Source organism: Sphingomonas sediminicola, assembly GCF_014489515.1.
Lineage (GTDB): Bacteria > Pseudomonadota > Alphaproteobacteria > Sphingomonadales > Sphingomonadaceae > Sphingomicrobium > Sphingomicrobium sediminicola.
In genome coordinates this window covers 671,994-727,947 of the sequence record NZ_CP060782.1, presented here as the reverse complement: position 1 = coordinate 727,947, position 55,954 = coordinate 671,994, and the positions used below count along the sequence as shown (strand labels likewise).

The 55,954-nt window shown below is 63.7% G+C and carries 55 protein-coding genes, 1 tRNA gene and 6 pseudogenes (1 of these 62 running past the window's edge); 24 read left to right on the top strand and 38 right to left on the bottom strand.

What is annotated here, in order from left to right; translation table 11 throughout:
• Positions 1 to 325: the 3' portion of a hypothetical protein gene (locus tag H9L14_RS03990; protein ID WP_187709314.1), read on the top strand. It extends 14 nt beyond the left edge of the window; 325 of the gene's 339 nt are visible here — the last part of the coding sequence; its start codon lies beyond the left edge, outside the window; the stop codon is at positions 323 to 325.
• 67 nt (positions 326 to 392) lie between these two features.
• Here H9L14_RS03990 and H9L14_RS03985 read toward each other — a convergent pair whose 3' ends face one another.
• The 3 genes from H9L14_RS03985 to H9L14_RS03975 all read right to left on the bottom strand — a co-directional run bounded on the left by H9L14_RS03985 (position 393) and on the right by H9L14_RS03975 (position 1,864).
• Complete coding sequence (locus H9L14_RS03985) at positions 393 to 1,055, bottom strand: glutathione S-transferase family protein (protein WP_281389479.1); 663 nt, start codon at positions 1,053 to 1,055, stop codon at positions 393 to 395.
• A 5-nt stretch (positions 1,056 to 1,060) separates the two neighbouring features.
• On the bottom strand, positions 1,061 to 1,339 hold the full coding sequence (locus H9L14_RS03980) for an antibiotic biosynthesis monooxygenase (RefSeq protein WP_187709312.1): 279 nt from the start codon (positions 1,337 to 1,339) through the stop codon (positions 1,061 to 1,063).
• Between the two features lie 69 nt (positions 1,340 to 1,408).
• A complete protein-coding gene (locus tag H9L14_RS03975; protein WP_246444423.1) occupies positions 1,409 to 1,864 on the bottom strand; it encodes a superoxide dismutase family protein in 456 nt (151 codons plus the stop codon).
• 149 nt (positions 1,865 to 2,013) lie between these two features.
• Here H9L14_RS03975 and H9L14_RS03970 point away from each other — a divergent pair, with 149 nt between their 5' ends.
• The gene (locus tag H9L14_RS03970) at positions 2,014 to 3,435 is read left to right on the top strand and encodes a spinster family MFS transporter (RefSeq protein WP_246444421.1); all 1,422 of its coding nucleotides are present in this window, start codon (positions 2,014 to 2,016) and stop codon (positions 3,433 to 3,435) included.
• Between the two features lie 662 nt (positions 3,436 to 4,097).
• On the top strand, positions 4,098 to 4,286 hold the full coding sequence (locus tag H9L14_RS03965; RefSeq protein WP_187709311.1) for a hypothetical protein: 189 nt from the start codon (positions 4,098 to 4,100) through the stop codon (positions 4,284 to 4,286).
• Between the two features lie 12 nt (positions 4,287 to 4,298).
• Here the strand turns inward: H9L14_RS03965 and H9L14_RS03960 are convergent, their stop codons facing one another.
• From H9L14_RS03960 to H9L14_RS03950, 3 genes are all read right to left on the bottom strand, one after another.
• Positions 4,299 to 4,598 (bottom strand): hypothetical protein, encoded by a 300-nt coding sequence (locus tag H9L14_RS03960; protein WP_187709310.1) that lies wholly within the window; start codon positions 4,596 to 4,598, stop codon positions 4,299 to 4,301.
• 167 nt (positions 4,599 to 4,765) lie between these two features.
• Positions 4,766 to 5,260 carry a hypothetical protein gene (locus tag H9L14_RS03955; protein WP_187709309.1) on the bottom strand — a complete coding sequence of 165 codons (495 nt, stop codon included), beginning with the start codon at positions 5,258 to 5,260 and terminating at the stop codon, positions 4,766 to 4,768.
• The gene (locus H9L14_RS03950; RefSeq protein ID WP_187709308.1) at positions 5,257 to 6,996 is read right to left on the bottom strand and encodes a winged helix-turn-helix domain-containing protein; all 1,740 of its coding nucleotides are present in this window, start codon (positions 6,994 to 6,996) and stop codon (positions 5,257 to 5,259) included. The genes H9L14_RS03955 and H9L14_RS03950 overlap by 4 nt, the downstream gene beginning before the upstream one ends.
• Before the next feature lie 97 nt (positions 6,997 to 7,093).
• Here H9L14_RS03950 and H9L14_RS03945 point away from each other — a divergent pair, with 97 nt between their 5' ends.
• Positions 7,094 to 7,582, top strand: coding sequence for a cupin domain-containing protein (locus H9L14_RS03945; RefSeq protein WP_187709307.1), 489 nt, complete (start codon positions 7,094 to 7,096; stop codon positions 7,580 to 7,582).
• A 135-nt stretch (positions 7,583 to 7,717) separates the two neighbouring features.
• On the top strand, positions 7,718 to 9,172 hold the full coding sequence (locus H9L14_RS03940; RefSeq protein WP_187709306.1) for a PAS domain-containing protein: 1,455 nt from the start codon (positions 7,718 to 7,720) through the stop codon (positions 9,170 to 9,172).
• Positions 9,173 to 9,229: 57 nt separating this feature from the next.
• Here H9L14_RS03940 and H9L14_RS03935 read toward each other — a convergent pair whose 3' ends face one another.
• The 12 genes and pseudogenes from H9L14_RS03935 to H9L14_RS03880 all read right to left on the bottom strand — a co-directional run bounded on the left by H9L14_RS03935 (position 9,230) and on the right by H9L14_RS03880 (position 16,026).
• Positions 9,230 to 9,733, bottom strand: coding sequence for a PilZ domain-containing protein (locus H9L14_RS03935; RefSeq protein WP_187709305.1), 504 nt, complete (start codon positions 9,731 to 9,733; stop codon positions 9,230 to 9,232).
• Between the two features lie 85 nt (positions 9,734 to 9,818).
• Entirely contained in the window at positions 9,819 to 10,364 is a 546-nt protein-coding gene (locus H9L14_RS03930) for a hypothetical protein (protein WP_187709304.1), read from the bottom strand.
• Between the two features lie 83 nt (positions 10,365 to 10,447).
• Positions 10,448 to 11,284 carry a hypothetical protein gene (locus tag H9L14_RS03925; protein WP_187709303.1) on the bottom strand — a complete coding sequence of 279 codons (837 nt, stop codon included), beginning with the start codon at positions 11,282 to 11,284 and terminating at the stop codon, positions 10,448 to 10,450.
• Between the two features lie 139 nt (positions 11,285 to 11,423).
• Positions 11,424 to 12,046, bottom strand: a pseudogene (gene folE, locus H9L14_RS03920) (GTP cyclohydrolase I FolE).
• Positions 12,043 to 12,390, bottom strand: coding sequence for an FAD/NAD(P)-binding protein (locus tag H9L14_RS03915; protein ID WP_187709302.1), 348 nt, complete (start codon positions 12,388 to 12,390; stop codon positions 12,043 to 12,045). Before H9L14_RS03915 ends, folE begins: the two are co-directional and overlap by 4 nt.
• Before the next feature lie 44 nt (positions 12,391 to 12,434).
• A complete protein-coding gene (locus H9L14_RS03910; protein WP_187709301.1) occupies positions 12,435 to 13,364 on the bottom strand; it encodes an FAD/NAD(P)-binding protein in 930 nt (309 codons plus the stop codon).
• A complete protein-coding gene (locus tag H9L14_RS03905) occupies positions 13,354 to 13,623 on the bottom strand; it encodes a DUF6356 family protein (protein WP_187709300.1) in 270 nt (89 codons plus the stop codon). Before H9L14_RS03905 ends, H9L14_RS03910 begins: the two co-directional genes overlap by 11 nt.
• 24 nt (positions 13,624 to 13,647) lie before the next feature.
• Positions 13,648 to 13,724: transfer RNA gene (locus H9L14_RS03900), tRNA-Arg, on the bottom strand.
• 40 nt (positions 13,725 to 13,764) lie between these two features.
• Positions 13,765 to 14,175 (bottom strand): DUF1178 family protein, encoded by a 411-nt coding sequence (locus H9L14_RS03895; protein WP_343070223.1) that lies wholly within the window; start codon positions 14,173 to 14,175, stop codon positions 13,765 to 13,767.
• Positions 14,172 to 14,999 (bottom strand): carbon-nitrogen hydrolase family protein, encoded by an 828-nt coding sequence (locus H9L14_RS03890; protein ID WP_187709299.1) that lies wholly within the window; start codon positions 14,997 to 14,999, stop codon positions 14,172 to 14,174. The genes H9L14_RS03895 and H9L14_RS03890 overlap by 4 nt, the downstream gene beginning before the upstream one ends.
• Positions 14,999 to 15,256 carry a glutaredoxin 3 gene (grxC, locus tag H9L14_RS03885; RefSeq protein ID WP_187709298.1) on the bottom strand — a complete coding sequence of 86 codons (258 nt, stop codon included), beginning with the start codon at positions 15,254 to 15,256 and terminating at the stop codon, positions 14,999 to 15,001. Before grxC ends, H9L14_RS03890 begins: the two co-directional genes overlap by 1 nt.
• Positions 15,257 to 15,270: 14 nt before the next feature.
• Positions 15,271 to 16,026, bottom strand: a complete 756-nt coding sequence (locus H9L14_RS03880; RefSeq protein ID WP_187709297.1) for a ComF family protein — start codon at positions 16,024 to 16,026, stop codon at positions 15,271 to 15,273.
• Between the two features lie 421 nt (positions 16,027 to 16,447).
• On the opposite strand from H9L14_RS03880, the gene H9L14_RS03875 reads away from it, so the two are divergent.
• Together H9L14_RS03875 and H9L14_RS03870 are read left to right on the top strand one after the other, a co-directional pair.
• Complete coding sequence (locus H9L14_RS03875; RefSeq protein WP_187709296.1) at positions 16,448 to 16,795, top strand: hypothetical protein; 348 nt, start codon at positions 16,448 to 16,450, stop codon at positions 16,793 to 16,795.
• 85 nt (positions 16,796 to 16,880) lie between these two features.
• Positions 16,881 to 17,060 carry a Flp family type IVb pilin gene (locus H9L14_RS03870; protein WP_246444418.1) on the top strand — a complete coding sequence of 60 codons (180 nt, stop codon included), beginning with the start codon at positions 16,881 to 16,883 and terminating at the stop codon, positions 17,058 to 17,060.
• 27 nt (positions 17,061 to 17,087) lie between these two features.
• On the opposite strand, the gene H9L14_RS15545 is transcribed toward H9L14_RS03870, so the two are convergent.
• The 6 genes from H9L14_RS15545 to H9L14_RS15535 all read right to left on the bottom strand — a co-directional run bounded on the left by H9L14_RS15545 (position 17,088) and on the right by H9L14_RS15535 (position 22,380).
• Entirely contained in the window at positions 17,088 to 17,831 is a 744-nt protein-coding gene (locus H9L14_RS15545) for a LysM peptidoglycan-binding domain-containing protein (protein WP_246444416.1), read from the bottom strand.
• Between the two features lie 5 nt (positions 17,832 to 17,836).
• Positions 17,837 to 18,544, bottom strand: a complete 708-nt coding sequence (locus tag H9L14_RS15540; RefSeq protein ID WP_246444414.1) for a M48 family metalloprotease — start codon at positions 18,542 to 18,544, stop codon at positions 17,837 to 17,839.
• Between the two features lie 97 nt (positions 18,545 to 18,641).
• Positions 18,642 to 19,583 (bottom strand): acetyl-CoA carboxylase carboxyltransferase subunit alpha, encoded by a 942-nt coding sequence (locus tag H9L14_RS03860; protein WP_187709294.1) that lies wholly within the window; start codon positions 19,581 to 19,583, stop codon positions 18,642 to 18,644.
• A gap of 33 nt (positions 19,584 to 19,616) precedes the next feature.
• Positions 19,617 to 20,459, bottom strand: coding sequence for a tyrosine recombinase (locus H9L14_RS03855; protein WP_246444743.1), 843 nt, complete (start codon positions 20,457 to 20,459; stop codon positions 19,617 to 19,619).
• A 49-nt stretch (positions 20,460 to 20,508) separates the two neighbouring features.
• Positions 20,509 to 21,741 (bottom strand): hypothetical protein, encoded by a 1,233-nt coding sequence (locus H9L14_RS03850; protein WP_187709292.1) that lies wholly within the window; start codon positions 21,739 to 21,741, stop codon positions 20,509 to 20,511.
• Between the two features lie 501 nt (positions 21,742 to 22,242).
• Positions 22,243 to 22,380: a hypothetical protein gene (locus tag H9L14_RS15535; protein WP_187709291.1), complete on the bottom strand. Its 138-nt coding sequence runs from the start codon at positions 22,378 to 22,380 to the stop codon at positions 22,243 to 22,245.
• Between the two features lie 73 nt (positions 22,381 to 22,453).
• Here H9L14_RS15535 and H9L14_RS03840 point away from each other — a divergent pair, with 73 nt between their 5' ends.
• Positions 22,454 to 23,005, top strand: coding sequence for a shikimate kinase (locus tag H9L14_RS03840; RefSeq protein WP_187710023.1), 552 nt, complete (start codon positions 22,454 to 22,456; stop codon positions 23,003 to 23,005).
• Here H9L14_RS03840 and H9L14_RS03835 read toward each other — a convergent pair.
• The 6 genes from H9L14_RS03835 to H9L14_RS03810 form a co-directional block, all read right to left on the bottom strand.
• On the bottom strand, positions 23,002 to 24,789 hold the full coding sequence (locus H9L14_RS03835) for a cation:proton antiporter domain-containing protein (RefSeq protein WP_187709290.1): 1,788 nt from the start codon (positions 24,787 to 24,789) through the stop codon (positions 23,002 to 23,004). The genes H9L14_RS03840 and H9L14_RS03835 overlap by 4 nt on opposite strands.
• Complete coding sequence (locus H9L14_RS03830; RefSeq protein ID WP_187709289.1) at positions 24,786 to 25,211, bottom strand: iron-sulfur cluster assembly scaffold protein; 426 nt, start codon at positions 25,209 to 25,211, stop codon at positions 24,786 to 24,788. The genes H9L14_RS03835 and H9L14_RS03830 overlap by 4 nt, the downstream gene beginning before the upstream one ends.
• Positions 25,208 to 26,518: a cysteine--tRNA ligase gene (gene cysS, locus H9L14_RS03825; protein WP_246444411.1), complete on the bottom strand. Its 1,311-nt coding sequence runs from the start codon at positions 26,516 to 26,518 to the stop codon at positions 25,208 to 25,210. Before cysS ends, H9L14_RS03830 begins: the two co-directional genes overlap by 4 nt.
• Positions 26,515 to 27,042 carry a CvpA family protein gene (locus tag H9L14_RS03820; RefSeq protein WP_187709288.1) on the bottom strand — a complete coding sequence of 176 codons (528 nt, stop codon included), beginning with the start codon at positions 27,040 to 27,042 and terminating at the stop codon, positions 26,515 to 26,517. The genes cysS and H9L14_RS03820 overlap by 4 nt, the downstream gene beginning before the upstream one ends.
• A gap of 74 nt (positions 27,043 to 27,116) precedes the next feature.
• Complete coding sequence (gene radA / locus H9L14_RS03815; protein WP_187709287.1) at positions 27,117 to 28,484, bottom strand: DNA repair protein RadA; 1,368 nt, start codon at positions 28,482 to 28,484, stop codon at positions 27,117 to 27,119.
• 41 nt (positions 28,485 to 28,525) lie between these two features.
• Complete coding sequence (locus tag H9L14_RS03810; RefSeq protein ID WP_187709286.1) at positions 28,526 to 30,262, bottom strand: DUF885 domain-containing protein; 1,737 nt, start codon at positions 30,260 to 30,262, stop codon at positions 28,526 to 28,528.
• 102 nt (positions 30,263 to 30,364) lie between these two features.
• Between H9L14_RS03810 and H9L14_RS03805 the strand changes: the two genes are divergently transcribed.
• The 3 genes from H9L14_RS03805 (at position 30,365) to H9L14_RS03795 (ending at position 35,395) form a co-directional block, all read left to right on the top strand.
• Complete coding sequence (locus H9L14_RS03805; protein ID WP_246444409.1) at positions 30,365 to 31,639, top strand: MFS transporter; 1,275 nt, start codon at positions 30,365 to 30,367, stop codon at positions 31,637 to 31,639.
• 60 nt (positions 31,640 to 31,699) lie between these two features.
• Entirely contained in the window at positions 31,700 to 32,626 is a 927-nt protein-coding gene (gene cysK / locus H9L14_RS03800) for a cysteine synthase A (protein ID WP_187709284.1), read from the top strand.
• A 183-nt stretch (positions 32,627 to 32,809) separates the two neighbouring features.
• Positions 32,810 to 35,395 carry an EAL domain-containing protein gene (locus H9L14_RS03795; RefSeq protein WP_187709283.1) on the top strand — a complete coding sequence of 862 codons (2,586 nt, stop codon included), beginning with the start codon at positions 32,810 to 32,812 and terminating at the stop codon, positions 35,393 to 35,395.
• Here the strand turns inward: H9L14_RS03795 and H9L14_RS03790 are convergent.
• Positions 35,392 to 37,188, bottom strand: coding sequence for an acyl-CoA dehydrogenase C-terminal domain-containing protein (locus H9L14_RS03790; RefSeq protein ID WP_187709282.1), 1,797 nt, complete (start codon positions 37,186 to 37,188; stop codon positions 35,392 to 35,394). The genes H9L14_RS03795 and H9L14_RS03790 overlap by 4 nt on opposite strands.
• Positions 37,189 to 37,190: 2 nt before the next feature.
• Positions 37,191 to 37,580, bottom strand: a complete 390-nt coding sequence (locus H9L14_RS03785) for a MerR family transcriptional regulator (RefSeq protein WP_187709849.1) — start codon at positions 37,578 to 37,580, stop codon at positions 37,191 to 37,193.
• Positions 37,581 to 37,708: 128 nt separating this feature from the next.
• Between H9L14_RS03785 and purF the strand changes: the two are divergent.
• From purF to H9L14_RS03755, 6 genes and pseudogenes are all read left to right on the top strand, one after another.
• Positions 37,709 to 39,164: pseudogene (gene purF, locus H9L14_RS03780) on the top strand (amidophosphoribosyltransferase).
• Between the two features lie 17 nt (positions 39,165 to 39,181).
• Positions 39,182 to 39,894: pseudogene (locus H9L14_RS03775) on the top strand (SDR family NAD(P)-dependent oxidoreductase).
• Positions 39,895 to 39,943: 49 nt separating this feature from the next.
• Positions 39,944 to 40,294: a hypothetical protein gene (locus tag H9L14_RS03770; protein ID WP_187709281.1), complete on the top strand. Its 351-nt coding sequence runs from the start codon at positions 39,944 to 39,946 to the stop codon at positions 40,292 to 40,294.
• Positions 40,294 to 41,292: a POT-type proton-dependent oligopeptide transporter gene (locus H9L14_RS03765; RefSeq protein WP_187709280.1), complete on the top strand. Its 999-nt coding sequence runs from the start codon at positions 40,294 to 40,296 to the stop codon at positions 41,290 to 41,292. The genes H9L14_RS03770 and H9L14_RS03765 overlap by 1 nt, the downstream gene beginning before the upstream one ends.
• Positions 41,293 to 41,504: 212 nt before the next feature.
• Entirely contained in the window at positions 41,505 to 41,663 is a 159-nt protein-coding gene (locus H9L14_RS03760) for a hypothetical protein (protein WP_187709279.1), read from the top strand.
• Between the two features lie 88 nt (positions 41,664 to 41,751).
• Entirely contained in the window at positions 41,752 to 42,282 is a 531-nt protein-coding gene (locus H9L14_RS03755; RefSeq protein WP_187709278.1) for a fasciclin domain-containing protein, read from the top strand.
• 39 nt (positions 42,283 to 42,321) lie between these two features.
• Here H9L14_RS03755 and H9L14_RS03750 read toward each other — a convergent pair whose 3' ends face one another.
• From H9L14_RS03750 to H9L14_RS03735, 4 genes and pseudogenes are all read right to left on the bottom strand, one after another.
• Complete coding sequence (locus tag H9L14_RS03750; RefSeq protein WP_187709277.1) at positions 42,322 to 43,569, bottom strand: SAM-dependent methyltransferase; 1,248 nt, start codon at positions 43,567 to 43,569, stop codon at positions 42,322 to 42,324.
• Between the two features lie 10 nt (positions 43,570 to 43,579).
• Complete coding sequence (locus H9L14_RS03745; RefSeq protein WP_281389422.1) at positions 43,580 to 44,569, bottom strand: metal-dependent hydrolase; 990 nt, start codon at positions 44,567 to 44,569, stop codon at positions 43,580 to 43,582.
• A gap of 14 nt (positions 44,570 to 44,583) precedes the next feature.
• A complete protein-coding gene (locus H9L14_RS03740; RefSeq protein WP_187709275.1) occupies positions 44,584 to 45,594 on the bottom strand; it encodes a 2-oxoacid:ferredoxin oxidoreductase subunit beta in 1,011 nt (336 codons plus the stop codon).
• A 73-nt stretch (positions 45,595 to 45,667) separates the two neighbouring features.
• A pseudogene (locus tag H9L14_RS03735) lies at positions 45,668 to 47,543 on the bottom strand (2-oxoacid:acceptor oxidoreductase subunit alpha).
• A 76-nt stretch (positions 47,544 to 47,619) separates the two neighbouring features.
• Here H9L14_RS03735 and H9L14_RS03730 point away from each other — a divergent pair.
• Both H9L14_RS03730 and H9L14_RS03725 read left to right on the top strand, forming a co-directional pair.
• Positions 47,620 to 48,113, top strand: a pseudogene (locus H9L14_RS03730) (RNA pyrophosphohydrolase).
• Positions 48,114 to 48,394: 281 nt separating this feature from the next.
• Positions 48,395 to 49,249, top strand: coding sequence for a sensor histidine kinase (locus tag H9L14_RS03725; RefSeq protein ID WP_187709274.1), 855 nt, complete (start codon positions 48,395 to 48,397; stop codon positions 49,247 to 49,249).
• A 149-nt stretch (positions 49,250 to 49,398) separates the two neighbouring features.
• Here H9L14_RS03725 and H9L14_RS03720 read toward each other — a convergent pair.
• Positions 49,399 to 50,147: pseudogene (locus tag H9L14_RS03720) on the bottom strand (LysR substrate-binding domain-containing protein).
• 199 nt (positions 50,148 to 50,346) lie between these two features.
• Here H9L14_RS03720 and H9L14_RS03715 point away from each other — a divergent pair.
• From H9L14_RS03715 to cysD, 5 genes are read left to right on the top strand one after another with little or no spacing between them, the layout of a single operon-like run.
• Positions 50,347 to 50,856 (top strand): hypothetical protein, encoded by a 510-nt coding sequence (locus tag H9L14_RS03715; protein WP_187709273.1) that lies wholly within the window; start codon positions 50,347 to 50,349, stop codon positions 50,854 to 50,856.
• A 29-nt stretch (positions 50,857 to 50,885) separates the two neighbouring features.
• A complete protein-coding gene (locus H9L14_RS03710) occupies positions 50,886 to 51,683 on the top strand; it encodes a proton-conducting transporter transmembrane domain-containing protein (RefSeq protein ID WP_187709272.1) in 798 nt (265 codons plus the stop codon).
• A gap of 15 nt (positions 51,684 to 51,698) precedes the next feature.
• Entirely contained in the window at positions 51,699 to 52,301 is a 603-nt protein-coding gene (locus tag H9L14_RS16485; RefSeq protein WP_187709271.1) for a putative inorganic carbon transporter subunit DabA, read from the top strand.
• Between the two features lie 46 nt (positions 52,302 to 52,347).
• Positions 52,348 to 54,219: a putative inorganic carbon transporter subunit DabA gene (locus H9L14_RS03700; RefSeq protein WP_281389421.1), complete on the top strand. Its 1,872-nt coding sequence runs from the start codon at positions 52,348 to 52,350 to the stop codon at positions 54,217 to 54,219.
• Complete coding sequence (cysD, locus tag H9L14_RS03695; protein WP_187709270.1) at positions 54,216 to 55,118, top strand: sulfate adenylyltransferase subunit CysD; 903 nt, start codon at positions 54,216 to 54,218, stop codon at positions 55,116 to 55,118. Before H9L14_RS03700 ends, cysD begins: the two co-directional genes overlap by 4 nt.
• Positions 55,119 to 55,175: 57 nt before the next feature.
• Here the strand turns inward: cysD and H9L14_RS03690 are convergent, their stop codons facing one another.
• Positions 55,176 to 55,769 (bottom strand): SOUL family heme-binding protein, encoded by a 594-nt coding sequence (locus tag H9L14_RS03690; protein WP_187709269.1) that lies wholly within the window; start codon positions 55,767 to 55,769, stop codon positions 55,176 to 55,178.
• Positions 55,770 to 55,954 lie beyond the last annotated feature (185 nt).

The following is a 55,954-nucleotide window of genomic DNA, read 5'->3' as shown; positions in this document are numbered from 1 at the left end:
TTTTGCCGCCGCGATTGCCGCGGCGACCCTTTCCGCTCCGGCAGTCGGCCAGGTTGGCAACTCGCAGGGCCTCGTCAACGTCACCGTTCAGGACGTGACCTTGCTCAACAATTTCCTCAACGACACTCAGATCGCGGCGCTGAACAACCTCAGCGTTCCTGTCACCGTACAGGCGCCGATCAGCGTCGCCGCAAACGTCTGCGACCTTTCCGTCGCCGCACTCGCCGAGCAGCGCAAGAACGGCGATGCGACCTGCACCGCCAAGAGCGGCTCGAAGGCGCTTGCGGACATCGTCAATCGCCAGAAACTGAAGCAGAAGAAATAATACACTTCTTCTCCCGAAGGGCCCGGCCGGCGCGATCCGGCCGGGCTTCTTTATTCGGCCGCCGGCTTCATCTGCACGATGTACGACCCAATCGTCTGTCGGGCCTGATCGCCTGTCCGCCGACCGGCGTCCGGTTCAGATAATTGAGCTGCCCCCAAAGCGCGAAGTCGCAAAGATACGGCCGGTCGCCCAACAAATACGGTCGTGCCGCCAGCATCCCCTCGATCGCATCCAGGTGCCGCTCGAGGTCCCTGCGGACATGCTGCGGCGATTTGCGGAGTGTGCCCTGCCCTCGCACCTGCCCGAGGATCCGCCGCTGGTAGAACCAATAGAGGGCTCGCCCCGACAAGGACTGGCCGAACGCAGCCGGGATCGCCTTGCGTCCCTCCGCCTCGAACCACCGATAATAAAGCCCGATAAAATAGAGACTCTCGTCCGCCCAATCCTCCAGCGCATGGCAAAGCCCGCGCTCGCGCGCGTCCGTCGGCAGCAGCGGCGGGTCCGGAAAGCGCTCGTCGAGAGCATAGGCGATGTCTGTGGAATCGACGATCAACTCCCCGTCGATCTCGACGGCCGGCACCTTGCCCGTCTTCCCCCGTCGCCGAAGCTTCAGCATCGTCGAGCCGAGCGGGGTCACGCGCTCGTACGGCACGCCTTTGTAATCGAGGATCGCCCGCACCTTCATGCAGAAGGGCGAGTACTTCCAGTCGTAGAATTTAACCCGCGTCAGGCGGGCTACTTCACTTCGAGCACGACCGGCCCTGAAACCGGGTCGGTGTCACCCTCCAGCGTGTCGCGGAACGTCTCCAGCGTCTGCAGCATGAACGGCCGCGCATTGGCGAGGCTGTCCATGTCGTCCCATTCGCCGATGATGCAGTAGCTCTGGTCGCCGGTCTTGATGAGGTTGGCGTGCCTCAGGCCCGGCCAGTTGCGGTCGGCCTTTTGATGCGCATCCAGGAACTCCTGCTCGCGCCCGGGCTTCAGGTTGAATCGAACCGTGTTGAATGCGGTCATTGCGCACCCCCTTTCGATGAGGTCAGCGCCGCGCTTAATAGACCTCTGCGCACCCTCGCGAAAGACGACTCAGAGCACCGCGCAGGCGATGCGGTCGCCGCTGTTCCCGCTTGGGTCCGTTACCTCGTCGTCCGCCTTCGCGTGCAGCACCAGTGCCGTTCCATCCGCGTCGCGGATTCCGTCGAGAGTTGCTTCAGGCACGAGCAACGCGACGACCAGCTTTCCGTCCGCTCCGACGCCGAGATTCCCGAGATCGCCCATGTGGTAGCCGGCGGGATTCCGATGCCCGTGCTTCTTCTCGGTTGGGTTCCAGTGCGGCCCCGCGCTCGTGAACTTCGGCGCTTCGCACTTTCCGACCGAGTGGAGATGGACGCCATGCTGTCCGGCTGGAAATCCGCTCGCGTTGATGCGCAGCATGATCCCCGTCGGCTCGCTGAACATGCGCACAGTCCCAATCGCTGCTCCATTGCTGTCGAGAAGGTTTGCTGTCGCGACCACGGCATCTGGCGGGCCATCGGAACGCAACCGGCCAGTGCAAATACAAGCAGACTCGAACGCAACATGGGCTTCTCCCTCAAGCAATAGGCCGGCTTGCGTTTCTGTGCCGCCCCGTCATCTTTGTCGAGTTCGTGAGGGAGAGCGCGAGCTATGAATAAGGAAGCTGGCGGCCCCGTGTGACCGCGTACGCCTGGTACGCGCTCATCCTGTTCGTCGTCGTCTACGTCTTCAACTTCATAGACCGCCAGATCGTCTCCATCCTCGCGGAGAGCATCAAGGCGGACCTGAAGCTCGACGACGCGCAGATCGGCTTCCTCTACGGCACGGCCTTCGCGGTCTTTTATTCACTCTTCGGCATACCGCTCGGTCGCTTGGCAGATAGCTGGTACCGCGGCCGACTGATGGCCATCGGCCTCGCGCTTTGGTCGTCGATGACCGCAATGTCCGGCTTTGCCCAAAGCTTCGGCATGCTCGCCACCGCACGCATCGGCGTCGGCATCGGCGAGGCGAGCGCGTCACCCGCCGCCTATTCGATGATCGCCGACTATTTCCCGAAGGAACGCCGCGCGACTGCCTTGTCGATCTACTCCAGCGGCCTCTACATCGGCGGAGGAATCGCACTCCCCATCGGCGGGTACGTGCTGGCGGAATGGGGACGGCGATTTCCTGATGCGCTGAGCGCCCCGCTCGGTCTCGCGCCCTGGCAGGCGGCCTTTCTCGCGGTCGGCCTTCCCGGCCTCGTTCTCGCAGCCTGGATCTGGAGCCTGAGGGAACCTTTGCGCGGTGCGATCGACGGCCATCCATCCGACATTGTCCGCCCGAACGCGTGGAGTGAATTCGGGCGCGAACTCGCCGCGATCCTCCCGCCGTTGACGCTGATCAGCGCTGCGAGGCTCGGTGTCCTCGTTCCGAACCTCATCGCCCTCGCAGTTTGCGCTGCTGGCGCATTCGCACTTGCGACGCTGACGGGGGACTGGCCGCAATGGATCGCATGGTGGACTGGCATTTACGCGATTTTCAGCTGGACCCAGTCGCTGAAGCGCCGCGATCCTGCCACCCACAGGCTGCTGTGGGGAACGCCCATGGTCGTCACGCTGACCATCGCCTTCGGAAGCATCAGCTTCATGACCTACGCCGTGGCTTTCTGGATCCCGCCTTACGTCCTCAGGACGTTTTATACCGGCCCAACCGACGCAGCGATGATCATGCAAGGCGTTACGGCAGCGGAGGAAGTCTCGACCATCTTCGGCTGGAGCGCGGCAGCCGCATCGGCAATCGGAGTGATCCTTGGCGGAATCGTCAGCGACAAGCTCCGGCAGCGTCACGCCGCCGGCCGTCTCTACGTGAACATGGCCGCGATCATCCTTCCCGCACCCGCCGTCTTCTTCCTTTTCACGACGGACAATCTGGCGAACTTCTACATCGTTGCCCCATACGTCGGCCTTTGCAGCGCGCTCTGGGTCGGAGCAGCGATAGCAACGCTTCAGGACGTGGTTCTTCCACGCATGCGCGGAACAGCGGGCGCGACCTACGTGCTCGGCACGTCCCTGGTCGGTCTCGCGCTGGGCCGTATTTCGCCGGGAAGGTCGCTGCGCTGACCGGGAGCCTGGCGACGGGAATCTTCTCGCTCTACGTCGTCCCGCCGTTCACACTGGCGGCGCTCTGGATTGCCTCGCGCAAGATCGGCGAACTGGAAGCAACCCGCGAACAGCGCGCTGCGACTGCCTAGATCACTACGGACCCGCTCACAGGCCGCGAGTCGGCAAAATCCATCTTCTTTCCCTTATCCGAGGATAACTTCGTCGTGATTCACGGAGGTGTAGAATGCGCACGGGACTCGCCGCCCTTAGAGCTTCGACACCTCCGATGGGTGCGGGTCCTACCCCTCGCAATTCTTGATTTTTGTTAGTCGCGACTTCCGTGGCCTTGCGCTACGGAATCGCCCGAGTCTCGCCACCGGCTCAGGAGGGCGGTGGCGCGGCTCCCCTTCCGTGCGTTGCCCATTGTAACGGTAGGGGAAGCGGTCCGGTCGGCGCCCCCAAATGGCGGTCCGGACCGCTTCGAAGGGCGCGGTCCAGCGCTCTGCTCCCATTAACTGTAGGAACTCTGGCGGATTTCAGGGGTTTTCGACCCCCGGATGCTTCCCATCCCCGTTGAGTAGCCTGGAGCGGCCCGGCCAATGCCCCCCCGGACCGGGCCGCTTCCTCTCATACGATCTTGATTAACCAGCCACTGCTATCCGACTTGATCGGAGGTCGCGATGGCATTTTCCCAAGAAGAGTTCGAAGCTTGGCACAAAGCGACGCTCGCCAAGGAATTGCAGCCGCCGGTGAACTATAGACCTCCACCGCTTGCGATCTGTGCAAGTTACCACAATTCCTTCGGGGTCAACGAGAGTGTGATTACCGATGAAGTCGCCATCTGCGACATCTGTTACGGTGATAACTGACTCGGTCCGACCTTAGAACTTCATCTTGAACCGCAACATCAGCCGGTTGGATGAAAAGCCTCCGACATCGATGCTTTCAGTCTCTGCCCCCGCGCTCACGCCGCCCGCAATCTTCACCTGCGCGTCAGGCAGCGCCTGGCGCTTCGCCGGCGGCAGTTCCCCCAACCTGTAAGGACTCTCACCCCGCTTCGCGCAAACGACGACCTCTTGGTCCGCCTTCGTCTGCTCGCACGGCTGAGGAATGGTGAGGTCGATGACGTCCGAACGCTGCACGGTTACGGTCTGCACGACGGCGGCGAGAAGAAAGATCATCGCTCACTCCAATCATCTCCTCCTTCCACAACCTTGATCAAGATTGCAAACTAAAGTGCACCATCGCGGAATTCTCGACCGCGTCTCGCCATCGCGTCCGCGCGATCCGGCGATCGGCTCCGGATCGACACAGACCACGATCCGATCGAACTGCTCCGGACGCGGTCTCAGACCGCAATCTTGAGTACCCGCGCTGTCTCCTGCCGCTCCCTGGCAAAATGCGCTTCGTACTTGGACCGCACGGCTTCGAACCCCGGATCGCCGCGGAGGGGAAGCAAGGCCGGCTCATCCTCCAGTTTTAGGAGATCAGTCCGCGTCGCGTGGACAGAGCCCCGACGCAGGGCCCGTTCAAGCGCAGCAACCGCGGCCGCGCGTTTACCCTGCAGGGCCCAGACACCGGCCGCATCGTCCTCGAACCACAGCGGGACCCTCCCACGAGCATAGGCTCGCCGGATCAGCCCATCGGCTTCGCGGAGCAATGCGTCGGCTTCAGGGCGACGGCCAACATCGCGCAGTGCTGCCGCGACAATGGCAGCGCTCTGAAGATAGCAGGTCCCAAGCGCCTGTCCGTGGCGCACGCCCAGCAGTCCCGTGGGCGTGTCAAACGTGGCGGCAAGTTCGCGCGCCCGTCCGGCGCGCAACATCAGCTTCGCGGCTATCACGTTCTGATCGCGATATACGAGTTCGGCGGCCCACGACCGATTCCGCTTTTGCCACTCCGCGGGTGACGGGGAGCGGTTATCCAGATTCGCGCAGGTATTACACGGGCCTGTCCGACGAAGGGCCTTGCCGGGCGCGAAGGCCGGTCCTTCGATAGGTTCAGCATAAACAACGTATCTTGCAGGCTCAGCTTGGACGGCGACGCCCATCGCGTCTGCCCCTCTGCGAGCGCCGACCACCCACGCGCGCCTTCCGAAAAGTCGCCGACCAGGCGCGCGACCCGGGCAAGCGCGAATTGCCTGATCATTGGATCGTCGGTCATCCCTTCATTGATTACGGCTTCGGCGGCGCGACGGTCGCCCAATTGCGCCACATGATCCAACATGACGCGCACTGGGTCTGACCAGACGGGGTCTAGCTTATGAGCACGGCTGAAGGCTGCTGTCGCTTCCGCCCACTCGCCCGATGCTTGATGCGAGAGCCCGAGCCGCAGGAGACCCTCTCCGGACGTGGGATCGAGCGCCGCGGCACGTAGCTGGTGCGCGATGGCTTCCGGACCGTCCGAACCGAGCAGTATCGAGAGAATTGCATGCGCATCGGGATCGTTGGGATCCAGGCGCAAGGACCGACCCACCGCATCTCGGGCCTGCGGCAGCACGGCGACCAGCCCTTCGTCTCCCTTAGTCGAGCCATCGAGCATCAAGGCCTGCGCCAGGCTCGACCAGGCGGGAGCAAAGGTGGGATCCAACCGAATGACCTCACGCAACAGATCGACAGCGTCGCGGCCCGACTCCGGATTGCCCGACCGGAGAATGCCGCGCGCATTCAAATAGAGCGCGTACGCCTTGCCATTCACCCGCACGCGCGCGGCCGATGAATGGACCAGCGCTCTCCGAAGCTCGCTCGCCACCGCCTGGCCGATCGCACCCTGCACTTCCAGGATGTCGTCGAGCTTTCGGTCATACGTCTCGGACCAGAGCCGCACTCCGTCCTTCGTCTGGATGAGAGCGGCATTGATGCGCACCCGGTCGGCGTCCGGCCGCACGCTGCCCTCGAGGATATAGTCGACGTTCAACGCACGCCCGATTTTGCGCGGGTCGGCTGGGCCGCTGAACTGCGCCGCCGAAGCGCTGCCTGCGACGCGGAAAGCAGGCTCGCGAGCGAGCTGCCCCATGATCTCTTCGCCTACGCCCTCCGCGAAATAGGGCTCGCCGCTCGACAGGTTCCGGAACGGCAAGACCGCTATCGAGGCCGACTCCGAAGCGATCCCGCGCTGCTGCCAGAACACGAGCCCCGCTATAGCGACGAGGAACAGGACCAGCGCAGCCGCGGCCAGGCGCCATCGTCCTGATCGGCTTGTTTGCGGTGCCGCCTCCCGTTCGGCGCCGTTCTCGATCAGCCGGTGGCCAACGCGAGCCACGGTTTCGATCGCGAATGGCTGCGGATTGATCTCCTGCGCGAGATGGCGCAGAGCGAGAATGCAGCGGTTGAGTGCGTCGTCGCCGACGATGCGGCCTTCCCAGCACTGCTCGATCAGCTTGTCCCGGGACACGACCGATGGACGGGCCTGCGCAAGCGCAACAAGGACCTGCATCACCCGAGGCTGCAGCTCGTGACGCTCGTCATTGGCTATTACGGCAAGTTCTGCCGGTCTGATCCTAATATTTCCAATGTCGAAATCCCGCTCGTTGGCGAGATCGATGCGCGCGCTCGTCGTTGGATGTACAAGATCGTCCATGATCGGCAATAGATCACCAATAAATCATGCTGCCGACCTAGCAGATTAACATCCAGCAGCACAGTCTTCGTGACTGGAATTATGTGGGAGAGCAGCGATGAAACATCACCAAATCTTGCTTGCTACCGGAACCCTGCTCGCTTCGGCTTGGATTTCCGCGCCGGCGCTTGCAACCCCGGCCTCCGGCTTCAGCGCCGTGCAAACATTCAAAGGCGCCTTCCCACCGCTCGAGGTGAAGGGCGACAAGACAGACAAGTGGGACGTCAAAATCGACACGAAGGACGACTCCGACATCTACGTCGTCCGGAATTCGATCGCTATCGGCGGACAGAGCGGCTGGCACTCGCACCCGGGGCCGAGCCTGATCACGGTGACCCTCGGTGAGATCACCGTGTACGAAAGCGACGATCCCCTGTGCCAGCCGAAAATCTACCGCGCCGGCGAGGGCTTCGTCGACAGCGGTGACCATGCTCATTTGCTGAAGAATGAATCCGGAGCGGCTGCGGAAACGGTCGCGACGCAATTCCTTCCGGTTGGATCGACCAGGCGGAACGATGAGCCACAGCCGAACAACTGCTCATTCTGAGGGCGCTGAAGGCCTGCGGGGCAGCCAAGGATACTCGTCGGCTGTCCCCAGAATTCGTCAAAGTCGCCACCGCTTTAACCTTTTCTAAGAGTCACGCGGGCAAACCATGCGCGGGGTAGATACGCGGAGGGTTCGATGGGTGCGCCCGTTGGCGACATGAAGGCAGTTGACAATACATCGGCCGAGGCGCTGTTGGACGCGTTCAAGGAGATTTCTCCTGCGGAACGGCGCCGGCACGCTACGGTCTTCAACTACTGGCTTTCCATTCGCGGAGACCGCCCGTTTCCGCCGATCCGCGACCTTGACCCCCTCGAAATCTCCGACGCGGGGCCCTGCAGCATCCTCCTCGAAGTCATGGGCGGCGGCGACGATGCCGATATCCGCCACCTTGGCCACGCCCTGAAGGACGGCAACCAGAAGATCGAAAGGATCAGCGAGGCTGCGCGCCCCTCCCTTCTCTCCTGCATCGCCAACCAGCTTCCGATCGTCGCCAGCTCACGCCAGCCGATCGCTTTTGAAGACAATTTCCCGTCAGGCGATTCGACGACGCATTGCTGGATCACGCTGCTGCCGTTCAGTTCGACCGGAAAGTGGATCGACTACGTTTATGGCTTCGTCAGCCTGAAAGGCGCCGGCGCTGCCGCCGAAGAGCCAGTGGCGGCCGAGGACGCCGAAGTTGCCGAAGTCGCCGAAGAGAAAATCGTCGAGCCTGTCGAAGAAGCGGCTGAACCGGCCGCTGAGCTGGTCGAGGAATCCGCCGAGCTCGAAGAGCCGCAAGCCGAGGTCGTCGAGCCCGAAGCCGAAGTCCTTGAAGCCGAGCCCGAGCCGGCGCCGGAACCCGAAGCGAAACCCAGGCGCCCTGGCTTCTCCGCTAAGATTTTCGATGCCCTGGCCGGCGTCGAGGGCTTCTACGGGAACATCGTGAAGATGGATCCGAAGCTCCCCTCCACCGAGGACGAGCTTCAGTCCGAGCCGGAAGCCGTCGAGCAGGAAGCCGAGCTGGAAGCATCAGCCGAACCCGAAGTCGCTTCGGAGCCGGAACCGGAAGTCGAGGCCGAAGAGGCATTCGAGGAAGAGATGGCGCCGGAACCAGAAGCCGTCGTGGAAGAAGTGGTCGAAGACCCCATCCATGACGAGGAAATTGCCGAAGAACCTGTCGAGAAATCTGCCGAAGCGATCGCCAAAGATGCTGTTGTCGTAACCAGTGGACCGGAGGGAACCTTGCAGAACAAATTGGCCGAAGTCCGTTCGAAGGCCGACGAAGCCCGGATGGCAAAGATCCGCAGCAACCTCGCTCTCTACGAAGGCCTGAGCGCAGCTTACGACTTCGCTCTCGATGCCGAGGAAAGCGCGGACGAATATCTCAAGCTCGTCGAAGACCAAGGGCTGAAGATCCAGCTCCGCTCGCCGATGAAGCCCGTCGTGAAGCTCGCTTTCGACGGCATGTGCGACGATGCGACCATCTCGCAGCTCGAAGCGGTCCTCGCCTGGGCGCTGAAGCAAGACCTGCCGCGCGGGTCGCTCGCCGCACGAATCGAGGAAGCAGGCGGAATCGCGCCGATCCTCAACGGGCAGGCAAAGGCCGCCTGATCACGAACAATTAAGGGCGTCGCTCACCCGGGCGGCGCCCCTCTTCTTTGTCCGTTATTACTTCCTGGAGTTGTTGGACTGCGCTTCGGCCTCGCCGAGCCGTAGCCCCTCGATCACCGCTTCGACCGCGCACTTGTCGGACAGCTCGGCGAGAAGTTCGGCGTCCGTATTCTTGTCCTTGTTCGCAAGGCGGTGAGTGCGGCTGGCGATGTCGCGCAGTTCGTTGATCGATGCCTCGCTCAAGTGATGCTGGTCGGACAGCAGCCGCTCGAGCACCGGCTCGGCCAACGGAGTCACGAATTCCAGCCCTGCAAATTCCTGGTGGCGCCAGACGACGCGGCAATATTGCGTCTCCAGCCCCGCGATGCTGAGCCATACCCACGTGTCGGAAGACGCGCCCGAAGCGCACTCGATCCGGCATCCGTGAGTCGAAATATCGATCAGCCGCGCCTGGACCCGGCTTCGGCCGGCTTCGCGCATCGTGGCGTTAAGGCGCAGGGCAGCGCGATTCGCCCGCCTGCGGTCGGTCTGCGGTTCAGCAAGTTGGACTGATAGAGTCATCTATATACGCTCTTCCCGCCTTCCTGATGCGCCATGAGGGTGAACAAATGGTTGTTGGCGGCCGGGATTTGCGATGATTGCCGGATTAGCCCTTCCAGTCGCGCATGGCCCGTTCGTAGCTCGAACGAGCCTGTTCCGCCTTTTCGGACAGCCAGTCCCGCTCGGCCTCATGCTTTCGCTGTAGATCGCGGCGCTTGCGCTCGAGCGCCTGCAGCTCATCGTCAATCTCGCGGAGCTTCTTGCGCTGCTTCTTCTCGGCCTTCTCGAGCGCTTTTTCGGCAGCCTCGAGCTCGTCCCGTTTCGGCTTCGGCCTGGACTTCGGTTTCGGCTTGAGCGCGACGACCTTGCCGCTGTCCTTCGCCTTCTTCGGCGCCGCCCGGTCCAGTTCGGCGAAGTGCTCGTCCGCGCTTGCCCGCACCCGTTTGATTACCTTGCCGGGACTGGCGAGCGGCCTTTCCATTAGCTTCGGGTCGGTGACCTGCTCCGCGATCCCTTGCGCGAAGATGTTCGAATCCGCGCCCCAAGCTTCGAGCGCGGCCTTCTGGCTTGGCGCCGCGACATAAGCGTCGTGGAAGCCGATCGGGGTCACGAAGACCTTCAGCTTCTGCTTGCGCTCAGGCTTCTTTGCCATGGCCATTCAACGCGGATTGCGAGGATGGTCTCCATGGGAGCTGCCGGACGGATCCCCCGAACCGCCCGGCGCGCCTCCCCAACTCAGTTGGTCTTGTTGGCCGTGCCAGTGACCTTCGAGCCGTCTCGAGGATCGCTGCTCACCCAAGTTAGCGACTTTCCGTCGGCCGATACCGTCGTCGCCGTCTCGTTCACGACCTTGCCGTCGCGGGTAAAGGTTTCCTTGAGCGCACCGCCGTCCTGAGTGACCTGGACGGTGGTTCCTCCGATGTCTCCCGTGATCGGAACCGCCGGACCTCCGATTTCAGCAGTGTAGGACTGTCCCTGGCCGGACCAGCTCACCTTGTTGCCCTCGATCTTGTACGTCGCGTTGAGCGCCTCTTCGGAATACTCGTTCACCTTTTCCGGCGTCCATTGACCCGAAATGGCATGAGCACCGGCCGGAGCAGGCCCAACCCGCTTAAGTGTCGACTGCCCGTCGACTGCGGGCGTTACCGTTGCATCGTGGAACTTTGCCGTTGCCGTATTGCCGTCGGCGGAGACCGTGAGGACGTTGGAAGAGACTTCCTTGTCGCCTTTCTTGCGATGGAACTCGACCGTCTTGTCGTCGACGACCTTCACCGACATGCTGTCGTAGTACGGCCGGTCCTTGACCGGATGGAATTGACCGTCGGCCGGCGTCGTCAGCGGCGGGATGCAGGTGTTGCAGCTGTAGCTGCCATCCTTCAGCAGATATTCGTCGGGCTTCTGCTCGAACTTCACGCTTTCGCGATCGGTTTTCCAGGTGCCGTTCAGCGCTGCAAGGCTGCCGGCCGCTTCGGTTGAAGCAGCTTCGTTGCCGGCGGCGCTTTCCTGCTGCTTACAGCCCGGAAGAGATAGGATCATCGCGGCGGCGATGGCGGTGCACGTCATCAATCTCATGTGGAAGTACCCCCTTCAGCTACACGAGGGTCTGCCACAATTGGCCGCCCGCTCGGTTGGTCGGCCCCGTCATTTCGACAGGTGGGCGAGGTCGTCCGGCGCGGGAGATTATCTGTAATTAATCGAAAGTAAACGCGGATTAGTATCCCATCAGCGCGAGCACTTCGCGGCGGCTCCGCTCGTCGGCGCGGAAAGTCCCCATCATCCGGCTGGTAGTCATCATCACGCCGGGGTTTGAACGCCGCGAGCGGTCATGCAGGCATGGCTCGCTTCGATCACGACCGCGACGCCCTTCGGCTGAAGATGATTCCAGATCGCGTCCGCGACCTGCGCCGTCAGCCGCTCCTGCACCTGCAGCCGGCGGGAAAAGCCGTGGAGTACCCGCGCAAGCTTGCTGATGCCGACCACCTTGTCGCCCGGCAGATAGGCGATCGACGCTTTGCCGATGATCGGCGCCATGTGGTGCTCGCAGTGCGACTGGAACGGAATGTCCTTCAGCAGCACGATCTCGTCATAGCCGCCGACCTCGTGGAACGTGCGGCTGAGATGGACCGCCGGATCCTCCTCATAACCCCGCGCATATTCCTTCCACGCCTTGGCAACGCGCCGGGGAGTATCGAGTAGACCCTCGCGTTCGGGATCGTCGCCGGCCCAGCGGATGAGGGTCCGAATGGCCTCGCTCACGTCTTCCGGAATCTTGCCGGTTGAAGAGGATTCGACGAGGTCGCCGTCCTCCGGCTCGCCATGTTCGAACGCGCTCATCGCCCAAGCTCCATCGCAATATCGTCCGCGACCGCTGCCGCCTGCCCTCTGATATCGGGAACCGCGATGATTTCCCAATACCGTCCTTTGGTCAGCGGCCCCATCGCCCAGGCCCGGTTGGATCCGGCTACGCGCGACCTTTCGTCAACGTCGAGGGCAATCCCGAGGTTGTCGGGGCGGATCAGTCCATCGGCGAGCATTCCCTTGAGCAATGGATCCCGCGTGCGGGAAATGGTTCCCAGCGGCCCGGTACAGTTGATCATATAGGCGAAGCAGCCTTCGTCGAGCCGCGACGCCCCACGCCGCCGGTAAGCCACTGTCAGCCCAAGATCATCGTCCGTCACAGACTGGATACGGCCAGCGACGATTTGCAGCCGGCCTTCGGCAATCAGCCCTTGCAGTCGCTCAGCGACTTCCGGGGCGATGCGATGACGATGAACGTCCCACCAGGGCCGGGCGTGACGGGCAAATCTCTTCTGCTCGTGCAGCGGAAGGCTCTGCCAGAGGCGGTGGCTGTGCGGCCGGAGCCCGTCGACGGCCGAGCGCCAGCCGACTTCCGCGCCGCGCTTGCGGAGCCAGCGCCAGATCGTTCGGACATGACCGTGCGGTACGTCCTCGGCGGCGACCGGTGCCGGGCGGAGTCCGTATGCCCGCGCGGTATCAATCCCCGCCGCGACAGCGCGACAATCCGTCCGCGGTGCCCGGCCGCGTCGAGCGAAAGCACGGCATCGACCATGGTCAGGCCGGTTCCGACCAGCAGGACGTCCTCGTTGCTCGCGGCCAGGTCCTCGACCGCCGCCTGGGCGTCCCCGCTCCACGGATTGTGAATGACCCGCGAGCTGTCACGTCCGAACGGCAGCGGCTCGGGCGGCTGGTTGCCTATCGCCAAGACGAGTCCGCTCGCCCGGAGCTCTTCGCCATTGTCCAGCTGGAGCGTCCAGCCGTCCTCGCCCGGCTCGGCTTCAACGGCCTGTCGCTCGACCAGCCGCAGGCAGCCGCTGTCGATCGTGTCCTTGAGGATTCCGCGCAGATAGCGCCCGAACTGCTGCCGCTGAACGAAGTCGCGGCGATGCCCGCCGTCCGCCTCCGCAACCCGGACGAAATGGTCGAGGTCGTGCGCCCAGGCGCTCATCACCTCGGCGCGGACGTTGAGGACGTGGGCTGGTTCTCGGGTTGAATAGGCGACACCGTGGCCGGCTCGGCCCGCGCCGTCGATCAGGACGGATTCGATGCCTTTGCGCGCGAGATGCGCCGCAACCATGGTGCCCGAAAATCCGCCACCGACGATCGCGACCGGCAGGTGCCGGTCAGATGTCATAGTCAGACCATTGCTCCGGGTTCTTCGCCCCTATGCGCCGCTTCTTGATGTGCTCGCTGAGGTCGACAATCTTCCTGCCTGCCGTTTCGGTGAACCAGCCCGGTACAATCGCGTGGATCAGGCAAGCACCCCCTACAGCCAGCAGCTCGAAACCGATCTTGGCCGCTCCGGCGCCATGCTGAGCCCACGTCATTCCGAGAGATCGTGGATGGTCAGTGAAGAGGTTTCCGCCCTTCGATTTGTGCTGTTCTACAGCCATTGCCCTGTCCGCTGTGAACCAATTTGGTGGCCCCGGAGGGACTCGAACCCCCGACCTGCGGTTTAGGAAACCGACGCTCTATCCTGCTGAGCTACGGAGCCGCCGAGCGCCGGAATAGGCAAGAGGCGCGGCTTTATCAATTCACTTGGCCGGGCGGCACCACCGGAAGCGGGAGAGGGAGAAGCGGCACCCTTCCTCGATCAGCGACTTTGTCTCTTCGGCGGTCGCCTTGCCATGGACCGCGCGCGGCTCGATCTCTCCTAGGTGCATGGCGCGCGCCTGCTCCGGAAGCTTGTCGCCGACCCATTCCGAATTGCTGAGCATCTTCGTCTGCAGCGCTGCCAATTCGGCCATCATCCCCTTCACGTCCGAGCGCGGCCCATCCGACCGGCCGACGAGCGGCGCCATCGGCGCCTTCTCGACCTTCGCCGACCCGCAATAAGGGCATTGCAGCAACCCGCGCTCGGTTTGCTCGTCGAAGTCGGCACCGGAGCTGAACCAGCCCTCGAAGACTTCTCCGCCGTCGAGGCACTTGAGATCGAATACGATCATCGCGCGACCGCCTCGTGGATGGGCCGGCGATGGCTGAGCGCCGGGACGCGGCTGCGCACGTCCGTGATCCTGCTCAGATCGACCTCGACCGTCTTCACACCGGCTCCTTCGCCCATGTCGAGCAACACCTCGCCCCACGGATCGATGACCAGCGAATGGCCGTAGGTGTTGCGACCGTCCTCATGATGACCTGACTGCGCTGCAGCCACGATGAACACGCCGGCTTCGATCGCGCGCGCCCTCAGGAGCACTTCCCAGTGCGCCTTTCCGGTCGGGACCGTGAACGCTGCCGGAACTGCGATCACATCGGCGTTAGCCTCCGCAAGGCGAGCGAACAGCGCCGGGAAGCGCAAATCGTAGCAGATGGTAAGGCCCAGCTTTCCCACGGGCGTACCGTCGACGATCACCGCCTCGCTGCCATGCTTGTAGACGTTGCTCTCGCGCCAGCTCTCGCCCGTGGGAAGATCGACGTCGAACAGATGGATCTTGTCATAGCGCGCCCGGACCTCGCCTCGCGGGTCAATTACAAAGGCACGGTTGGCGAGCTGCCGTCCCTCGGTACGCACCGCGAGCGAACCGATGTGGACCCAGATTTCCTTCTCGCGGGCCGCTTCTCTCGCCGCGGCGAGCACTTCGTCATTCTCTTCGAGCCGCACGTTGTGCGCGGCCCGCTCGGGGTCGCGATCGAGGAGCCCCGACATTTCGGGCGTGAACAGCATTGCGGCGCCGGCGTCCGCGGCGCGATCGATTGCGTCCACCATGCGCGCGGCATTGGCGGCGGGGTCGATGCCCGTATTCGACTGGAAGAGTGCGATCTTGACCATCAGGCCGCCAATAATTGCTCCAGCTTGCCGTCGCGGTCCAGCGCATAGAGATCCTCGCACCCGCCGATGTGCTGCCCGTCGATGAAAATCTGGGGCACGGTGGTGCGTCCTTTGGCGCGCTGGATCATCTCTTCCCGCAATGGGCTACCCCAGGTCAGTTCGTGCGCTTCATAGTCGACGCCCTTCGATTCGAGCAGCTGAAGCGCCCGAAAGCAAAAGCCGCACGTCGACTTCACATAAATCTCCACCCGGGCCACTCGTTCGCTCCTGCTCAACTCAACTGCATCGGCTTGATCACCCTCGCCCAGCTGACCAGTTCGACGCGACCGGCGCCTGCCTGCTCAAGCGCTCGCGCACAGGCATTGGCGGTGCTTCCGGTCGTCAGCACGTCATCGACGAGAACGATGGTACGCCCCTGAAGGTCCGCCTCGGGTTTCATCTTGAATGCGCCCGCGACCAATTTCCGTCGCTGGCGAGGGCTCATGCCCTTGAGCGCCGGCGTCCGCTTCACGCGCTTCAGGAGGCAGGGATCAGTGCGCGGGCCGGTCATCTTGGCAAGTTCCCGGGCGACCAGCGCTGACTGGTTGATCCCGCGCGACCACAGGCAGCTTCGATGCAAGGGAACCGGCACCAGAAGAGGCTCACCATCCGATCGGACCAGCGGCGCCATGTAGCGCGCCATCGTTCGCGCAAGCGCGACTTTCCGCCCGTGTTTCAGGCGCAGCGCAATGCTTCGCGAAAGCTCGTCATAGGCGAGCGCCGCCCGTGTGCGCCCGATGCGAGGCGGCTTGGCGATGCAAAAGCCGCACGTGTCTGCGTCCGTGGCCTCCAGCGGGATTCCGCAGGTCGAGCAGCCGCTCTCGCCGAGGAATTCGACCCTGGTCCGACATTCCGGACAGAAGCTGTGCAGGTCGGCGACGATGGTGCCGCAGCCCGCGCAACGGGGTGGCAGGGCGAAATCCAGCACCTGCTTCAATGCGAACCGAATAGTCTCACCCGCCCTCACTCCGTCCTTGTCGCCGCTCATCCTCCGCCGCACAAGCGCCCGTGGCAGACGAGCTATTCGAACAGAAGCTGCGGGCATTACGCCGGAAACGCGCGCTCCGGCGCGGGCTGGAGCTGTTCCTGCATGAACGTGCGTTCGAGGACATCATCGAGCGCCTGTCGTTAGTGCAGCGTCGGTTTCGCTCGGGGCTTCTGGTCGGTCCGCCGAACCCGGGCTGGCGAGAACGGCTCCTGCAGATCGCGGACCAGGTCGACCTCTTCGAAACGGATGGGCTGATGCAGCTCGAACCCGGCTCGTACGACCTGTGCGTCGCGGTCGGGGAGCTGGATACCGTTAACGATCTTCCGCGCGCGCTCCTGACCATCCGCTTCGCTCTGCGCGAGGATTCCCTGTTCATCGGTGCGGTTCCGGGGGCGACACTTTGCCCGCCCTCCGATCCGCCATGCGGGCTGCCGATGAGAAGATGGGCGCCGCGACGCCGCACGTGCATCCGCGCATCGAGCCGGCCGGTTTCACCTCGCTCCTGTCGTCGGCAGGCTTCACAATGCCGGTGGTCGACGTGGACCGCGTCCAGGTGAGCTACAAGGGCCTGGCCGACCTTGTTCGCGACCTGCGCTCAATGGGAGCGACCAACATCCTCGCATCGCGCGCTCGTCGCCCTTTGACCCGCGAAGCGATCGCCGCGGCAAGCCGACAGTTCCTGTCCGGAGCCGAGGATGGCCGTGTCACCGAGATGTTCGAGCTGCTCCACTTTGCCGCCTGGACGTCCGCTGTTCCGGGAAATGGATGAAGCGGTATTAACCTCTGCGCCGCATCAGTTGTTAACCCGTAATGGTGTAATCGGCTGTCGTGGACGTGGACCAGAGGAGGGTGGCGTGGACGCTATCCGAAGGAATTTTCGGCGACTGCGCACCGACCAGAAGGGCGCAACGGCGATCGAGTACGGACTGATCGCTGCACTCATCGTCATCGCGATGATGGGTGGCCTTCGCGCAATGGGCGGCGGCGCCGGTGGCATGTGGAGCAACATCTCACAGGCAGTGCAGAACTCGTAACGGAGTTCCCGGCGCCAGGGGCCGCGTTCAGGCGCGCCGGGACCCATAAACGACCAGCTTCACTTTCTGGCCCGGCACCAGCCTCGAGTTGACGGCCAGATTATTGAGCGCCAGGAATCGATCGAGCTGGAAGGTCCGATAGGCCATTCGGCTCGCGAGCGCTTGCACCGTCTCGCCCGGCGCGACGGTATGCACGTCGATGATCCTCGGACGGATGGCGGCGGCTTCGTTTGGAGTGATCCGCCGGATCGATTCCACCATCGGCACGAACGGACCGACACCCTGCCCGCCGCGGGTGATCATCACGAAGTGATAAACCGTGTTCGGGCTCCACTGGTAGGCGAAGACGCTGACGTCGACCGTTCCTGACGACGTTGCCGCGCGCCCCGTCGTGTAGGCGGCGGGAATGCCATTGATCATGGTCCGCTGCGGCTGGGGCACGGAAAGCTGGACCTCGTTGCCCGCAAGCTCCCTGAGCAGCTGGGTGATGTAGTTTTCGAGCGAGCCGTTGTAGCGGCCGCCGCTGAATTGCGCCTTCCCGGCCGTTCCGCTGATCGAGACGGCGGTCGTGCCGTTCTGCATCAGATAACCCTGCGGCACTGCGAAAAAGATCCGCAGGTCGGGATGGGTGAAAGTCCGGCCTTCGATGACGCCCTGCGCGGGATCGTCATCGACGTAGACGCCCTCGAGCTGGCTCAGGAACTGGTCGCGGTTGCGAAGTCCGCTCCCCAACCGCCCGGTCTGCCGCGCTTCGGCGAGCGCGCGCTGCATGCGATTCACGCTGAGGGGTGAGTGCTGGCCCATTCCGGCGTTTGGCGGCTGTCCTGGCCCTGCACTCGGGCTTCAAGCGCAGTTGCCCGGGTGATTGCCGAAAGGACTCCGGCTGCGCCGGCAGGGTCGTAGCCTGCCGAGACGAGGTACCTCAGGCCAAGCGTGTCCGCCTGATACTCCTGATCGCGCGAGAAGCTGAGCGTCGCCAGCTGGGAACGCTGTGTCGCCATTTGCGCAACCGCGCTTCCGAATCCGCCGCCGATTACGCTCCCAAGGATGGCACCAAGCACGCCGAAGATTCCGCTCCGCTGCGCATAGGATTCTCGCGCCTGCGCATGGTTGGCGGCGACGTGGCCAACTTCGTGGCCGAGCGCGAAGGCCAGTTCGGACTCATTGTCCATCAGCCCCATCAGCTGGCGAGTGATGTAGACGTAGCCACCGGGCACGGCGAAGGCGTTCTCGACCGCCGAATTGAGGAGAGTGAAGCGGTATGCGCCCGGGGACACGCCCGAATAGGCCGCGACGCGGCGGCCGACACTGTTGATGTACGCCGCGCGCGACCCGGTTTCGGCGCCGCCGAACTCCTCCACCAGCTTCGGGTGATCCTGCTGGGCTTCCTGCACATAGCGCGGATTGATCCCACGGCCGGCGATCTGGGCCGAGGCCGCTACGGGCGACGCCACCATCGCGGCAGTGCCGAGCAGGAGGAACATGGAACGCATAACCAACCTTTCACATTCGCTACGGCCACGTAACTGACCCTCGCGTCTTTGAACGTGAGATTAAGGCGGTGGGTTCCTGTTGTGACCGTCAGGTCATAGCCAGATATTTGGCGCGCCGCTGCCGCAGGAGCTCGCCCCCGCCCAGCGCGGAACAGCCTTTCAGCTCCTCGATAATCGCTTCCTTGAGGTTCCGAATCGCAAGGTCGGGATCGCGGTGCGCACCGCCGAGCGGCTCGGTCACGATCCGGTCGACGACGCCCAGCGCCTGCTGGTCCTGCGCCGTGATCTTCATCGCCTCGGCAGCGTCGGCGGCCTTGTCCGCGGTCCGCCACAGGATCGAGGCGCAGCCCTCCGGCGAGATCACCGAATAGACCGCATGCTCAAACATCAGCACGCGGTTCGCAGCCGCGATTGCGACCGCGCCGCCGCTTCCACCCTCGCCGACGATTACGGCGATCATCGGCACCTTTAGCTCGAGGCATTCCTGGGTCGAGCGTGCAATGGCTTCAGCCTGCCCGCGCTCCTCGGCCTCGACGCCGGGAAAGGCGCCCGGAGTGTCGACCAGGCTGACGACCGGCAAACCAAAGCGGTCGGCAAGTCGCATCAGGCGGATGGCCTTCCGATATCCTTCCGGCTTCGCCATCCCGAAATTGTGCTTCAGGCGCGAGGCGGTGTCGTCGCCCTTCTCATGGCCAAGCAGCAGGACCTTGCGGCCGTCGATCGTCGCGAGCCCGCCGACGATCGCGGGATCGTCCGCGAACGACCGGTCCCCCGCGAGCGGCACGAAATCGCTCGTGAGGCCCGCGACATAATCCTTGAAGTGCGGGCGCTCCGGGTGCCGGGCAACCTGCGCCTTCTGCCAGGGGGTCAGCTTGGAATAGGTGTCGCGCAGCAGCTTGGCCGACTTGGCCTCAAGCTTGCCGATCTCCGCGTCCAGGTCGAGCTCACCGGAGTTCGCCGTTTCCTTGAGCTCGGACACGCGGGCTTCGAGCTCGGCAATCGGCTTCTCGAAATCGAGGTACGTCTGCATTGCGCGTTCGGGTAGGGTGGAGGTTCCGTTACGTCAACGACGGTCGGCGAGCGGATGGCGGGTATTCACCAGTTCGATCAGCCGCGCGCTGTCGACGTGCGTGTAGATTTGCGTGGTCGCGATGTCGGCATGGCCGAGCAGCGACTGGACGACGCGAAGATCGGCGCCACCGGACAGGAGATGCGTCGCGAAGGCATGGCGAAGCACGTGCGGGCTAATGCGCTCGGGCGGGATTCCCGCGTCTGCCGCCATGGTTCGGACGATCTGGTAAAGGCGCATCCGGCTGAGATGGGACTTGCCGCTCGGGAAAAGCCAGAGCGACGACGACGGCACTTCCTCGCGCCAGCGGACGACCGCCTGCTCGGCGCGGCTGGAGATTGGGACTAGCCTTTCCTTCGAACCCTTCCCCTGCAGGATCAGGAACGGCTGACCGACGCGCACCGCACCGCGTGGAAGGCTGACCAGCTCGGTCGCCCGAAGGCCGGATCCATAGAGCAGTTCGAGAAGCGCGAGGTTGCGAAGGGCGAGATGCTCGCCGCTCGACGCGCGATCTTCGGCCGCCTGGAACATCGCCGAGACCTCGTCGGAATCGAGTATTTTCGGAAGCGGCCTCTCGAAGGCGGGGCGCGGAAGCGCGGCCGACGGATCGTCCTTTCTCATGCCCTCGTCGAACAGAAATCCGTAGAAGCGCCGCAGTGCCGCTGACCGGCGGGCCACCGTCGATGGCGCGAGGTCGCTCCATTTCTTGCCGAGCTCCGACAGCGCGCCGCTATCCGCGTCGCCAAGGACTCCGCCGAGCGATTCCGAGGTTCGTTCGAGATCCGTCCGATAAGCCGCCAAGGTGTTCCGGGATGCACCTGCCTCGGCAGCCATCATGTCGAGGAAGCGATCAACCAGCGCCTTGTCTTCGAGGTTCACCCCAAGGTCACGTGCGCGCGAGCGCTTCCGCCGCGATCATTCGCGCCGTGAACTCCAGCCGCGTGCGCTTCAGGGCGGCGACCGAGTGGAAGACGTGGGCGGGCGGGGTCTCGTCGAAGGTCGCCGACTGCATCCCGGTGCCGGTCAGGACGAGCACGGTCCCGGCCTGGCCGAGCGACGCCGCACGGTCGATCATCCGGGTCCAGATCGAGCGATGCCCGATTCGAAGCCCGAAACGGGTGCTCAGCCGGCTCGCCGTTTCCTGATCGATCCGTCCCAGCCCGGCGAGGCCTGCGATCAGCAAAGCGCTGCGCCTTTTCCCGTCGCTATTGTCGCGGTCGATGAAGGCATTGATCCGGCGGACACCGAGATCGACGGGCGTCCCGTCGGGAGCGCCAAGCGCCAGCATCGCCCAAGCCTGGTCCGCATATTGGTCGTCCATCTGGCTGACCGCGCGGGCCCAGCGGCCAGCGTCCTTGTCGTAGCCAGCGGCCAGCATCGATGCGATGAGGTTCGGAGCGTCCGACTGGAGGTCCGCGGTCGGCTCAACCATCGCTGACGCGCGGCCGAGCATGGCGCGTGCGCCCTGAAGCTCCAGGTAATCGGACGACGCGCTCCACAGCTTCCGCATCGCGCCGAGCCGCGTGTCCTGGTCCTTGCCGATGAAGGCCTGCCGCAGCTGGAAGGCTGCGGTTCCGGGAATGTCGTCCGGGTCGGTTGAATCGTAAATCAGCGCGTTGAGGTCGGCGAGCGACTGCGACGAGAAGACGCCGAGCCCCGCAGCGATCTGCGCCGATGCGAGACGGTCCTGCGGAGCGATCATCGGCGACGCCGCCTGCCAGGCGCGGATTTGGGTCGGGGCGCCCTTGATGAGCCGGTCCGGGAAGGTCATTCCAGTCGCGGTCGCGAGACCGAACCGCCAATTGTCGATGCGATCGACCGGGCCCCAGTCGATGTCCACTGCGCGATTCGTGTTCGCCCCGGCGCCGATGACCTTCTGCGCAAGCTCGAGATCGATGCCCTGCATCCGCCCGCGCCGCCGCGCTGCGTCGATCTGCGCGTTGGCGGTCTCCGGCTCGCCCGCGAGCGCTGCGCACATGGCGTCGACAATCTGGACGATGTTGCGATCGGTCTTCTGGATGCCATCCTGAAGCGGGCAGAGCGCCGCGGGATCCGCATTGGCCAGCGCGCTCTGCACCCCGACCTGGAACATGCGCGGAGTGAATCGGTCCGTGTCCACACCGGACACAACCATCCGCGCCGCGTCCGCCTCGCCATCTTCAGAAGGAGCCAGGCACGCTCGGCGGCCCAGTCCACGGGGTTTATATTCCGCGGTGCGAGCGCTTTTGAGAGAAGCGCGTTGCGAAGTGCGATATGCGCCCAGCGCGACGCGAGCGGAGTATCCATCCGCCGCATCAGCGAGCCCAGAAATGCGCCACTCGCTCCACGCCACGGACTGGCGCCGAGACCAAGCTCGACCGGGTCGAGACGCCCCACGAGCCGCGGGTCGCGCCGTGCAAAGGCCGGATATTCAACAGGCGGAGGAGGCGGCTCGACCTCCGTCAGCTGATCGGCATTTAGCTCGACGACTCCGGTTTCGCTTTCACCTGCGGATCCCGGCGGAGCAGCCGGGCCCGGCGCAGGCGCAGGCGCAGGAGCCGCGGCGTTTGACTGCGGAGTCGCATCCTGTGCGAGCGCTGGAAGGGCAATTGCAGCCGCGGCTGCGGCCACGAGCAGTCGGCTAGCTGGCATTGGCCGGTGCGGTCACCTCGGTCTCGATGGTCTTGGTCGGAACTTCGCCTGCCCGGCTGGAGAAGAAGAACATCAGTCCAACGACGAGAAGGACGAGGACAAGGAGGACAATCACGGCTCGCGGCATCTTAACTCGCGTTTGCTTGGGTCGGGAATGCGACCGCTTTTGCCGCCCCGCCCGCCCGCTGTATAGCCCGAGCGTGGGAAAGCTGACAGACCGCCTTGACCGTCCGATCGTTCTCGTTGGCCTGATGGGTGCGGGAAAGTCGACTGTCGGACGCCGCCTGGCGAAGCGGCTGGGCCTTCCCTTCATCGATACCGACGCAGCGATCGCCGATGCTGCAGGCTATTCGGCCGCTGAAATTTTCGACCGCTACGGCGAAGCTGATTTCCGGGACGGAGAGCGCCGGCTCGTAGCCCGCCTAATCGACGACGAGGTCAAAGTGATTGCCACAGGCGGCGGAGTCTTCGTCGACCCGCGCACCCGCAAATTACTCAACGAGCGCGCGATCACCGTCTGGCTCGATGCGCCGGTCGATGTGCTCGCCGACCGGACGGCGCGGAGGGACACGCGCCCACTGCTCCGCAACGGCGACCCCAAGGGGACGCTGGAGCGCCTGGCGAAGGACCGGGGTCCATCTTACGCGGAGGCGCACATCCGGATCACCAGCGGCGCCGGAGCGCATCACGACGTCGTCGAATCGATCGTCAGCGCGCTCGAATCGCACCTCGACGGCGCTGCAAAGCCCTAGGCGGGGTTCTTCGCTTCGTCCGAAAGGGGCCGGTCGACTCCGAAACTGCGGTCGAACTTCGCGTGCAGGTCGCCGGTGACCGTTTGCGCATCCAGCCGTTCGAGGTCCCGCTCCCGATATTCGCGCTCGACCCGTTCCGCCTCGCGACGGGGGATGCCGAGCTTGATCAGGGACTCCCGGCCCATCGAGATCGCGCTCTCGTAAAGCTCGCGCTCGCACACTGCGAGATCCAGCCCGTCGAACTCGATGACCTGCAGCCGGTCGTAGACCCGAACCATGATCGCGGCATGCGGGAAGGACGTGAACACGGCCTCCAGCTTGTCGCGGGTCAGTTCCTTCGGGTTCTGGCAGAACAATATGCCTTCGGCGGTTTCCGCGCCGGCCGTGCGGAGCAGGTCCACGCGGGTCCCGTCTCCGTAATAGACCTTGGTCCCGAATTCCTCGCTCAGCTCGATCTGCGACGGCTTGCTGTCGATGATGGTCACCGGAATGCGCTTGGCCATCAGCATCTGCGCGACAGTCTGGCCGAACCGGCCATAGCCAACGACGATGACGTTGGTTTCAGGCGAGAACTCGGGGCCGTCCAGATCGACCGCGGGCTCGGGCAGCCGCTCCAGGATCCACTCGATCACCCTCATCAGGAACGGAGTCGAGACCATGGTGAGGGTCACGACCGCCGCGAACAGCGACGCGGCTTCCCGGGTGATCAGCTGCGCGCTTGCCGCCTGACCGAACAGGACGAAGCCGAATTCGCCCGCCTGGCTGAGCAGCAGGCCGAGCCAGATCGCCCGGCCCTTTTTCATCCCGAACAAATAGGCGAGGCCGGCGATCACGATGGCCTTTACGACGATGATTCCCAGCGCGAGGCCGAACACGAGTCCGGGCCGCGCGGCGACGGCGTTGAAGTCGATCAGCATCCCGACCGAAAGGAAGAACAGCCCAAGCAGGATCGAGCGGAACGGCTCGACATCGCTCTCCAGCTCGTGGCGATAAGGCGATTCCGCGAGCATCACGCCGGCGATGAAGGCTCCGAGCGCGGTCGATAGATGCAGCCAGTGCATCAGCGCGGCGCTCCCGATCACAGCGAACAGGCTTGCGACGACGAACAGCTCGCGCTCGCCAAGGCGGCCGACCAGTCGGAACAAGGGATTGAGGAGGAACCGCCCGGCCAGGACAAGCCCGACGATCGCGCCCACAGTATAGAGCGCCAGCATTCCGCCCGACGGCGCGGTCGGATCCACCGGCGCCCGCGACATGGCGGCGATGATCGTGATCATCGGTACGATCGACAGGTCCTGGAACAGCAGGACGGAAAAGGCGCGCTCGCCGCGCGGATGGTTGAGCTGGCCCGTATTACGCAGCATCGGAAGCACCTGCGCGGTCGACGACAGGCCGAGCGGCAGGCCGATGGCAATGCTCGCTTCGATGCTGAACCCCAGCGTGAAATGGATGAGAACGGCCAATGCCAATCCGCAGACCATCACCTGCATCAGCCCGAGGCCGAAGATGTCCTTGCGCAGTCGCCAGAGCCTGCCCGGATTGAGCTCCAGTCCGACAAGGAACAGGAGGAGCGCGATGCCGATTTCCGACACCGCCATGATCGAATCCGCTTCGCCGATCAGGCCGAGCGCGTAGGGACCGATGATCGCTCCGCCGACGATGTAGCCGAGAGTCGCACCGAGCCCGAGCTTGCGGAACACAGTGACGAAAAAGAGCGCCGCTCCGAGCATAAGCGCGCCGTCAACCAGCAGGTTACCGGTGACGACCTCGGGAACGTCATTCATCCGCGGGCGCCCGTCATTGCGGCGGCCAGTGCCCTGAACGGAAGCAGGATTGCGCCATGCCGTGAGCGACGTGACCGCGCCGGGGCAAGCGCGTCGAGCCCGGGCCAGCTGCCGGGATCTACGCGGCTGCCCGAGAGCCAGCTTTCGAGGTCGGTCAGCGCCTCGACAACCTCTTCAGAAGATCTTCCCGCAGCGTTCGCAGCGAGGATCGATGCGGAAGCCTGCCCGAAAGCGCAGGCATGAACTTCCTGCGAGACTTCCGCGATACGACCCTGCTCATCGAGCTGGACCTGCAACCGAAGCGTGCTCCCGCAGGTCGGCGAACGTTGTTCAGATGTCCCGTCCACCCGATCGAGCTGGCGCGGAGTAGGCAGCGATGCCGCCAGCCGCAGGATGTCGGTCGTGTAGAGCGGAGCGTTCATTCCCTGCGCCAAGTAGTGCCGGAGGCCGAATCCTCCAACAGGATGCCGTCGGCCTTCAGCTCATCGCGGATGCGGTCCGCCGTCGCGAAGTCGCGGTTTTTCTTGGCTGCTGCCCGCTCGGCAATGCGGGATTCGATCTCGCCAGCGTCGCCTCCGCCCTGAAACCATTCGTCCGCTCTGGCCTGCAGCAATCCGAGCAGGGCAGCGCTGGCCTTGAGTACCGCAGGATCTTCGATCGCCGACAGCCTCGACAATGCGAGCGGCGTGTTGAGGTCGTCAGAAAGCGCATCGACCACACCGGCATCGACGTCGCCCGCCTCAGCATCGCCGACCGAACGATAGAGCCGATCCAGCGTCGCCTTGGCCTGCGCGACCAGATCGTCCGTCCAGGCCAGCGGCTGGCGATAGTGCGCCGACAGCAAGGCCAGCCGAAGCGTCTCGCCGCGATGGCCCTGCTCCAGCAGCTCCGCAGGCGTGATGATGTTGCCAAGCGACTTGGACATCTTCTCCGAGCCCATGTCGACGAAGCCATTGTGCACCCAATATCGCGCGAGGGGCTTGCCTTCATGCGCGCAGCGGCTCTGCGCGATCTCGTTCTCGTGGTGCGGGAAGATGAGGTCGAGCCCGCCGCCATGGATGTCGATCGTCTCGCCGAGATGCCGCTCGATCATCGCGGAGCATTCGACGTGCCAGCCCGGGCGGCCCCTGCCCCACAGCGAATCCCAGCCGATCACGCCCTCCCCGCTCGGCTTCCACATGACGAAGTCGGCCGGGTCGCGCTTGTAGGGCGCGACCTCGACTCGGGCTCCGGCGATCATCGCCTCGCGGTCGCGCTTGCTCAGCGCGCCGTAATCGGGATCGCTCGGGACGGAAAAGAGCACGTGCCCCTCCGCCTCATAGGCATTACCCGTCTCGATAAGCCGCTCGATCATCGCGACCATCGCCGGAATTTCCTGCGTCGCATGCGGCGCAATGTCGGGCGGGTTCACGCCAAGCGCGCCCATGTCGGCGAGGTAGAAATCCTCGTACCGTTTCGTGATCACCGAAGGGTCGACGCCCTGCTTCTCCGCCGACGCAATTATCTTGTCGTCGACGTCGGTGACGTTGCGGGCATAGACCAGGCTGTCCGCGCCATATTCGTGCCGGATCAGGCGCGCCAGCGTATCGAACACGACCGCCGGACGGGCGTTGCCGATGTGTGCGCGCCCGTAAACCGTTGGTCCGCAGACATACATGGTGATCCGCTCCGGGTCGGCGGGCTCGAACGCCCGTTTCTCGCGGCTCATCGTGTCATGAAGGCGGATCACTCTTTATTGTCCTCGATGCTTTTCGCGGAGCCCTTCCGCCGCGTTTCGACCCAGTCGACCACGGCGCGGCCACTGGCGTTCAGTAAAGGATAGGTGCGTGAGTTGCGCATCCATTCCGGCCTCGGCTCGTCCGGCCCGTAGATGAGGTCAGTCGCGAGGTTGGCGACCAGGAAGAAGAGGGTCGCGGCGAGCAGTCCCTTCAGCATCCCGAAGCCGCCGCCGAGCACCCGGTCGAACGGCCCGAGGACCGACGTTCGGCTTTTCTTCCCAAGCGACCGCGCGAGCAGCTTCATGAACAGGAAGCTCGGCAGGAACAGGATCACGAAGGCAAGCACCGCCCCGCCGGTCGGCGTGCCGACAGGACCGACCAGCGCTTCCGACACCGGTGTGTGGAACATGCGGAGCATGACGATCGCTACCACCCAAGCGAGCAGCGACAGCATTTCGTGCACCAGCCCGCGGACGAAGCCGATCATGGCTCCCCCACCCAGCAGGACGATGACGAAAATGTCGAGCGCGCTCATTCCAGAGCGCCGCTAGCGAAGTCTTTCAGGCAATGCGAGCCGTCGATCCCTCAGGGCGTAATCCTCTTCGTCGGTCAGCGACCCAGAATCTGGTCCACCAACGCTCGAACGTTTCCGAAGTGCGCGGTCGCGATGCCGTCTGCGCCCTTTACTCCGGACGGGACAAGCGCCTTCTCGAAACCGAGCTTTGCAGCTTCCTTGAGGCGGAGGCCGGAATGCGCGACCTGGCGGATCTCGCCAGAAAGGGCGATCTCGCCGAAGATGATGCATTCGTTGGGGATCGGGCGTTCGGACAGCGCCGAAATGAGCGCTGCGGCGACGGCAAGGTCGGCGGCCGGATCGGTCAGGCGGTAACCGCCCGCTACGTTGAGATAAACTTCCGCAGTAGCGAAACTGAGACCGCAGCGCGCTTCGAGCACGGCGAGGATCATCGCCAGCCTGCCGCTGTCCCAGCCGACCGCAGCGCGGCGCGGTGTGGCACCGCTGGCGAGGCGGACAGTCAGGGCCTGGATTTCGACCAGCACTGGGCGGCTGCCCTCGAGAGCAGGAAAGATACTTGTGCCGCTGACCGGCTCGCCGCGTTGGGTGAGGAACAGGACCGACGGGTTCGGGACTTCGGTCAGCCCTTCCCGCTCCATCGCGAACACGCCGATCTCGTCGGTACCCCCGAAGCGGTTCTTCATCGCGCGGAGAATGCGATACTGATGACTGCGCTCGCCCTCGAAGCTGAGCACCGTGTCGACCATATGCTCGAGCACGCGCGGGCCGGCGATGGTTCCGTCCTTGGTGACGTGGCCGACGAGCACGACGGCCGTGCCATGCTCCTTCGCGAAACGGACAAGCTCCTGGGCGGAGGCGCGGACCTGGCTGACCGTGCCGGGCGCGCCCTCGATCAGGTCCGAGTGCATCGTCTGGATGGAATCGATGACCAGCAGATCGGCACCGCCATTGTCGCCCAGGGTCGTGAGGATGTCGCGCACCGAAGTCGCCGCCGCGAGCCGGACCGGCGCCTTACCGAGGCCGAGCCGCACGGCGCGCAAGCGAACCTGCTCAGCTGACTCCTCGCCCGAGACATAGATGACGTTCCGGCCCTTCGACGCGAGATCGGCGCAAACCTGCAAAAGCAACGTCGACTTGCCGATGCCCGGATCGCCACCGACCAGCATCGCCGAGCCGGGAACGATTCCGCCACCGATCGCACGGTCGAACTCGGCGATACCCGTCGAGATCCTCTCCGGCAGCGCGACCGGATGATCGAGGCCGACCAGCTGAATCTGCCGCCCGCCGCCCTGGAGGTTGTGCTTGGCGGCAAAGATGCTGGAGACCTCGGCAGCCTCCTGCACCAACGTATTCCACTCCGCGCAGTCCGCGCACTGGCCTTGCCAGCGGGCCGTCACCGACCCGCAGGCCTGGCAGACGTAACGGGTCTTCGGCTTGGCCATCCTGCTCCTATCCTACTGGAACGAAGCAGGAACACAAGGCGTCAAAATACCGCCTCGGCCTTGCTGCCCATCATCTGCTGACGGACCAGCGGAATCGGCGGACCGCCGAAGCTGAGGAATTGGTCGTGAAACTGCTTCCACGCCTTTTGCCCGCCACGGCTGGCGGCCCAATCGTCGCGCAGCTTGCGGATCATCAGCTTGCCCATCGTGTAGTTGAGATAGGCCGGGTCGTAGGTCCCGCGCGCCGCCTGCTGCTTCGCATTGCCCTCGTCCTGATAGCATTGATTGCGGAACAGGTCGTAGCTCTGCTGCTGGGTCATCGAGCCGGTGTGCATGCCGATCGATGACAGGAAGCGGCAGTCGCGCAGCAGCGCGTTGGACAGCTGGCCGATCAGCACTTCGTCCTTGCCGTCGCCGAGACCCGACACGCGCATCATTTCCTCGGTGTAGTGCGCCCAGCCTTCCGCGAAGGCGTAACCGACGAACACCCGGCCGAACATGTTCTTCGAACGGTTGGCGTGGAGGAAGTTGAGGAAGTGACCCGGCCACACCTCGTGGACCGAAGTGAACAGAAGGTCCGACTTTCCAGGGATGTAGGCATCCTGCATCGCCTTGGTCCAGGTCGGATCGGGCGGCGCGATGTAATAGACCGACGGCAGGTTCTTTTCGTACGGCCCGGGAATGTTGATGTAGGCCGCGTTCTGCCGGTTGTAGGCTGGCGCTTCCTCGACCTTGGCTTCTTCCGGCCCGGGAATGGTCACGATGTCGTGGTCAACGATGAACTGCTTCAGCATCGGGAGTTGGCGCCGGGCCTCGGCGACCGGCCCGCCTACCGGCTTGTCGGAATTCATTTTGGCCATGCAGCCTTCGATGGTCGCCCCGGCCGCGTAGCGAGCGCAGGCTTCCTTCAGCAGCTTCTGGTTGGACTCGAGGTCCGCTCGGCCGATCCTCTCGAGCTCCGCGACCGGGGTCGTCACCATCTCCGTGTCGGCGAGCATGCGCTGGTACTTTTCCTTGCCCAGCGCGAAGTTCGGTTTGGCGGAGGCGCGCTGGCTTTCGACCCACGCTACGGTGTCTTTCATCGCTTTGACGGCATTGTCGGACGCGGTCTTCAGCGCCTTCTGGTCTTCGTCTGTGCCGACACCTTTCCAGGCTGCCGTTCCGTCGCCCGGATAATATTCGACGAAGCCGCCGAACGCCTTGGCCGCATAGTCGACGAAACTGGTCGCCATCGGCGTCTTGATGTTCGCGCGCATCTGCTCGGTCGCGCGAGGGACGTTCTGGAGGAACTTGATGTACGCCTTCAGCCGCTGTTCCTTCGGCGCATAGGGCACGGTGATGTAGACCGACGGGTCGATGTAATTGAGGTAGGCGGCCGGATTGTTGTGTAGCTGGTCGGCGCCGGCCGGATCGATCCAGAACAGCTGGCCCTTGGCCACCGCGACTAGGTAGTCGCGCTCGTACTGCTGCTCCTTGGTCAGCTTGTCGTTGGAGAAGCCTTCCGCGTCGGCGATCACCTTCTTCAGGCGGGCGACTTCGCCATCGATTGCGGCCTGCGACAGGTCCGCGATCTGACCGTCAAATTCGTGCCGGCCCTGCATTACCGCGAAACCGGGGTTGGCCTTGAACGCCGCCTCGATGAAGCCGTTGACGAAGGCCGGCCAGTCGCCGGACGGCGTTTCGGCCAACGTTCCGGTCTGATTGGAAGTCTCCTGCACCCGGCAGCCGCCGAGTGCCACGGCCGCAACAGCAGCCGACGCGATCAGGAATTTGCGCATTACACCTCTCTCCTTGGCGCGGCCCGCGTAGAGCCCGCCACCAGGGACGGCAAGCGCATGGGCAGATTGCGGCGTCGCACATCCGTCACTAGGGGCAGCCTCGTGATCCCTGCTCCGCTGCGTATCCCCGCATACCGTGCATTCTGGCTTTCGCGCCTGGCGACGACGATCGCGCAGATGGCGATGGTCATCGTGATCGGCTGGCAGGTCTACGATATCGCCCGCGAGACGATGGACATCCGCGAAGCGGCGTTCCAGCTGGGGTTAGTCGGGCTCGTCCAATTCGTGCCCTTGTTCGTTCTCACGCCCATCAGCGGATGGGCGGCCGACCGGCTCGATCGCCGCTACATCGCCCGGGCGGTCATCTCGCTGGAATGCCTGTGCGCGCTCATCCTGTTCAGCGCGACCTGGGGCGGGTTCATCAGCATCCCGATCCTGTTCGGGGTAGCCGCTTTGCTTGGCGTCGCGAGGGCGTTTGCGGGTCCTGCGCTCGGAGCACTGGCGCCCAATCTCGTCCCGAAAGCGATCCTCCCTCAAGCCATCGCCCTGAGCTCGGCCGCCTGGCAGACCGGTGCGATCGCTGGCCCGGCGATCGGCGGCATCCTCTACGATGTCACGCCCCATTTTCCTTACGCGTTCAGCGCAATCCTGTTTGCTTTCTCGACGGTCTGCCTGTTCACGATAGGACCGATCCAGCGCTCGGCGCTGAAGCCCGGAAGCCCGCTCAAGCAGATGGCCGACGGTCTAGCCTACGTCCGCCGCAATCGGCTGGTGCTCGGAGCGATCACGCTAGACCTGTTCGCGGTGCTTCTCGGCGGGGTAACGGCAATGTTGCCCGTCTATGCCCGCGACATCCTCCAGGTCGGCGCCGATGGGCTCGGGCCGCTCCGTGCGGCTCCGGCGGCGGGTGCGACGCTCACGGCAATCTTCTTCTCGATCCGCCCGCTCAGGACCGATGTCGGCGTAAAGATGCTGTCGGCGGTCGTCGTGTTCGGCGCGGCGACGGCGATCTTCGGTTTTTCGACCTTCTATCCGCTGTCGCTAGCGATGCTAGCGCTGCTCGGGGCGGCCGACATGTTCTCCGTCTATATCCGCCAGTCGCTCATCCAGCTCCACACGCCCGACGAAATGCGCGGGCGCGTTGCCGCCGTGTCCACGCTTGCGATTTCGGCTTCCAACGAACTTGGCGAGACCCGGAGCGGATTCACCGCCGCTTTGCTCGGACCGGTCGCTGCGACTGTCGCCGGCGGCGCTGCAGCCATCGTCGTCACCCTGATCTGGGCCGGCCTGTTCCCTGAGCTTCGGCGCGCCCGCACTTTCGAGCTTCCCGACGAACCTCCGCCCGAAGAAGCAACCGTCATTGCGGGCGGGGCCTGACTTGTAAGTAAAGAGCGTAAACCCGAACTAGCCGCCTCGAACCAGAAGGAGAGCCTCGGCATGAAGGCGAACAGCATCCTCGAGACCATCGGAAACACGCCGCACATCCGGATCAATCGCCTGTTCGGCGACAAGGCCGAGGTCTGGATCAAGTCCGAGCGTTCCAACCCCGGCGCATCGATCAAGGATCGTATCGCGCTTTCGATGGTCGAAGACGCCGAGCGCAGCGGCAAGCTGAAGCCGGGCGGGACGATCGTCGAGCCGACCTCTGGAAACACCGGCATCGGCCTCGCGATGGTTGCTGCAGTGAAAGGCTACAAGCTCATCCTCGTCATGCCCGACAGCATGAGCATCGAGCGCCGCCGCCTGATGCTGGCCTATGGCGCGAGCTTCGACCTGACCCCGCGCGAGAAGGGCATGAAGGGCTCGATCGCGCGCGCCCAGGAAATCATCGAGGCGATGCCCAATTCGTGGATGCCTCAGCAGTTCGAGAATCCGGCGAACCTCGAAGTCCACCGCCGCACGACCGCGCAGGAAATCCTCGCCGATTTCCGCGACAATCCGCCTAATGCCCTGATCACCGGCGTCGGCACCGGCGGGCACATCACTGGCTGCGCCGAGGTGCTGAAGAAGGAATGGCCCGGCCTGAAGGTCTTCGCGGTCGAGCCGACGCTTTCGCCCGTCCTTTCGGGCGGCGAACCGGGCCCGCACCCGATCCAGGGAATCGGTGCAGGATTCATTCCGGCGATCATGGATACGAGTTTGCTTGACGGAGTAATTAAGGTCGATCCGGCGGACGCGAAGGAAATGGCGCGCCGCGCCGCTCGCGAAGAAGGCATATTGGTCGGCATCTCGTCGGGTGCGACGCTGGCCGCCATCAAGCAGAAGTTACCGGAATTGGGCGATAATTCGCGCGTCCTCGGCTTCAATTACGACACCGGCGAGCGCTATTTATCGGTGCCGGACTTCCTTCCTGAGGAAAGTTAGTAAAGGGCCCTTAACCTTGTTCCTTAGCCGGGGTGTTAACGCCCTCCGGCTTAAAAACCTTCGTTAGCGGGGCAAACCCGCGATGAAGGTCCTGGAATGCGCAGAGCTCGGTTCGCGAGAGCGGTCGAAAATGTCGGAGGAGAAGCCCAGACGGTCTCCATAAGGGAGGCGCTCTGGTTTGGCGTGCGCGCGCCCGAAACCAGCGACGAAGCTTCGCTGTCCGACTGGCGCGTTGGCGGTCTCGATCATGTCGCCCTTCTGCTCGGCGTCACGCACCTACTCATCGTCGGCGCATGCACGGCGCTCTTCCAGACGCGTGTTTTCGGCATTTCCTCGGACAACCCCCTGATTCCGGCAGCGCTCGTCATCCTTTGCGACATCGTTGCGGCCGCGCTGCTGATGAACCGGAAGCGGCTCAACCTTTCATCGCATACGGTCGTTCGCGGCCTTTGCGTCTATCTCGCCATCGTCGGGGTGCTCTGGACCTGGTTCGGAATCTCGGTTCAGGACGATCAGTTTATCTATCCGATCGCCGCCGCACCGATAGCAATGAGCGCCGGCATCGCCATGGGCGCGGTCGTTTCCATCCAGTCCCCGCCACTGATCATCACCAACATGCTCACGTCGGCGTTCGCAGCCATCATGCTCTCGCAAGGCCCGCTAGTGCCGGTCGCGGTGGAGATCCTGTCGCTGGCGCTGGTTGCCTACAGCATTGCCGGTTCGCGCAGCTTCATGCGGGCCGGCCGCCGGAGGCTCAACCTCGATGCCGAAGCCCGCAAGGCGCTCAACTTCGTCGAGGAATTCGAAAACAGCGGCCGCGGCTGGTTCTGGGAAACCAACGCCGAAGGCACGCTCTCCTATGTCTCGCAGCAGCTTGCGGACGACTTCCGCTGCGAAGCGCCGGAGCTCCTGGGCCGGCAATTTTCCGACCTGCTGTCGGCGGAGACCAGCCACGGCAAGACGCTCGGTTTCCACCTCTCGGCGCGATTCCCATTCTCCGACGTGGTGGTGACGGCGGCCAGCGACGAGGACATTCACTGGTCGCTGTCCGGCAATCCGATCTTCGACGAGCGCGGCCGCTTCCTCGGCTTTCGAGGCATCGGCACCGACCTCACCGAGCAGCGCCGGTCCGAGCAGGAAATCACGAGGCTTGCTCGCTTCGATTCCCTGACCGGCCTGCCAAACCGAGCGATGATGCGGCAGACGCTCGACGAGGCGCTTCGCAACGCGTCGAGCCGGCAAAAAGGCTGCGCGCTGTTCCTGATCGATCTCGATCGATTCAAGAACGTCAACGACACGCTCGGCCACCCGGTCGGCGACGCACTGCTCCGGCAGGTCGCGGACCGGCTGAAACTGGCGATGGGTGATCACGGGCAGGTTGGGCGCCTCGGCGGGGACGAGTTCAAGGCCGTGCTCCCGGGCCAGGTCGACATCGGACTTCTGGAATCCCTCGCTCGGACCATGATCGAGCAGGTTTCGCGGCCTTACAGCATCGAAGGACACCGGGTCGTCATCGGCGCATCGGTCGGCATCGCCATCGGCGATCCTGGACGCTGCACAGCCGACAGCCTGGTCCGCGACGCCGATCTCGCGCTCTACGCGGCGAAGGATGCTGGCAGGGGCAAGCACTGCTTCTACGAGCAGGCCATGCACACGGAGGCATCGGACCGCCAGGTGCTCGAGAACGACCTTCGGCAGGCGATCGACAAAGGCGAGCTTTGGGTCGCCTATCAGCCGATCGTGCGCACCGCCGGCGAAGAGATCTCCGGCTTCGAGGCGCTGGTGCGATGGGATCACCCGGTTCGGGGCCGGATCTCGCCCGACAAGTTCATTCCGCTGGCCGAGGAATGCGGCCTCATCCCGCGTATCGGGACCTGGGTGCTCGAGACCGCGCTCGAGGAGGCGGCCCGCTGGCCCGACCAGGTGCGCATCGCGGTCAACCTATCCCCGATCCAGTTCAACGATCCGGGAATCGTAGAGATCGTGTCCAACGCGCTGACCCGCACCGGCGTCCGGGCGAACAGGCTGGAGTTGGAGATCACCGAGGGCGTGTTCCTCGCGGAAGGCGAGTCCACCGACGACACGTTTGGCAAGCTGAAGGATCTTGGCGTGCGCCTGGCGCTGGACGACTTCGGCACCGGTTACAGCTCGCTCGGCTATTTGAAGAAAGCGCCGTTCGACAAGATCAAGATCGACCAGAGTTTCGTCCGCGGCGCGGCGTCGAAAACGAGCAGAAACAGCGCCATCATCCGCGCAATCGTCACGCTCGCCGACAGCCTGCAGATGGAGACCTGCGCAGAGGGCGTCGAAACCCATGACGACCTGCACCTGATACGAGATCTCGGTTGCAGCCACATCCAGGGCTACATCTTCGGCAAGCCCATGGAAGGGGAGTCGGCGCGCGCGCTGGCCTCAAAGACTACGGTAGTTCCCGACGGCTATCAGTCCCTGCGCGAGCCCCGCCAGCGGCTAATGCGCCGGGCGATGGCGTCGATCGACGGAGAAGTCTGCGAGGTCAGGCTCCGCAACATCTCGGCGATGGGCGCGCTGGTCGAATGCAGCCGCGCGGTCGCTCCGGGCACACGCGTTGCGATGGACATCGTCGGCGCAGGCCCGATCGAGGGCACGGTCCGCTGGGCTCAGTCCGGCAAGTTCGGCGTGCAGTTCAACGACGTCTTCGTGATGTCGAGGCTCGCTCCGAAGAAGGAAAAGCTCAACGACGTCCAGATGCTCCAGCCTTGGTACGTCGGTCAGAAAGCAGCGTCCTAGAAGGCCTCTTCCGGAAGCTTCATGATTGCCTCGGCGCCAGCCTCGACCTGACGGCGGAGCGCAGACGCTAGCGGAAGCTCACGCTCGGCATAGAAGCGCGCCGTAATCAGCTTGGCCTCATGGAAGTCGCGATCGCCCGAGCCGTTGGCGGCGAGCGGGCCAGAGACCTGCACCATCTTCAGCCACATCCAGCCAAGCACGACGAGGCCCATCAACTCCATGTACGGATAGGCGCCCGCCCCCGCATTGTCGGGATCGGTCATTCCGTTCTGGGCGAGCCACATCGTCGCACGCTGAAGCTCTCCGACTGCCGGCTCGAGCGCGGCTGCCATACCAGCCGGGTCGCCGGCTGCCTTCGCGACGGCGATGTCCTCCGCCAAGGCTGCAAAAAAGGCGCGCACAGCACGGCCGCCGTCCTTGGCCAGCTTGCGTCCGACGAGGTCCATCGCCTGGATCCCGTTGGTGCCCTCGTAGATCTGCGCGATCCGGGCATCCCGGACGAACTGCTCCATGCCGTGCTCACGGATGTAGCCGTGGCCGCCGAACACCTGCTGCGCGAGCACTGCAGCCTCGAAGCCCTTGTCGGTGAGATAGCCCTTGATGACCGGAGTGATGAGCGAGACGAGGTCGTCGGCCGCCTGCCGCTCTTCCTCGGTCGGCGCCTTGCGCGACAGATCGACCTGCAACGCTCCCCACAGGATCAGCGCACGCGCTGCCTGGTTGAACGTCCGCATCTCCATCAGCATCCGGCGGACGTCGGGATGGACGAACAGAGGATCGGCCTTGGCGCTCTGATCCTGCGCGTCCTTGTGGAGCGCCCTGCCCTGCCGGCGCTCGCGGGCGTAGGCGACCGCATTCTGGTAGGCGACCTCGCCCTGCGCCAGCCCCTGCAAGCCGACGCCAAGGCGCGCGGCGTTCATCATGATGAACATGGCGGCAAGGCCCTTCTCGGCCTCACCGACCAGCCAGCCTTTCGCCCCATCGTAGTTCATGACGCAGGTAGAGTTGCCGTGGATGCCCATCTTCTTTTCGATGGAACCGCAGGAGACGCCGTTGCGCTCGCCAAGGCTGCCGTCCTCGTTGACGAGGAACTTGGGCACCAGGAACAGCGAGATGCCTTTAACATTGTCCGGTGCGCCGGCGATCTTGGCGATCACCATGTGGATGATGTTCTCGCTGAGGTCGTGCTCGCCCGACGAGATGAAGATTTTGGTGCCGGTCAACGAATAGCTGCCGTCCGGGTTGGGGTCGGCGCGCGTCTTGAGCAGGCCGAGGTCGGTGCCGCAGTGCGGCTCCGTCAGGTTCATGGTCCCGGTCCAGCGGCCATTGACCATGTTCGGAAGATATTTCGCCTTCTGCTCGTCGGTACCCTTCACCAGCAGCGCTGCAATCGCGCCCTGCGTCAGGCCGTTGTACATTTCGAAGCTGTGGTTGGCCGAGCAGAGAAACTCGGAAATCGCCGTCGAGACGACGTGGGGCATGCCCTGCCCGCCGAACTCCTCGGGAGCCGACAAAGTCGTCCAGCCGTTGGCGACGAACTGATCCCAGGCATCCTTGAAACCGGGAGGAGTCGTCACCGACCCGTCGTCGTTGCGCTTGCAGCCTTCTTCGTCGCCGACGCGGTTCAGCGGCTGGAGCACTTCCTCGCAGAACCTGCCGCCCTCTTCGAGGATCGCCTGGACGATATCCGGCGACGCGTTGGCGAAGCCCGGAAGGTTCGAAAAGCGCCCGATCTCCAGCACGTCCTCGAGGATGAAGCGCGTTTCGCGCACCGGAGCTGTGTAGGTCGGCATGTCTAGCTGTCCTTCTGGTCGAGGCGTTCGTCGAGGAAGCCGCAGAACTCTTCGAGCTCGGCGATCGTGGCGTCGATGTCTTTCTTCTGGCGGCGGAGCGCGACGACCCGCTCGCGGCAGCGGTCGCGGGTGGCGAGCATTTGCGTGTGCTGCTGGTCCCCGACATCGTAGAGGTCGAGCAGTTCGCGAATGTCGTTGAGGCTGAAGCCGACCGACTTGCCGCGGAGGATCCAGGTCAACCGGGCGCGGTCGCGATCGGTATAGAGCCGCGTGGTGCCGCGCCGCTCGGGCGCGATCAGCTCTTCGTCTTCGTAGAATCGGAGCGCGCGGGCGGTGACGCCGAACGCGTCGCACATCTCCCCGATCGAATAGAAACGCCTCTCCGCGTCCATGGCGGCGCTATGCTTTACGTTCACGTAAACGTCAACTGGCGTGAGGATTTCAACTGAGGTTCAGGCAGGGGCGACAAAGCGCCACCCCACACCTATATGACGGCTCTAGCAGCGCTGGCTCGGGGACGATGCTCACCACAAATCCGTTCGAACCCCTCGACGGGACACACTGCACGAAGAGTGCGGAATCTTCGGCATCTGGGGTGCCGATAACGCCGCGAGCTTCGTCGCGCTTGGGCTTCACGCCCTGCAGCATCGCGGCCAGGAAGCGGCGGGCGTCACCAGCTACGACGGCGCCCATTTCCATTCGCACCGGGCGATGGGGCACGTGGCCGGCAATTTCGACAAAGACGATATCATGCGCAAGCTGCTCGGCCGCGCAGGCATCGGGCACGTTCGCTATTCGACGACCGGCGAAACCGCGCTCCGAAACGTCCAGCCCCTTTACGCCGAGCTGAACGACGGCGGCTTCGCCGTTGCCCATAACGGCAATCTCTCCAACGCGATGAAGCTGCGCCGCACGCTCAACCGCCGCGGCTCCATCTTCCAGTCGACCAGCGACACGGAGGTGATCATCCACCTCGTCGCGACATCGCAGGCCGCGAGCCCTACCGACCGGCTGATCGACGCGCTGAAGCAGGTCGAAGGCGCCTATTCGCTCGTCGTCCTGACGGAAGAAGGCCTGATTGCCTGCCGGGACCCGCTGGGCATTCGTCCGCTCGTCATGGGCAAGCTGGGCGAAGCGACCATCTTCGCTTCGGAAACGGTCGCGCTCGACGTGATTGGCGCAAGCTTCATCCGTGAGATCGATCCCGGCGAGCTAGTGATCGTCAATGGTAGCGGCATCCGCTCCTTCCGCCCGTTCGAGATGGCAGAGCCCGCCCCTGCATCTTCGAGCACGTCTATTTCTCGCGCCCGGATTCGATCGTCGACGGCACATCCGTCTACGAAGTCCGGAAGAAGATCGGCGCGGAGCTTTCCCGCGAGGCCCCGGTCGAAGCCGACCTCGTGGTTCCGGTTCCGGACAGCGGAGTTCCGGCAGCGATCGGCTTCAGCCAGGAAAGCGGCATTCCGTTCGAGCTTGGCATCATCCGCTCGCACTATGTCGGCCGGACCTTCATCCAGCCGAGCCAGGAAGTCCGCCACTTGGGCGTGAAGCTGAAGCACAACGCCAACAGCGCGCTTATCCGCGGCAAGCGCGTCGTCCTCATTGACGATTCCATCGTGCGCGGAACGACCAGCGTGAAGATCGTCCAGATGATGCGCGATGCCGGGGCCCGTGAAGTGCACATGCGCATCGCCTCGCCGCCGACGCGACACAGCTGCTTCTACGGCGTCGACACGCCGGAGCGGGCGAAGTTGCTCGCCGCGCAGATGAGCGTCGAGGGCATGGCCGATTACATCAACGCCGACAGCCTCGCCTTCATCTCGATCGATGGCCTGTACCGAGCGCTTGGCGACCAGCGCAACGCTCAGCAGCCGCAGCGTTGCGACGCCTGCTTCACCGGGGAGTATCCGACGCGGCTGACCGACGCTGAGGAAAACGATCCGGGCTCGACCCTGTCTTTGGTCGCCGCGCGCTAGCCGCTACACGCGCCTCCATGTCTGATTCGAAACCGCTTTCCGGCAAGCTTGCGCTTGTCACCGGCGCAAGCCGCGGCATTGGCGCCGCGACTGCCGAAGCTCTCGCCCGAGAGGGCGCGCACGTCATCCTCGTCGCCCGCACCGCCAAGGCATTGGAAGAGGTCGAGGACCGCATCCATGCGGCTGGCGGGAGCGCGACGATCGCGCCGCTCGACCTCACCGACGGCGAAGCCATCGGCAAGCTGGGCGCAGCCGTGTCGGAGCGGTGGGGCGCTCTCGACATCCTCGTCCTCAACGCGGCCATGCTCGGCTCGCTCACTCCGGTCGAGCATATCGACCCCAAGGAATATTCGCGGATTCTGACGCTCAATGTCGGCTCCAACCAAGCGCTGATCGCCGCGTTCGACCAGATGCTGCGCAAGGCCGAGCGGGCGGACGTGATCGGCGTGACGTCGAGCGTCGGCCACGAACCGCGAGCCTTCTGGGGGCCTACGGCTCTTCCAAGGCAGCGCTGGAGAACCTTCTCGGCGCTTATGCCGACGAGACGGAGCATACCGGCAAGATCCGCGTGCAGATCGTCGACCCGGGCGCGACCCGCACCCGCATGCGCCAGCTAGCCTTCCCCGGCGAAGAGCCGGAGAGCGTGAAGCCGCCTGAAGCCGTCGCGGCCTTCATCCTGGAACGCCTGGCATCGGTTGCGCAGACCGGCGAGCTGGTGCGCGCGCCCTAGGGCTTGCCAACTTCCTCTTCGCAAGCGCACGGTCCCCGGAGGGGCAAGCATGCACGAGGAAAGCAGCATCACGGGCAAGACGCTCCGTGGCCATCCGCCCGGGCTTGCGATCCTTTCGGTAACCGAACTCGCGGAGCGGTTCTCCTATTATGGCATGACTGCGCTGCTGGCGCTGTACATGGTCAAGCAGCTTCTACTTCCCGGCCATGCCGAGCACGTCATCGGTCTTGCGACGCTCCGCCATGCTTTCGAATTCCGCGGGCCGATGTCGGATCAGGCCTTCGCATCCCTCATCTACGGCTGGTACGGCGGCCTCGTTTACTTCACGCCGCTTCTCGGCGGCTGGATCGCGGACCGGTTCATCGGGACGAAGCGAGGGTTACGCTTGGAGCATTGCTGATGGCGGCCGGCCATCTCGCAATGTCGCGGGACGATACTTTTCTGCTCGCCCTGCTGCTGCTGATCGCCGGGTCCGGTTTCCTCAAGGGGAATATCTCAGCGCAGGTCGGCAAGCTCTATCCGCCCACTTCCGAATCCCTTCGCGAACGCGGCTTCACGATATTCTCGACCGGCATCAACATCGGCGCAGTCGCGGGCCCGCTTGGGACCGGAACGGTCGCCGCCATCTACGGCTGGCATGCCGGGTTCGCCCTCGCCGCAGTCCTCATGCTTGTGGCTCTCGCCATCTATCTCGGCGGCCAGCGCTATTTGCCCAACAGCAAAGCGGAAAAGTCCGCGCGATCCAAGCTTCCGCCGCTCACCACCGCTGAGAAGAAAAGGGTTTGGGCGATCCTGTTCCTGATCGCGACGTTCATCCCCGCCCTGATATCCTACACCATGATCTGGAACGTCGGGATCGTATGGATCGACGAGAAGGTCAGCCTCGGTCCGATTCCGGCAAGCTGGTTCAATTCCGTCGACAGCTTCGCGAGCATCATTATCGCGCCGGTCCTCGTCGGGCTCTGGGCGTCGCAAGCGCGCCGGAACGTCGAGCCGGAGGCCCTCACCAAGCTGCTCATCGGCTTCGCGATGACGGGCGCATCGGCGCTCTTATTCGTCGCCGGCTGCCTCATGGCGGATGCCGACGGCAAGGTCTCGGTCTTGTGGGCGCTTGCCGGCTATTTCGGAATGGGCTTTGCGTTCATGTGGTACTGGCCAGTGGCGCTCGCGATCATTTCGAAATCCGCTCCTGCGAAAGTCAACTCGACCATGATCGGCGGATCATTCCTCTCCCTCTTCTTCGGCACCGTGCTAATGGGATGGGTCGGCAGCTTCTACGGGGAAATGAGCAACGTCGCCTTTTGGACGCTAGTCGCTGGGATCGCCTTCGGCGGCTCCTTGCTGATCCTCGCCGTGAGGAAATCGTTGGCGACGGCGCTCGGCCTCTGTTCCAACTGATCGTCTAACAGCGGTATCGGCGAGACGCTCCGCCAGTAAGACCGCTCGAACTTCACTGCAGTGCAGCAAGGCGTATCGTGGCCCTCAAGTGGAGGTCACATGAAAATGGGTTGGATGATCGGACGGACGGCGGCGCTGTCGAATCCGGAAGCAGCAAGGCGCAAGGCAATCGAGAAGCTGCGGGCACTCGCGGAACTGGATGACCCGAGAGCGTGGTCGTCCCGATCCTGCTCGACGCGCTGCTGATGGTCGAATCCTATCGCGGGGCACGGCACCAGATCAGCTTCCTTCCGGAGTTGACCGAGAGCGTCGACGCGCTCCTTCGCGAGGTGACGATCGTCGAGAAATCGAAGGAATGGGCGAAGGCCTGAGCCCGGGGAATGCCCGAAGTGCCGTATGGCTGGGGCGGCCAACGAGTCATAACTGGGAACCTCCGAAGATAATTCTGGAGACTTCCCAATGTCGTTATCCCGCTATTTCGCAGCCACAGCGGCTGCCGCCTTGATCATCTCAGCTCCGGCATTCGCCGGCAGCGGCTCACCCAAGGGCAACATCGTCGCGGCGGCTTCGGCCTCGCCTGACTTCAAGACGCTGGTAACCGCGGTAAAGGCTGCGAAGCTAACCGATACCCTTGCCGGCAAAGGACCGTTCACGGTCTTCGCGCCCACGAACGATGCCTTCGCCAAGCTCGACTCGGGAACGGTCGAGAATCTTCTGAAGCCGGAAAATCGCGATCAGCTTGCCAAGATCCTGACATATCACGTGGTGGCCGGTGAGGTGACTGCCGCCGCGCTCGTGCAGCAGATTCAGGCCGGCGGCGGCTCTGCAAAGCTCACCACCGTCGAAGGCTCGCAACTTACGGCGAAGCTCGACGGCGACAAGGTCATCCTCGTCGACGAGAACAATCGCACTGCAACCGTAACCAAGACGGACCTGATGCAATCGAACGGCATCATCCACGTCATCGATACGGTCGTTCTTCCGGGCTGAGCTTAGCCTCCGCCGCGTGGTGAGCGGGCTACGCGGCGGTCAGGCCTTCACCATCGTTACCTGCGCGACGTCGATTGCGCCGCCGCGGAAGCCGCCCTCGCAATACATGAGGTAATAGCGCCAGAGGCCGTGGAAGGCGGCGTTGAACTCGTGCAGCTTTCCGGCCGCTACGGCGGCGTCGTAGCGGTCGCGCCAGCGCTTGAGCGTCTCGGCATAGTCGAGGCCGAATCCCACGCGCGCCTCCCATGAGAGGCCGCGCTGCTTCGCGAGCGCTTCGAACCGGGGTTCGTCGATCAATTGGCCGCCCGGGAAGATGTAGGTCTGGATGAAGTCGGCGTTGCGTGCGTAGCGGTCGAACAGGCCGTGATCCATGCTGATGAACTGCAGCGCGGCTCGGCCGCAGGGCTTCAGGTTGCGGGCGATGCAGTCGACATAGGCGCCCCACCAGCGCTGGCCGACCGCCTCGACCATCTCGACGGAGGCGATGGCGTCGAACTGCTCTGCGACCTGGCGATAGTCCTGCAGCCTGATCTCTACCTTGTCGGCGAGGCCCGCTTCGCGGATGCGCTGCTCCGCCCAGGCCTTTTGCTCGGCGGACAGGGTCAGGCCGACGACTTGCGCGCCGCGCTTCGCCGCCTCGATCGCAAGCGTTCCCCAGCCCGAACCGATCTCCAGGAGCCTCGACTGCTCGCCAATTCCGAGCCGGTCGAGCAGGTCGTGAACCTTGCGGAGCTGGGCGTCCTCCAGCGTCTCTTCAGCCGACCCGAACCGTGCCGAGCTGTAGGTCATCGTCTGGTCGAGCCAGGCCGAATAGAAGTCATTGCCAAGGTCGTAATGGGCGGAGATGTTCTCCTTCGCTCGGCGCGGGTCGTTGTCGCGCAGGCGGTGGGCAAGCGCGTTGATCCAGCGGAACGGCCCCTTTGCCCTGCCGAGCTCGCCCAGCGAGACGGCGTTCGAGCTGAACAGCTGGAACAGGGGCACCGGGTCCGGCGACGTCCATTCGCCAAGCTCCCACGCCTTGTACCAGCCGACCGATCCGGAAATGGCCAGGCGCACGACGGCGAGCCAGCTCTTGATCTCGATCCGCGCTGCCGGGCCGGCCCCACGGAATCCCAACCGCCGGCGCGTACCATCCGGAATAGTGGCGTCGATGCCGCCGCTCTCAAGCTTCCGGTCGATCAGGTCGAGGACGGTGGTGAATCCGGGCGCAAAAAGCCGCGCGAGCAGGCCGCCGCCTGTCGTGAACCGCTTGTCGCCCTGCACCAGATGCGCACCACGCGAGCTCATGACGCGCCAGTTATGAATTCGAGCGGCTATTGTCGAGGTTTTGCGCGCAGCCCGGCGCGGCGACCGGCAAGACCGTCTCACGCGCAAGCCGCGACCGCCTGCCCTCTCCGTAACGGGCGTCGCCGATCGCAACGCGGACCTGGCAGCGCTCCCGGATCGTATCGGCCTGCGGAAGGATCGACCATTTCAGGAACTTCCGAAGCCGGGGATCCTGCCGGATAGCCTCGCGAACAAGCGGATCGCCCATGTTCGTCGGCTGACAGGTGGTCACCATCCCGAACCCGCCACCGAGCGGATCATATTTGCTTCGGTGGTAGCAATTGCCCTCTCGCCAGACGAGGTCGCGGCGCCAGAACTCGACCGGCGGCGGCGAGGCGAAGATCGCTTCGACCGGGCGGCTCCCGGCCCATTCCCGGACCGAGGCATTGGCCCTGTCCGTGATGACGAGGTTCACACCGACATAGGATAGCACGAACGCAACAGCGATCCGCGCCGGCCGCGTCCACGGACGGCCTTTCTTCTCCTTCACCTTGGAAATTCCGATGCCGAGCGCGAGCGCGAGCCAGACCCAGACGTCGATGATGAACAGGCCGTCGGCGTGGTACCAACGATTCGAGAAAGGCGAGAGCAGCTGAACCGAATAGGTCGTCAGCATGTCGAGCAATGGATGCGTGGCGGCGCCGATGTAAGACAATGCGAGCAGCCAGCCGAAGTGCATCGTCAGCCCGCTTTTGAAGCCCTTGCCGCGGCCGACCTGCCAGCGGTCGAGCAGCCACAGCAATCCCGCGAGGATCGGCGGCATGACCAGCACTCCGCCGATGATTCCGTGCGTGAAGCCGCGGTGGATCGCCAGCGGGTCCCACGGAGCATTGCCGAAGAAGACATCGATGTCCGGCATGTTCGCGCCGAGGATCAGCGCGGCGAGGCCCTTGCGCGTCTTCGTCTTGAGACCGGCCTGGCCCAGCGCCCAGCCGGCCATCGAGTGGGTGAGATTGTCCAAGCTGGGCTAGCGGGTCAGAGCTTGTGCGGCTCTTTCTCGACCTGCCAGGTCTGGCCCTTCGAGACCAAGGCCTGAAGATCGGCCTTCTTGCCCGATGCGGCGGCGGCGTTCTGCTCGATTACCGCGCTTTCGAAGGTCGGAGCGGGGTCTTCGTAGATGACGCCGAGCGCAACCGGGAAGCCCTGCGGCATTTCGATCAACATCGCCGCAATGCCCTTGTTCTTCGGATCATGGACGATGACCGATGGATCGCTGCCATCGACGATCTTCAGGCACAGCCGGTCGCAGTCGAGCGCGAGGCCCTTTTCGCCGTTGGCGAACAGCATCTTCTCGCCGGGCTGCAGCCAGAGCTGCTTCTCCTGCGCGACGCTGCGCTCGGTGAAGCTGGCGAAGACGTCGTCGTTGTAGACGACGCAGTTCTGGTAGATTTCGACGAAGCTCGCGCCCTTGTGCGCGTGAGCCGCCTTCAGCACGTCCGGCAGGCTCTTATGAACATCGATCCCGCGAGCGATGAACCGCGCACCCGAACCGAGCGCAAACATGCAGGGCGTCACCGGCCGATCGACTGATCCGAACGGCGTCGAGGGCGAGCGCGTGCCGACGCGGCTGGTCGGCGAATATTGACCCTTGGTCAGACCGTAGATTTCGTTGTTGAACAGCAGGATCTGGCAGTCGAGGTTGCGGCGAAGCACATGCATCGTGTGATTGCCGCCGATCGACAGGGCATCGCCGTCACCGGTGATGACCCACACGTCGAGCTCCGGATTGGCGAGCTTGATCCCCGTCGCGAAGGCCGGAGCGCGACCGTGGATCGTGTGGAAGCCGTAGCTTGCCATGTAGTAGGGGAAGCGGCTGGAGCAGCCGATGCCGCTGACGAACACCGTCTTCTCGCGCGCGACGCCAAGGTCCGGCATCGTCCGCTGCACGGCCTTCAGAACGGCATAGTCGCCGCAGCCCGGGCACCAGCGGACCTCCTGGTCGCTCGCCCAGTCCTTGGCGGTGGTGACTTTGGTCAGTTCGTTCATCGGTACAGTACCCAGTAGATCAAGACGCAGACGAGGATCAGCATGATGATCATCGGCCAGGGATTGATCGGTTTCATGACAGCGCCTTCTCGATCGCCGCTTCGATCTCGGCGATGCGGAAGGGGTGGCCGCTGACCTTGTTGAGCGGCTTCGCGTCGACGAGGAACTGGTCGCGGAGCACGGTCTTGAGCTGGCCCGTGTTCATCTCCGGAACGATGATCTTGTCGAAGCTCTTGAGCAAGTCGCCCATGTTCGACGGCATCGGCCAGATGTGGCGGATGTGCACGTGCGCGACGTCCTGACCCTTGTTCAGCGCGCGGCGCACCGCCTGGTGGATCGGCCCGAAGGTCGAGCCCCAGCCGACGACCGCAAGCTTCGCGCCCGCCTTGCCGATGCAGACGTCCTGATCGGGAATGCTCTCCGCGACCTTGTTGACCTTAGCCGCGCGTGTGTCTGTCATCTCCTGGTGAGCGGCCGGCGAATAGTCGATGTTCCCGGTGCCCGGCTGCTTCTCGATGCCGCCGATGCGGTGCTCGAGGCCCTCGGTACCGGGCTTGATCCACGGACGTGCTAGGTCGCCGTTGCGGGCGAACGGCATGACGGCCTCACCTTCCGCCGGAGCCTTGTCGAAAAAGCTGACTGGAAACGGCTCGTAGCCGCTCATGTCCGGCACTTTCCACGGCTCCGCCGCATTGGCGATATAACCGTCGGTCAGGAGCATGACCGGCGTCATGTAGCGCGTGGCGATACGCACCGCCTCGATCGCGCATTCAAATGCGTCGGCTGGCGAGCGCGCGGCGATGACCGGCAGCGGAGCATCCGCGTTGCGGCCGTAGACCGCCTGGTAGAGGTCGGATTGCTCGGTCTTGGTCGGAAGGCCGGTAGACGGCCCCCGCGTTGCGAATTCACCACGATCAGCGGAAGCTCGGTCATGATCGCAAGGCCGAGCGCCTCGGTTTTCAGCGCGATGCCCGGGCCCGACGACGAGGTAATACCAAGCTGGCCGGCATAGCTCGCGCCGATGGCCGAGCAGATGGCGGCAATTTCGTCCTCCGCCTGGAAGGTCGTGATCCCGAATTCCTTCAGGCGCGACAGGTGATGCAGAAGCGCCGACGCAGGCGTGATCGGATAGCCTCCGAAGAACATCTGCAAGCCTGCAAGCTTCGCACCCGCGACGAGACCGAGTGCAAGCGATTCCGCGCCGGTGACGGTACGATAGAGGCCGGGCTCCGCAGGCGCGGGCGCGACATGGTGCCGGTGGACGCCGCCGATCTCGACCGTTTCGCCATAAGCGTGGCCGGCATTCAGCGCCGCGATGTTCGCCTCGGCGAGCTCCGGCGCCTTGGCGAACTTGGCGTTGAGCCAGTCGACGATCGGCTGCCGGTCGCGGTCGAACATCCAGAGCGCGAGCCCCAGCGTCCACATGTTCTTGCAGCGCAGCGCCTCCTTGTTGCCGAGGCCGAACGGCTTCACGGCATCGAGCGTCAGCTGCGAAATGTTGAAGTGGACCAGCTGCCACTTGGCGAGGCTGCTGTCCTCCAGGGGTTCTCTGCATAGCCCGCCTTGGCGAGGTTGCGCGCCGAGAATTCGCCCTCGTCGGCGATGATCAGCCCGCCCTCGCGAAGCTGGTCGACGTTCACCTTCAGCGCCGCCGGGTTCATCGCGATCAGCACGTCGGGCTGGTCGCCCGCGGTCTCGATCGCGGTCGAGCCGAAGTTGATCTGGAAGGCGCTGACTCCGAACGTCGTCCCCTGCGGAGCGCGGATCTCCGCCGGGAAATCGGGGAAGGTCGCGAGGTCGTTGCCCGCGAGCGCCGTCGAGAGTGTGAATTGTCCGCCGGTGAGCTGCATGCCGTCGCCGCTGTCGCCCGCGAAACGGACGACGACGGCCTCGGCGCTTGGGTGCGAGGCGGCTTCTTCCTCAGTGATGAGATGGGTGGCGGTGGCCACGTGCGAGTCCTTACAAACGCTGAGAGTTTCTTCTGCGCGCCTCTTTAAGACTCTGACGCCTCTTTCGCCACTTCTAATGCTCGCGCTAAGGCGGGTTCATGGCCGACGACGATCATCTCTACCGCCGCGGGTCGGCGTGATGCTGCTCAATAGCGAAGGGAAAGTCTTTGTCGGGGCGCGGATCGATAATACGGACGATGCCTGGCAGATGCCCCAGGGCGGCATCGACAAGGGCGAAGAGCCCTGGGCGACCGCGCTACGCGAGCTCGAAGAGGAAACTGGGATCCCGCCCGCCTTGTCGAGCGGCTGAGCGCGCATCCCGACCGGCTCCGCTACGATCTCCCCGAAGAGCTTCGCGACAAGCTTTGGGGCGGCAAGTGGAAGGGCCAGCTACAGGACTGGTACCTCGCGCGCTTCCTTGGGGAAGACAGCGACGTGAACATCGCCACCGAGCATCCCGAATTCCGCGACTGGAAATGGATCGACCCGGACCACCTCCCCGACCTGATCGTGCCGTTCAAACGCGACCTGTACCGGCGCATTCTGCAACATTTCGCGGACTATCTCTAGCGCCAGCTTTCGACCCATTTCTGCCATTAGCAAAATCGATCCCAGCTTTGTTGCGCAGCCGTATCGCTCACACTTATACGCTAGTTCCTGAGGGTTGAGTCGCCTGTTCTGCGTCGCTGGCATGGTGCGGGGTGGCAATGAACCGTTGGGCAGAGTTTTCTGGTGGTGCAGGCTCGAGCGAAAGCTCGCCTGTAGGGCTAGGCCCTCCGCACTCCCTAACGGCCGCTAAGACACCGCTATTTCGCCAGTTCATCATCGGTGGCGTAGTAGGCGCAGTAGCAGTGGGTATCCGATGGCTGCTTCCGTTTGAGCCTGACCTGCTGCCGACCTTCTCGGTTGTCATCGGCGTTTGCGTCGTGACGATGGCAGCGGGCCTCTGGGCAGGTTTTACGACGATGGTCGTCGGCGGTGCCCTGGCGTGGCGCTTCATCCTTTGGCCGGAAACGCGGACACTTGCGCCAGACGACATCATCGCAATGACGGGCTACTTCATGGTTACTTCCGTCATTCTCGGCACGACGGAACTGTATCGGCGCAGTGAACAGCGCAGATTAGTCGTGGAGCTAGCTCATGCGAAGGAGCGAGCCGAAAATCAGCAGCTGTTTGCCTCAGAACTGTCGCATCGACTCAAGAACTCGCTCTCGATTGTGCAGTCAATGGCGCTTCAGAGTTTTGGGAGCGAAACCCCAGAGTTCCTCAAATTCGCTGGTCGGCTGCACGCGCTCGCAGCAGCCAACAAACTTCTGAACAGTCACGTGGCGCGCCCATCCGCCGATGTTAGGGAGGTAGTTGAGGCTGCTGTTCAGCCATTCAGAGGTCAACAAGATCCATTCTGTCTTTCCGGACCCGCGCGCTCATTGGGAAGCCAGGATGTGGTGTCACTGACAATCGCATTGCACGAACTCGCCACCAATGCGGTCAAATATGGGGCGTTGAGCGACCCCAAGGGACGCGTCGCTGTGACTTGGACCACAAATGACGGCACACTTGTGATCGAGTGGAAGGAGCATGATGGCCCACCCGTTACACGTCCGACCACGAGTGGTTTCGGCTCGCGGCTTTTGAAGCGCGCCGCAATGGGCGCTGAGTTGGAGTACGAGGCCGACGGCATTCGATGCACGATCCGCGCACGTTAGTCGCTGCATAAGGAGTTAGTGGCGGCTTTCCACCCGAAAGGGACGTCCGCTTTCGACCCAAAACAGACATAAACTGCCCGCCTCGTCTCATACATTTTCGGACTGGCAATCCACTGTCAGGCATTCTTTCTCCCGTTCGGCCTTGAGCGCTACTGGCGACGCTCGCGTTCTAAGGCGTCCTGAATATGCTCCGCTAGCCTACGCGCGGGCGATGAGATGTTCGGCCGATTGAGTAGGGCAACTTCCGTTTCATAGAGCTCCGGCAGGCCCGCGTCGGCCGGCACGGCAATCAACGACTTTGGGATCATCTCCCTCGGTAATACCGTCACGCCCAACCCTGCTTTGACCGCGGCCTGAGCACCTCCGAGACTGGTGGATGTGTAGGCAATCCGCCAAGGCCGCCCGACCGCATCCAGCGCCATGGTCGCGCGTTTGCGATATACGCACGGCTCGGGCGAGACGACCAATGGGATCACCTCTCCGTCACGGACGCGGTAGCCTTCCCTGGCCACCCACAGGAGCGCTTCGCGCCACACGCGCACGCCTTCGATCGGCGCAGCGGGTTCGCGCTTCACGAGAACGAGATCGAAGCCGCCCCTTTGAACCGGTCGAGGAGGTTCAGGGTAAGGTCGCAAGTCACCTCGAGCTCGATCAAAGGATGCGCTTCGGCGAATTGCTGGAGGACGTTGGGCAAATGTGCGGTGGCAAAATCCTCTGGAACGCCCAGCGTGACGGTTCCGGCAACTTCCGGCTCGAGAAGATTGGCAATCGTCTGGTCATGAAGCCGGAGAAGCTCGCGGGCAGGACCGAGCAGCCGCTCGCCGTCAGGCGTCAACTTCAGCAACCTTGGGCTTCGCTCGAACAGGGTTCGTCCAACCTGTTCCTCGAGGCGCTTCACTTGGAGGCTAATAGTCGATTGTGTCCGCCCTAGCCGAACGCCAGCGCGCGTAAATCCCCCTCCTCAACGATGATACTGAAACAGCGCAGGAGATCGAGATCCAAGTTCCTCGCGAGCATCAGCATCATTTACGTCATCAATCATTGGCATTGCAATAACTCGTTTGTTCAATTGTAACTTCTGAGCGACCTGCTGTCGCATGATCCAGTTCATCACCCGCATCGATTGGCTGACGGTCGCATCGCGAGTCAGCTTTGCCGCTCTGATCCTGGGCTCATTCGCCTTCGCCGGCGTGGCTGCGGCGGGCCAGGCCGTCGACATCCTTGCACTCTCGATGTCTGCGCTGACGCTGTTCATCAGCACGGTGGTTCTGCAGTTCTCAGAGCGACACATGAGAGCTGACGCCCATCAATCCCGCTACGCGCTTCTCGTGGCATGCTTCGTAGCAACGTTGCTTGTGCTCGCCTGGGCACCGAACATCATCGCGTTCGCATTAGCCTGGTTGGTCAGCGGTGCCGTTCTCGCCAATCTCGTGGGGCATGTCGCGGGCTGCAGTGAAGCGATGCAGGCGCGTCGTAGATGTAATGTTGCATTCGCTGTTTCGAACGTCGCGCTCCTTGGGGCACTCGCGCTGCTTTACTGGAATTCCGGTTCGCTTGAGCTGGGCGTGGCTGCAGCAGCGGCGGGGGCAACCCGCAAATCGCCATAACCGCGAGCCTGCTGATCCTGATTGCCGCCATGGCGCGCTCGGCTCTGCCCCCGTTCTCCGGATGGCTGCTTGGTTCGATGTCGGCTCCAACGCCGGTTTCCGCACTCATGCACGGCGGGTTCGTCAACGCTGGCGGCTTCCTGCTTATTCGCTTTGGTGACGTGCTTCAGGCGACGCCGATCGCTCAGTTCGCCGCAATCGCAGCCGGACTGCTCGCGGCCATTTACGGGACGGGCATCATGCTCGTCCGAGCCGACGTGAAGGGAGTGCTTGCCGGATCGACCGTCGCGCAAATGGGCTTCCTGGTGCTCTCTTGCGGCCTCGGCGCATACGGCGCGGCGCTCTGGCACATTATCGGCCACGCTTTGTTCAAATCGTGGCTCTTCCTCAACGCGGGTTCCACGATCGGCCTGCCTGTGCGGCGCGACCGCGCTGAGTTCAGTGCCAGAACCGCAGTGCTCGTGCTGCTCGGCGCCTCGGCCGCCGCTACGGTGATGTATCTCGTTACCCCGCTCGAGCAGGTCAGCCTCGTGGGCATGTTCCTTGCACTGATGACGCTCGCCGTGGCGATTTTAGCCGCCGGCAAAACGCGATGGGTGGCGATCGCCTTGGTGGTCCCTCTGCTCGGAATGAGCCTGCTGGTAGCGGAGACACTTGATAGCCGCCTGGAGGGGCCTGCATCGCACCAGATGCCCATCGCCGTTCCGATCGCCATCGCGGCGGTCATCGCGATCGGCTGGATTGTCCAGCAACGCTTCGCCGCCCGTGGCCTTCCCCGACCTCTCTACCTCGTCCTGCTGAACGCGGGCGTGCTTCACGCCCGGTAAAACGGAGACCCTATCATGAACAAACCGATCCCCGCAGGCAATTTCCAGCATTTAGCTGCCGCGCCCGATGTCGCCAGGCTGGTCGAAGAAGCTGGGCGGATCGTCCCGCCACTATGGCCGCTTCAATCCGCAATTGCGGTCAATCCTCTGTGCTCGTTTGAGGATCGCCCCTTTGCTGAGGCCGTGAAGGATGCGGCGCGGACGTTCAATGCGCGAGCGACGCTACCGCTCAACTCTTGGCGTCAACTGGTCGAGAACGGGCGGATCGACCGCTCCGCGCTACGTGATGTTGCCATCACGCGGCTCGGCGGACTCGAACAAGCGTTCGCCCTGATCGGTCCCAATGTCTCGAAACTTGACCTGCTATTGGCTCGGCTGCTGGACATCGAGCCGCGCTCGCAATTTGAGGACGAGGACCGCTTCGCTCCCGCCGACGCGCTGATCGCCAAATGGTGCGGCGCCTTCTTCTCCCAGACCTCAGGTTCTCTGATGCCCGGCCGTCGCGCGGGTCTCTATCGAGCCGTTATCCCGCTTCTGTCAGCCGATAGGCGCCTTGCGGAGATCGTCACCGACGCATCTCCCCGGGTGAGTTTGCTGAAGACCCCTCCGCGAGATTGAAGCCGGTCTGCGCGAACTCGGCATCCCCTTTCATCAATGGGGCGCCGTGCTGAAGAAACTGGTCGCACGCCTCCCTGGCTGGGCTGGCCACATTCGTTGGCGGAATGAGTACGCGGGTCGAGACCTGGTCGAGGATGCGCCTGCTTCCGCGGCGGATCTACTTGCCTTGTGGACTTTCGTTCTGCGCAGCGCACCCGATCGCTGGACTTGGCGGGCGGACGAGCTTCATGTCGATGCAACCGAGGAACTCTTGGGCCATTTCGACATCGGCGCGGACCAGCGGAGCCTGCATGCGGAAGGCCGCTGCGCACTGCGGGAAATTGGATCTCTCCATGAGGACGACTTGGGTCTCATGTTCATGGAGGCGGCAGAGCGCACGTTTCGAGGCTCTATCGTCCAGCGTATCCGCGGCAGCGCCAGCACTTCGCCTGCCGATGGCCGGCCGACGGCGCAGCTCGTCTTTTGTATCGACGTTCGTTCGGAACCTTTCCGTCGTGCCATCGAAAGCCAGGGCACCTACGAGACGCTGGGCTACGCCGGGTTTTTCGGTCTTCCAATATCGCTGACGTCTGCCGATGGGGCCTCCAGCCGGAATCTGCTCCCAGTCCTCCTCAGGCCCGCGCACGCGGTCGTCAAAGGGCCTGCAGTTGGGCAGGAAACCAGAGCCCGGAAATCATGGGCGAAAAAGCTCAGACGATCCTCTGCACAGCGCATCTTCGACGCGATCAAGAATGGGATCGGAACATCCTTCGCCGCTGCCGAGGCGACCGGGCCGCTTGCAGCCGCGCGGATGGTCGAAAGCTGCGTCGGTCCCTCCCTGAAATCGCTGAGCGGGCGTGATGAGAGTTGCTTCGCGCCAGACCGAAGCAGGATCCCTCTTTCCGACCAGGTCGACTATGCTCGGTCGCTCTTCTCGATGACTGGCCTCGGAACAAACCTGGCTCGGCTTGTCGTCTTGGTCGGTCACGGAAGTCACGCCGTGAACAACCCGTTTGCGAGCGCCCTGGACTGCGGGGCCTGCGGCGGACATCGGGGCGGCGAAAACGCACGGCTGCTAGCGGCAATCTTGAACGATGCGGACGTCCGCAAAGCTTTGGCGGAAGACTCCGTCGAAATCCCGGCTGACACCGTATTCGTTGGAGCCGAGCACGACACGACGCGCGACTTCGTGAGAGTCTTCGATACGCAGCTCATTCCCGCGACCCACGAGCAGGATCTGGCCAACCTCAAGGCAGACCTTTCAACCGCCGGCGACCGGTGCCGGGAAGAACGCGGCCAAAGGCTTGGTCGCTCCGCTCGCGACCTGCTCGTCGGATCCCAGCATTGGGGCGAGGTCCGTCCCGAGTGGGGCCTGGCAGGCAATGCCGCGTTCATCGTCGGGCCGAGAGAACTGACCAAAGACGCAAATCTTGAGGGACGGGTGTTCCTGCACAGCTACAACTGGGCGAGCGACCCCACTGGAGCTGCACTCGAGGTCATCCTCACCGCGCCAATGATCGTGGCTCAATGGATCAATTGCCAATATCTTTTCTCCACCGTCGACAATAGCCGGTTCGGGGCAGGCGATAAGATCACCCACAACGTCCTAGGTGGGATTGGCGTCGTGCAGGGCAATGGCGGCGATCTTCGGGTTGGGCTGCCGCGGCAATCGCTCTACGATGATCAGGGCGTACCTTATCATGTCCCGCAGAGGCTGCTGACCATCGTCGAGGCGCCGCTCGACCGGTTGGAGGAGATCATCGATCGCAACGCCATCCTCCAGCGCCTGTTCGGCAATGGTTGGGTGCAGCTCATCGCAGTCGAACCGAACACAGGGCGATTTCGCTGCTGGCGCACAGTCAAAGAGTTCGCGAAACCGGGCCTGAAAATCGAGGAACAGGAAGGCGAAACCCTCGGTGCGCGACTAGTCGACGCGTGAACGCGCTAAGCCATCTCAATCGGCTCGAGGCAGAGTCCATTTACATCTTTCGTGAAGTGGTCGCCGAGGCGCAACGACCCGTTCTGCTCTACTCGGTTGGCAAGGATAGCTCGGTACTGCTCCAGCTCGCGCTGAAAGCATTCTACCCGGCACGTCCGCCGTTTCCATTCTTGCACATCGCATCGGGTTGGGACTTCCGCGACCTGCTCGCGCACCGCGACCGGATGGCGGCCGCGCATGGGCTGGAACTGCTCGTAGAGTCGAGCAACGAGGCTGCTGAGCGGGGAATCAACCCGTTCGATACGCCGACATCCATCTATGTCGACAACATGCTTACCCAGCCGCTGAAACGCGCGATCGACCGGTACGGCTTCGACGCGGCGTTCGGCGGAGCTCGCAGAGACGAGGAGAAGGCCCGAGCCAAGGAGCGCATTTTCTCACTCCGCACAGCCACACATCGCTGGGATCCGAAACGCCAGAGGCCCGAGATCTGGAACGTTCTTAATGCCAGGAAGGCGAGAGGCGAATCGATCCGCGTTTATCCATTGTCCAATTGGACCGAACTTGACGTCTGGCTCTACATCCACAGGGAGAGAATCCCGATCGTACCGCTTTACTTCAGCCAGGAGCGCCGGACCGTCGAGCGTGGAGGGAGCATTATCCTGGCCGACGACAATCGCATGCGTCTCGAGCCTGGCGAAACGCCGCGTGCTCGCAAGATTCGGTTTAGGACGCTCGGTTGCTATCCTCTGACCGCGGCGATCGAAAGTCCGGCTATGACCGTGGAACAGATCATTGCGGAGACCTTGATCGACAGAACCTCTGAGCGTGCCGGCCGCCTGATCGACCACGAGGAGGCGGCAGCAATGGAGCGGAAGAAAGCGGAAGGCTACTTCTAATCGATGGCTACTTGTGAGCTTCAGCCAGCTCGATGGGAATGAGTACTTCGTTGCGCCTTAGAGGCCCGGGATGAAGGGCGAATTATAGAAGGCGTACTCGGCGGGCGCGCTTGCGCGAAGGGCGCGCGATGACATCCACTTTCTCAAGGTAGATTCCATCTGGGCGACCGCATTATCGTCGGCACGGCCGCTGAAGCGGATGACCGCCACTCTGCGGGACGGTAACTCGCTGATTGTCACGCCTTCTGGCGGCTGTGGCAGCGTTTCACGGTGGTGACTTGCGGGCATGATGAACCGCGTCCGCCAACCGTCTTGGCCTGCTTCATCCTGCATGACAGGAGCGGTCATTGGAATCTTTTCACGATCCTGTACCACCGGCGCAGTCATCGGGATTTTGTCGCCGCCCCGCGACTTCGCGAAGATATAAGCGGCGAGCTTCTGAAAACCGTTTTTGAGGGCGCCATTTCGGGAGCCGCGCGACACCGTCTCCGCAACCAGGAGTTTCGGATAATCCCGGATTTCAAAGCGCCCATCCTTCAGGATGAGTTGAAAGCTCGGCTGCTCCGTGTTCCGCTCATACAGATAGTAGCCAATTCCGCCAGCGAGTGCGGCCGCCGCAGTCCCTGTTATGACCTTACTGAGAGGATTCACTGTCAAGTTCCACTTTGCTGGCGAGATCGAGATGGGTGCGACATTGCAGCCGTGCAATACTTATAAAGGTGGAGAAGGCTTCGTGGAGCCTGCGTTCCGTCCCCAAAAACAGTACGGTGTCTAAAGTCTGCCTTCGACCCATTGCGGACATTAGCGAAGATCCCTTTCAATCCATTGCGACCACA

Excerpts from the sequence above, each read along its gene's own strand:
- H9L14_RS03980 (WP_187709312.1), bottom strand. The coding sequence starts at position 1,339 with ATGACCGCATTCAACACGGTTCGATTCAACCTGAAGCCCGGGCGCGAG.
- H9L14_RS03965 (WP_187709311.1), top strand. The coding sequence starts at position 4,098 with ATGGCATTTTCCCAAGAAGAGTTCGAAGCTTGGCACAAAGCGACGCTC.
- H9L14_RS03960 (WP_187709310.1), bottom strand. The coding sequence starts at position 4,598 with ATGATCTTTCTTCTCGCCGCCGTCGTGCAGACCGTAACCGTGCAGCGT.
- H9L14_RS03950 (WP_187709308.1), bottom strand. The coding sequence starts at position 6,996 with ATGGACGATCTTGTACATCCAACGACGAGCGCGCGCATCGATCTCGCC.
- H9L14_RS03945 (WP_187709307.1), top strand. The coding sequence starts at position 7,094 with ATGAAACATCACCAAATCTTGCTTGCTACCGGAACCCTGCTCGCTTCG.
- H9L14_RS03940 (WP_187709306.1), top strand. The coding sequence starts at position 7,718 with ATGGGTGCGCCCGTTGGCGACATGAAGGCAGTTGACAATACATCGGCC.
- H9L14_RS03935 (WP_187709305.1), bottom strand. The coding sequence starts at position 9,733 with ATGACTCTATCAGTCCAACTTGCTGAACCGCAGACCGACCGCAGGCGG.
- H9L14_RS03930 (WP_187709304.1), bottom strand. The coding sequence starts at position 10,364 with ATGGCAAAGAAGCCTGAGCGCAAGCAGAAGCTGAAGGTCTTCGTGACC.
- H9L14_RS03925 (WP_187709303.1), bottom strand. The coding sequence starts at position 11,284 with ATGAGATTGATGACGTGCACCGCCATCGCCGCCGCGATGATCCTATCT.
- H9L14_RS03910 (WP_187709301.1), bottom strand. The coding sequence starts at position 13,364 with ATGACATCTGACCGGCACCTGCCGGTCGCGATCGTCGGTGGCGGATTT.
- H9L14_RS03905 (WP_187709300.1), bottom strand. The coding sequence starts at position 13,623 with ATGGCTGTAGAACAGCACAAATCGAAGGGCGGAAACCTCTTCACTGAC.
- H9L14_RS03895 (WP_343070223.1), bottom strand. The coding sequence starts at position 14,175 with ATGATCGTATTCGATCTCAAGTGCCTCGACGGCGGAGAAGTCTTCGAG.
- H9L14_RS03890 (WP_187709299.1), bottom strand. The coding sequence starts at position 14,999 with ATGGTCAAGATCGCACTCTTCCAGTCGAATACGGGCATCGACCCCGCC.
- H9L14_RS03880 (WP_187709297.1), bottom strand. The coding sequence starts at position 16,026 with ATGAGCGGCGACAAGGACGGAGTGAGGGCGGGTGAGACTATTCGGTTC.
- H9L14_RS03875 (WP_187709296.1), top strand. The coding sequence starts at position 16,448 with ATGCGGGCTGCCGATGAGAAGATGGGCGCCGCGACGCCGCACGTGCAT.
- H9L14_RS15545 (WP_246444416.1), bottom strand. The coding sequence starts at position 17,831 with ATGCAGCGCGCGCTCGCCGAAGCGCGGCAGACCGGGCGGTTGGGGAGC.
- H9L14_RS15540 (WP_246444414.1), bottom strand. The coding sequence starts at position 18,544 with ATGTTCCTCCTGCTCGGCACTGCCGCGATGGTGGCGTCGCCCGTAGCG.
- H9L14_RS03860 (WP_187709294.1), bottom strand. The coding sequence starts at position 19,583 with ATGCAGACGTACCTCGATTTCGAGAAGCCGATTGCCGAGCTCGAAGCC.
- H9L14_RS03855 (WP_246444743.1), bottom strand. The coding sequence starts at position 20,459 with ATGATGGCTGCCGAGGCAGGTGCATCCCGGAACACCTTGGCGGCTTAT.
- H9L14_RS15535 (WP_187709291.1), bottom strand. The coding sequence starts at position 22,380 with ATGCCGCGAGCCGTGATTGTCCTCCTTGTCCTCGTCCTTCTCGTCGTT.
- H9L14_RS03835 (WP_187709290.1), bottom strand. The coding sequence starts at position 24,789 with ATGAATGACGTTCCCGAGGTCGTCACCGGTAACCTGCTGGTTGACGGC.
- H9L14_RS03830 (WP_187709289.1), bottom strand. The coding sequence starts at position 25,211 with ATGAACGCTCCGCTCTACACGACCGACATCCTGCGGCTGGCGGCATCG.
- H9L14_RS03820 (WP_187709288.1), bottom strand. The coding sequence starts at position 27,042 with ATGAGCGCGCTCGACATTTTCGTCATCGTCCTGCTGGGTGGGGGAGCC.
- radA (WP_187709287.1), bottom strand. The coding sequence starts at position 28,484 with ATGGCCAAGCCGAAGACCCGTTACGTCTGCCAGGCCTGCGGGTCGGTG.
- H9L14_RS03810 (WP_187709286.1), bottom strand. The coding sequence starts at position 30,262 with ATGCGCAAATTCCTGATCGCGTCGGCTGCTGTTGCGGCCGTGGCACTC.
- cysK (WP_187709284.1), top strand. The coding sequence starts at position 31,700 with ATGAAGGCGAACAGCATCCTCGAGACCATCGGAAACACGCCGCACATC.
- H9L14_RS03790 (WP_187709282.1), bottom strand. The coding sequence starts at position 37,188 with ATGCCGACCTACACAGCTCCGGTGCGCGAAACGCGCTTCATCCTCGAG.
- H9L14_RS03785 (WP_187709849.1), bottom strand. The coding sequence starts at position 37,580 with ATGGACGCGGAGAGGCGTTTCTATTCGATCGGGGAGATGTGCGACGCG.
- H9L14_RS03770 (WP_187709281.1), top strand. The coding sequence starts at position 39,944 with ATGCACGAGGAAAGCAGCATCACGGGCAAGACGCTCCGTGGCCATCCG.
- H9L14_RS03765 (WP_187709280.1), top strand. The coding sequence starts at position 40,294 with ATGGCGGCCGGCCATCTCGCAATGTCGCGGGACGATACTTTTCTGCTC.
- H9L14_RS03755 (WP_187709278.1), top strand. The coding sequence starts at position 41,752 with ATGTCGTTATCCCGCTATTTCGCAGCCACAGCGGCTGCCGCCTTGATC.
- H9L14_RS03750 (WP_187709277.1), bottom strand. The coding sequence starts at position 43,569 with ATGAGCTCGCGTGGTGCGCATCTGGTGCAGGGCGACAAGCGGTTCACG.
- H9L14_RS03740 (WP_187709275.1), bottom strand. The coding sequence starts at position 45,594 with ATGAACGAACTGACCAAAGTCACCACCGCCAAGGACTGGGCGAGCGAC.
- H9L14_RS03715 (WP_187709273.1), top strand. The coding sequence starts at position 50,347 with ATGATCCAGTTCATCACCCGCATCGATTGGCTGACGGTCGCATCGCGA.
- H9L14_RS03710 (WP_187709272.1), top strand. The coding sequence starts at position 50,886 with ATGGCGCGCTCGGCTCTGCCCCCGTTCTCCGGATGGCTGCTTGGTTCG.
- H9L14_RS16485 (WP_187709271.1), top strand. The coding sequence starts at position 51,699 with ATGAACAAACCGATCCCCGCAGGCAATTTCCAGCATTTAGCTGCCGCG.